Origin of the sequence: Nocardia araoensis NBRC 100135, from assembly GCF_000308435.1 — a bacterium.
Classification (GTDB): domain Bacteria; phylum Actinomycetota; class Actinomycetes; order Mycobacteriales; family Mycobacteriaceae; genus Nocardia; species Nocardia araoensis.
In genome coordinates this window covers 1-49,728 of sequence record NZ_BAFR01000349.1, presented here as the reverse complement: position 1 = coordinate 49,728, position 49,728 = coordinate 1, and the positions used below count along the sequence as shown (strand labels likewise).

Annotated in this window: 32 protein-coding genes and 1 pseudogene; 8 read left to right on the top strand and 25 right to left on the bottom strand. The window is 68.8% G+C overall.

From position 1 onward, the window contains the following. The 5 genes from ON21_RS33925 to ON21_RS33900 form a co-directional block, all read left to right on the top strand. Positions 1–2,421, top strand: a 2,421-nt coding sequence (locus ON21_RS33925) for a phosphoketolase family protein (RefSeq protein ID WP_051021689.1), incomplete at its 5' end; no start/stop codon positions are given. A 39-nt stretch (positions 2,422–2,460) separates the two neighbouring features. Beyond that, the gene (locus ON21_RS33920; protein WP_039804959.1) at positions 2,461–3,081 is read left to right on the top strand and encodes a TetR/AcrR family transcriptional regulator; all 621 of its coding nucleotides are present in this window, start codon (positions 2,461–2,463) and stop codon (positions 3,079–3,081) included. Positions 3,082–3,261: 180 nt separating this feature from the next. Further along, entirely contained in the window at positions 3,262–4,011 is a 750-nt protein-coding gene (locus tag ON21_RS33915; protein ID WP_039804957.1) for a DUF6008 family protein, read from the top strand. An 872-nt stretch (positions 4,012–4,883) separates the two neighbouring features. Further along, a complete protein-coding gene (locus ON21_RS33905; protein ID WP_039804953.1) occupies positions 4,884–5,258 on the top strand; it encodes a hypothetical protein in 375 nt (124 codons plus the stop codon). Between the two features lie 149 nt (positions 5,259–5,407). After that, complete coding sequence (locus tag ON21_RS33900) at positions 5,408–5,950, top strand: hypothetical protein (protein ID WP_039804951.1); 543 nt, start codon at positions 5,408–5,410, stop codon at positions 5,948–5,950. Positions 5,951–5,987: 37 nt separating this feature from the next. Here the strand turns inward: ON21_RS33900 and ON21_RS33895 are convergent, their stop codons facing one another. From ON21_RS33895 to ON21_RS33880, 4 genes are all read right to left on the bottom strand, one after another. Continuing rightward, a complete protein-coding gene (locus tag ON21_RS33895) occupies positions 5,988–8,540 on the bottom strand; it encodes an ATP-binding protein (protein WP_039804949.1) in 2,553 nt (850 codons plus the stop codon). 107 nt (positions 8,541–8,647) lie between these two features. Further along, a complete protein-coding gene (locus ON21_RS33890; protein WP_039804947.1) occupies positions 8,648–11,179 on the bottom strand; it encodes an ATP-binding protein in 2,532 nt (843 codons plus the stop codon). A 114-nt stretch (positions 11,180–11,293) separates the two neighbouring features. Further along, positions 11,294–11,869 (bottom strand): dihydrofolate reductase family protein, encoded by a 576-nt coding sequence (locus ON21_RS33885; RefSeq protein ID WP_039804945.1) that lies wholly within the window; start codon positions 11,867–11,869, stop codon positions 11,294–11,296. Between the two features lie 241 nt (positions 11,870–12,110). Next, complete coding sequence (locus tag ON21_RS33880) at positions 12,111–12,845, bottom strand: MerR family transcriptional regulator (RefSeq protein ID WP_039804944.1); 735 nt, start codon at positions 12,843–12,845, stop codon at positions 12,111–12,113. Positions 12,846–13,015: 170 nt separating this feature from the next. On the opposite strand from ON21_RS33880, the gene ON21_RS33875 reads away from it, so the two are divergent. Beyond that, complete coding sequence (locus ON21_RS33875; protein WP_039804942.1) at positions 13,016–13,372, top strand: DUF1707 SHOCT-like domain-containing protein; 357 nt, start codon at positions 13,016–13,018, stop codon at positions 13,370–13,372. Positions 13,373–13,378: 6 nt separating this feature from the next. Here ON21_RS33875 and ON21_RS33870 read toward each other — a convergent pair whose 3' ends face one another. Further along, positions 13,379–15,754 carry a serine/threonine-protein kinase gene (locus ON21_RS33870; RefSeq protein WP_245562847.1) on the bottom strand — a complete coding sequence of 792 codons (2,376 nt, stop codon included), beginning with the start codon at positions 15,752–15,754 and terminating at the stop codon, positions 13,379–13,381. Between the two features lie 189 nt (positions 15,755–15,943). Beyond that, on the bottom strand, positions 15,944–17,476 hold the full coding sequence (locus tag ON21_RS33865; RefSeq protein ID WP_039804938.1) for an amino acid permease: 1,533 nt from the start codon (positions 17,474–17,476) through the stop codon (positions 15,944–15,946). Between the two features lie 212 nt (positions 17,477–17,688). On the opposite strand from ON21_RS33865, the gene ON21_RS33860 reads away from it, so the two are divergent. Continuing rightward, positions 17,689–18,753 (top strand): SPFH domain-containing protein, encoded by a 1,065-nt coding sequence (locus ON21_RS33860; RefSeq protein WP_039804936.1) that lies wholly within the window; start codon positions 17,689–17,691, stop codon positions 18,751–18,753. Between the two features lie 34 nt (positions 18,754–18,787). Here ON21_RS33860 and ON21_RS33855 read toward each other — a convergent pair whose 3' ends face one another. From ON21_RS33855 to ON21_RS33770, 18 genes are all read right to left on the bottom strand, one after another. Next, positions 18,788–23,728: an NAD-glutamate dehydrogenase gene (locus tag ON21_RS33855; RefSeq protein WP_051021686.1), complete on the bottom strand. Its 4,941-nt coding sequence runs from the start codon at positions 23,726–23,728 to the stop codon at positions 18,788–18,790. A gap of 170 nt (positions 23,729–23,898) precedes the next feature. After that, positions 23,899–24,579 carry a hypothetical protein gene (locus ON21_RS33850; protein ID WP_039804935.1) on the bottom strand — a complete coding sequence of 227 codons (681 nt, stop codon included), beginning with the start codon at positions 24,577–24,579 and terminating at the stop codon, positions 23,899–23,901. 1 nt (position 24,580) lies between these two features. After that, entirely contained in the window at positions 24,581–25,642 is a 1,062-nt protein-coding gene (locus ON21_RS33845) for a discoidin/SUN/FTP domain-containing protein (protein WP_039804934.1), read from the bottom strand. Between the two features lie 77 nt (positions 25,643–25,719). Further along, a complete protein-coding gene (locus ON21_RS33840; protein ID WP_039804933.1) occupies positions 25,720–26,073 on the bottom strand; it encodes a helix-turn-helix domain-containing protein in 354 nt (117 codons plus the stop codon). Positions 26,074–26,089: 16 nt separating this feature from the next. After that, positions 26,090–27,811, bottom strand: a complete 1,722-nt coding sequence (gene eccE, locus ON21_RS33835; RefSeq protein ID WP_039804932.1) for a type VII secretion protein EccE — start codon at positions 27,809–27,811, stop codon at positions 26,090–26,092. Further along, a complete protein-coding gene (mycP, locus tag ON21_RS33830; RefSeq protein WP_051021683.1) occupies positions 27,808–29,166 on the bottom strand; it encodes a type VII secretion-associated serine protease mycosin in 1,359 nt (452 codons plus the stop codon). The genes eccE and mycP overlap by 4 nt, the downstream gene beginning before the upstream one ends. Then, a complete protein-coding gene (eccD, locus tag ON21_RS33825; protein ID WP_039804965.1) occupies positions 29,166–30,689 on the bottom strand; it encodes a type VII secretion integral membrane protein EccD in 1,524 nt (507 codons plus the stop codon). The genes mycP and eccD overlap by 1 nt, the downstream gene beginning before the upstream one ends. After that, entirely contained in the window at positions 30,686–32,248 is a 1,563-nt protein-coding gene (locus ON21_RS33820) for an AAA family ATPase (protein WP_083881071.1), read from the bottom strand. The genes eccD and ON21_RS33820 overlap by 4 nt, the downstream gene beginning before the upstream one ends. Before the next feature lie 34 nt (positions 32,249–32,282). Beyond that, positions 32,283–33,113: an ESX secretion-associated protein EspG gene (locus ON21_RS33815; RefSeq protein WP_039804962.1), complete on the bottom strand. Its 831-nt coding sequence runs from the start codon at positions 33,111–33,113 to the stop codon at positions 32,283–32,285. 56 nt (positions 33,114–33,169) lie between these two features. Next, complete coding sequence (locus ON21_RS33810; RefSeq protein WP_083881070.1) at positions 33,170–34,534, bottom strand: PPE domain-containing protein; 1,365 nt, start codon at positions 34,532–34,534, stop codon at positions 33,170–33,172. A 30-nt stretch (positions 34,535–34,564) separates the two neighbouring features. Next, entirely contained in the window at positions 34,565–34,876 is a 312-nt protein-coding gene (locus ON21_RS33805) for a hypothetical protein (protein ID WP_039804929.1), read from the bottom strand. Between the two features lie 369 nt (positions 34,877–35,245). Next, positions 35,246–35,563 carry a hypothetical protein gene (locus ON21_RS33800; RefSeq protein WP_039804928.1) on the bottom strand — a complete coding sequence of 106 codons (318 nt, stop codon included), beginning with the start codon at positions 35,561–35,563 and terminating at the stop codon, positions 35,246–35,248. A gap of 43 nt (positions 35,564–35,606) precedes the next feature. Continuing rightward, positions 35,607–35,915, bottom strand: a complete 309-nt coding sequence (locus ON21_RS33795) for a WXG100 family type VII secretion target (protein ID WP_039804926.1) — start codon at positions 35,913–35,915, stop codon at positions 35,607–35,609. Between the two features lie 403 nt (positions 35,916–36,318). Next, positions 36,319–40,323, bottom strand: coding sequence for a type VII secretion protein EccCa (gene eccCa, locus ON21_RS33790; protein ID WP_051021681.1), 4,005 nt, complete (start codon positions 40,321–40,323; stop codon positions 36,319–36,321). Next, positions 40,320–41,858, bottom strand: coding sequence for a type VII secretion protein EccB (gene eccB, locus ON21_RS33785; protein ID WP_245562846.1), 1,539 nt, complete (start codon positions 41,856–41,858; stop codon positions 40,320–40,322). The genes eccCa and eccB overlap by 4 nt, the downstream gene beginning before the upstream one ends. A 121-nt stretch (positions 41,859–41,979) precedes the next feature. Then, on the bottom strand, positions 41,980–43,740 hold the full coding sequence (gene eccA / locus ON21_RS33780; protein WP_039804921.1) for a type VII secretion AAA-ATPase EccA: 1,761 nt from the start codon (positions 43,738–43,740) through the stop codon (positions 41,980–41,982). Positions 43,741–44,281: 541 nt separating this feature from the next. Then, complete coding sequence (locus ON21_RS36385; protein ID WP_051021675.1) at positions 44,282–45,958, bottom strand: WXG100-like domain-containing protein; 1,677 nt, start codon at positions 45,956–45,958, stop codon at positions 44,282–44,284. A gap of 24 nt (positions 45,959–45,982) precedes the next feature. Next, a complete protein-coding gene (locus ON21_RS33770; RefSeq protein ID WP_039804920.1) occupies positions 45,983–46,930 on the bottom strand; it encodes a C40 family peptidase in 948 nt (315 codons plus the stop codon). 176 nt (positions 46,931–47,106) lie between these two features. Here ON21_RS33770 and ON21_RS33765 point away from each other — a divergent pair, with 176 nt between their 5' ends. Then, positions 47,107–48,228, top strand: a complete 1,122-nt coding sequence (locus ON21_RS33765) for a hypothetical protein (RefSeq protein ID WP_157171158.1) — start codon at positions 47,107–47,109, stop codon at positions 48,226–48,228. A gap of 452 nt (positions 48,229–48,680) precedes the next feature. Here ON21_RS33765 and ON21_RS33760 read toward each other — a convergent pair. After that, a pseudogene (locus tag ON21_RS33760) lies at positions 48,681–49,728 on the bottom strand (hypothetical protein); the annotation flags it as partial.

Below are 49,728 nucleotides of genomic sequence, written 5' to 3'. Positions count from 1 at the left end.
GACAGCACCGGCGGCCGCACCGTCGCACCGCGTCCCTACCGGCTGGCGGACGTGCCGGGACCACTGGGCCGCGACGAGCTGGCGTCGATCGACGCGTGGTGGCGGGCCGCGAACTATCTGGCGGTCGGCCAGATCTATCTGACGGCGAATCCCCTGCTGCGCGAACCGCTGCGCGCCGAGCACATCAAACCCAGGTTGCTCGGGCACTTCGGCACGGTGCCCGGCCTGAATCTCGTCTGGGTGCACGCCAACCGCGCGATCCGGCAACGCGGCCTGAACGCCGTCTTCGTCGCGGGCCCCGGGCACGGCGGTCCCGGCCCGAACGCGTGCGGCTGGCTGGAGGGTACGTACTCCGAGGTCTACAGCCACATTCCGCAGGACGCCGCGGGCATGGGCACGCTGTTCCGCCAGTTCTCCTTCCCCGGCGGGGTGCCGAGTCACTGCGCGCCGGAGACGCCCGGTTCCTTCCACGAGGGCGGCGAACTCGGTTATTCGCTGCTGCACGCGTTCGGCGCCGCCTTGGACAATCCCGATCTCACGGTGTTCTGCGTGGTCGGCGACGGCGAGGCGGAAACCGGGCCACTGGCCACGAGCTGGCATGCGAACAAGTTCCTCAATCCGGCGCGCGACGGCGCGGTGCTGCCGATCCTGGCGCTGAACGAGTACAAGATCGCCAATCCGACCATCCTGGCGCGCATCCCGGAACCGGAGCTGCTGTCGCTGCTGCGCGGATACGGCTACGAGCCGATCGTCGTCGCGGGCGACGATCCCGCGGCCGTCCACCAGGCGATGGCCGCGGCGGTGGACACGAGCATGGAACACATCGGCCGGATCCAGGGCGCCGCGCGCGACGGCGCCGATGGGGCACGGCCCAGCTGGCCGATGATCGTGCTGCGCACGCCCAAGGGCTGGACCTGTCCGCCGGTGGTGGACGGCGACCAGGTGGAGGGCACTTTCCGCGCGCATCAGGTGCCCTTGCCCGGCGCGCGCACCGATGCGGACCACCGCGCGGTGCTGGAACAGTGGCTGCGTTCCTACCGTCCGGAGGAACTGTTCGACGACAGCGGCAAGCCGGTGCCGGAGCTGACCGCTCAGGTGCCCGTCGGCGATCGGCGGATGAGCGCCAATCCGGTCGCCAACGGCGGTACGCTGCTGCGGGACCTGCTCCTGCCGGACTGGCGCGATTTCGGCGTCGAGGTCTCCGCGCCGGGCGCGACCCGGCACGAGGCCACCCGAGTGCTCGGTGGCTGGCTGCGCGAGGTCACCAGGCGCAATCCGGACAACTTCCTCACCTTCGCGCCGGACGAACTGGCCAGCAACCGCTTGCAGGACATCCTCGAGGTCACCGGCCGCAACTGGCAGGCGGAGATCGACCGCCGCGACCAGAAACTCGACCGAAGCGGCCGGGTGATCGAGGTGCTGTCCGAACACATGTGCCAAGGACTGCTCGAGGGTTATCTGCTCACCGGTAGGCACGGCGTGTTCACCTGCTACGAGGCGTTCATCCACATCGTGGACGCCATGTTCAACCAGCACGCCAAGTGGCTCGACGCCAGTTCCGCGGTGCCGTGGCGGCGGCCGATTCCGAGCCTCAACTATTTGCTGTCCTCGCACGTGTGGCGCCAGGACCACAACGGCTTCACCCACCAGGACCCAGGCTTCCTGGACGTGGTGCTGAACAAGAAGGCCTCGATCGTGCGGGTGTACCTGCCGCCGGACGCGAACACGCTGCTGTCCACCTACGACCACTGCCTGCGCTCCCGTCACTACGTGAACGTGGTGGTCGCGGGCAAGCAGCCGCAGGCCGACTGGTTGTCGGTGACCGAAGCCGCCGAGCACTGCGCGCGCGGGATCGGCATCTGGCCGTGGGCCGGCAACGGCGACGAGGTGGGCGCCACGCCGGACGTGGTGCTCGCCTGCGCGGGCGACATACCGACCCTGGAGGCCCTCGCCGCCGCCGCGATCCTGCGCGAACGCCTGCCCGACCTGCGCGTCCGGGTGGTGAACGTGGTCGACCTGATGCGGTTGCAGCCGCAGGACGAGCATCCGCACGGCCTGCCGGACAGCGAGTTCGACACCCTGTTCACCCGGGACCGGCCGGTGATCTTCGCCTTCCACGGCTATCCGTGGCTGATCCACCGGCTGACCTACAGCCGCACCAACCATGACGAGATGCACGTCCGCGGTTACAAGGAGCGGGGCACCACGACCACGCCGTTCGACATGGTGATGCTCAACGATCTGGACCGCTACCACTTGGTGATGGACGTGATCGATCGGGTGCCGAGCCTGCGCGAGCGAGCCGCGGGATTGCGGCAGGAGATGGTCGACGCGCGGTGGACGGCCCGCGCGTGGACCAGGGAACACGGCGAGGACATCCCCGAGGTCGCCGACTGGAGCTGGCCCTACCAGCGCGCTTGAGTACGGCGAGGTCGGCTCTCAGAACGTACGATCGACCGTATGGAAAGTGGCCGAAAAACCGCCCGGATCACCGACAAGCGCCTGCTGCGCGGCGCGAAGACGCGCGCCACGGTGCTGCGGCATGCGGTCGACATCGCCTCGCTCGACGGATTGGACGGCCTGAGTTTCGGCAGACTGGCCGAAGACACCGGGCTGAGCAAGGCCGGAATCCAGACCCTCTTCCGCACCAAGGAAGCGCTGCAACTGGCGGCCGTCGACCACGCGCGCGACCGGTTCGTGGAAGCGGTCGTCGAACCCGCCCGGTCCGCGCCGCACGGCGTCGCTCGCCTGCGCGCCTTGGTGGAGCACTGGATGGTCTATGCCACGACACCGCTGTTCGCGGGCGGATGCTTCCGTGTCGCGACGATGGCCGAGTACGACAGCAAGCCGGGGCCGGTGCGCGACGCCCTGTTCCGGGATCAGCAGGCGTGGGTGCGGCAGCTGGCGCGGGAGCTGCGGGCGGCGGCGTCCGCCGGTGAGATCGCCGAGTTGGACGCCGATCTGGCCGCCTTCCAGATCGACGCGGTGCTCTGCGCGACGAATACCGCCCTGCGGCTCGGCGATCCGGAGGCGGCCGACCGCGCCCATCGCATCGTCGAAGGCTTTCTGCGGCCATCCTGAACACGCGCTATACGTTCCGGGTATGACTCGAACCGAATTGTGAGAGACCCCAGGACATTCGAAAATCGCGGACAGGAGCCCACGCTACCTTGTATGTTGCGGACAACGCGTTCCGCGCGTTTCCGTAGCAACTCCCCCATCCGTCGCCGTTGCCGGAGGGCGCGCAGAAGGGCGGTTCCCATGAACCACACAGCCGAAGCGACCGGGTTGGAAATCCTAGGTGCGATCCTGATGGTGGCCTGGATGGTCGTCATGTGGGCGGCCGTCGGCGTACTTGCTGTCGCTATACGTAAACCATTGCGACCGTGGATGTTCCGCACCGCTCTCGGTGTGATCGCTTTGGGTGTCATCGCACAGATCGGCCACTTCCAGGAGCACGTGGCCCAGGTCGGATACTGGGTCCAGCACCCGAACTCCCCGTCGTGGATGACGCCGTGGGGCACCGGCTTGGCCAACGGGTTCGGTCAGGTCGACCACATGAAGCCGTCGCTCGGGATGGAAATCCTGCACCTGGTCGGCAATTTCCACTTCCTCGCCGGACTGGTCGGCGTCGCGCTGGTCACCCACCACGCCTTGGAGAGCAAGGCGCGCAAGTGGGGCCGCATGGGCGTACTGATGCAGGGCATCCACGGACTCGAGCACCTCGCGCTCACGCTGACAGTCGCGTTCGGCACCAAGGCGATCGGGCTGTCGACCTTCTTCGGCCTGCTCGACCCCGGTGCCGGTGCGTCGACCTACCGCATCTGGTGGCACTTCCTGGCCAATGTGATCGGCACGAGCATCTTCGCCATGGCGCTGTACTACCTGTGGCGGGAGCGTGCCGTGATCGAAGCCCCGTTCCGCGACCCCGCCGCCGCGAAGCCGAGCCGCGTGCCCGCGGCGGCCACGGGTTCGGGGGCGCCGGCCTACGCGGCGGTCACCGAAGCCTGATCCAAGCACCGAAAAGGGCGTCTGCCATCGCGGCAGGCGCCCTTTTCGTGTTGTGACGGGCGCGGCGACGCACATGCCGGGCCCACTCCGCCGGGAATCAGCAACGCTCCGGCGCGCCGGTTGAAACGGAGACACAGCCGCGCCTCCGGCCGGTGGCGCCGCGACCCACGTCACTTCCATCGGGAGTGCCGCATCACTGTCGCTACTCGCCGCGGTCTCCCACCACGCCCGCCGAACGCGGATTCCGACCCGAAAATGCGCCGCCCGAGAAGGTTTCGCAGGACCTCGGGTTCAAGACGCGTGTCATCGCCGCTGGTCACGAGGCCGGGCCGCGCGAAAAACCCAGCGGCTCTTCCCATGCTCGAGAAAGCACTCGACAAGGCATCGACCCGTCCATTAATGTGACGTTATCCAACGGCACGATAGACAGGGACCGCCGATCGGACCACACCGGACCGATCTCCGATCCCGAGGTGGCGAGATGAACGGACGCGAACGATGACCGGCATCACGCCGCACCAGCGACGGACACAGACCTGGCTCGTCCGCCCGCTGATCGTGAGCGCGATAGCGGCCACGCCGGAAACCCCGGCGCAGGCCGAAGCGCTGGCCGGGCCCGACGCGATCGTCGCGGCACCGCGCCCCGCAGACCCGGGCCGCCACGGATACGACAGGCCGGGCTCTTCCCATCCCGACGAGCGGGACCGAGCCGACCGGCACCGGCCCGCGGACGCCACGTCCGCGACGGATGCCGCCCCGATCCCTTCCCCGCCCCCACCTCACGCGGCAACCCCGACCATCGACGTTCGCCGCACCGCCGCCGCTCGAACCGTGTCGCCGCGCACGGCTCGAAATCCGAACGGAGACTTACGATGACCGCCACCACCCATTCCGCCGCACGACGACTGCTCGCCTGTACCGCGATCGTCGGCATGCTCACCGCGGGCGCCGCGGGCATCGCGGGCGCCGAGTCGCACTCGGGCCCTTCGGATCCGCGCAACGGTACCGGTGACACCCACGGCTGGCACCAGATCGACCCGATGGGTTACAACCACAGCGACAACGACCCGCTCCGCGCGGAGGAGCACGACGACGCCATCCGCGACTACCACCAGCGCCAGAGCCGCCCCGCGCCGGCCGACACCCCCACGGGCGACGCTTCGGCCAGCCCCAGCTGGTCGCGAGTCGCCCGCCCGGACGGCAGCGGCTACACCGTCTGCCGCCCGCAGGCCCGCTGGTGCCAGTGATCGCCGGTCCGGCTCACCTACTCGCACCCACAACCTTCCGTGACGTCCTCAGGGACTGATCGTACCGCTACTTAGCGGCACATTACTTGAAGTATCACCAATCCCGGAAATCCACTCCGGCCGGGATAGCGCACGAAAGAGAAACACCTATGTTTAAGAACCACGGGCTTCGCCGGACGATCGCGTGTAACGACAAGCGCGGCACGGCACGGACGCTCACCCTGCTGGCGGCGGCAGCGGTGGCGGCGGGCGGCCTGAGCCTCGGCGCGGGCACCGCCGAGGCTCAGGGCGCTGCCTGCCTCTGGGCGGGTGGCGCCTACGGCCAGGGCACCACCGTCGTCGCGGGCGGCTGGACCTTCAGCTGCGGTACCGATGCGGTCGGCGCGCCCTACTGGCACCGCGGCAACGCCGTGCGACAGGCCAGCACCGTGCCGAACCCCGGCGCGTACACCCACCCCGCGGGCCTGTTCAGCCCCGGCGCCCGCCAGTACGGCACGGAATACAACGACTACTGCGTCGGAAGCCAGCTGATCGAGGGTTCCGAGGACGTCTACCAGGTGGTCTCGGACGGACGCGGCTCCGTGTGGTGGAAGGCCGCCGGATCGATCGACCAGTGGGCCTTCGATCCCGGCACCGGGCCGCAGCACTCCTGGCGGTCGTCGAGCCTGTGCTACGACGGCTCCCTGAGCTGACCGACCCCTACCGGCACGCCCGTAACCGCCGCAGCGGTTACGGGCGTGTCCGCGTCCGTGCGGGCCTTCGCTCCGATTCCAGCCGGATCCGCTCCTCGAGGTGATCCGGTACATGCCAGCTGATGTCGGCCCTGGTGGCCGCCATCAGCTTCCTGCGTATGGTCGCGACCTGGGCGTCGACGGTCCGGATCGAACTGCCCCTGCGCGCGGCGATGGCGCTGTTGGCCCAGCCCGCGGCGGCCAGCACGGCGACCTCACGTTCCGCGGGCGTCAACTCGTCCCAGCGCGAGGCCGTCGACCTGGCCTGCGGCCGCCGCGCGGGCAGCAGGCGATCGGCAGGCAACCTGCCCAGCAGCAGCAATTGCAGTTCGTCGCGTTCGGGACGCAGGCGCGCGCCCCGCTGGACCGCCGCCTCGTGCGCCTCGGGGCCGATGACCGCGGTGACGGCGGCGACGGCCTGTGCGGTGCCCCTGGCCACCAGGGTCACCCGATCGGCGACGATGCCCATGGAGCGGTGCAACGTGGCGATTCCGCCCTGCAAGTGGGCGACCTCGGTGGCGGCGGCGATCGCTTCGGCACTGTCGGTGTCCCCCGCCTCGATCCGGGCGGACAACAGGTAGGTCAGCGCCATCATCATGAAATGCGCGACCCAGCCGGCCGTCCAGGTGTCGCCCGTGGTCAGCAGGCGTTCCAAGGTGGACTGCCCGAGCCGGACCGCCTCCCGGGGATCGCCGTGCCGGGATACCGCGATCATCCAGGCCAGCTCCGCCCAAAAGGTCGCCCAGCCCGCGTCGGAGGCGACAGCCCGGTCCAGATGCGTGCGCGCGGCCCCGAGCGCGACGTCCGCGTCACCCAGGTTCGCGTAGGTGAGCGCTTCGAACAATTCGCTGCGCTGCTCGCCGGCCCGGTCGCCGAGGGCGGCGAATTTCCTGCGCGCCCTGGCCAGCACGTCCACCGCCCGGATGTCGAGGTGGATCAGCAGCAGTTCGAGGCCCCACGTGAACTCCACGGCGGCGGGCAGGCCGACATCGATCGCCGTCGTCTCGCGCCAGCCGCGCCGCAGTTGCGCGTCGGACAGGCACTCCGCGGCGCATTCGTCCAGTAGCTGCGCGGTGTAGGCGTGCCTGCCCTGCCAGATGGCGATCCATCCCACCAGCGCGGTCGCGTTGATCCGCAGCCGGGTCGGCGGCGGCTCGACCTGCGCGGTGACTTCCAGCGCCTGTTCGGTCAGGCTGGTGATGGCGCGATTGGACCCGGTGATGAACGGCACGCGCAACGCCATCAGCGTCGCGGCGGTCTCCAGCCCGACCACGGCCTCCTCCGGATCGGCCAGACTGGTCTCGACGGCGATGAGGATGTTGTCCCAGGCCGCCCGGGCCCAGGCGATCCATTCCTGCTCCCGCGGGCCGTACCAGGTGGCGGGGCCCGCGGCGACGCGGTCGCGATAGTGCCGCCGATGCCGGGCGAGCAGCCGCGCCTCGTCCAAGTGGTCGCCCCGGGCGTTCAGCCGGTCGCGCACGAACACCCGGACGCTTTCCAGCAGGTAGTAGCGCACCGCGGACGCGGTGATGCGGACCGACAGCAGCGAGCGTTCGACCAGGCGCTCCAGCAGCCCGCCGATCCGCTCCGCGGGCAGCGCCGCGTCCGCGCACACCGCCACGATCGCGTCCAAGTCGGCCCCGCTGCACGGTGTCTCGTCGTTCTCGGCGTCGCAACCGGTGGCGAATACCGACAAGCGGTCCAGCAGCAACTGCTCGGATGCGGTGCACAGACCGTAGGACCAGGCGATCACGTCACGCACGCTGCGGTGCCGTTCACCGACCCCGCCCCTGGCCCCGTGCGTCCACTGCAGACGGCGATCGTCGGTGTCGCCGGACAACTCGCGCAACACGATCGCGGGTGGCCGGTGCAGCAGCCGCGCCGCGGCCAGTCGGATGAACAGCGGGTTGTTGTCGACGTGCCCGCAGATGCGGGTGGCGATGGCGAGCTGGCCGGGATCCTCGGGAATCGGCCGTCCGGTGCGCTCGGCTCGCCGCCGGAACAGTTCGAGGGCGTGCACGCTGGACAGCGGGGGCACGGGCACCAACTGCTCGTCGATCCAGCCGATCGGCTCCCGGCTGGTCGCGACGATGGTCAGGCCGGGGGCGGCTTGGAGCAGCCCGATGATGAGCGGGCCGACGCCGGCCAGGACGTGTTCGCAGTTGTCCAGCACCAGAATGGTCCGGTGCACCTCGCCGTCGGCGAGGCCGTCGGCGAAGATCTCCACCAAGCCGTCCCACGCGGAACGGCCGACGATGCCGTTCTTCGCGACCGACAGCAGCACTTCCTCCGCGACCGCCCCGGTCTCCGCGCCGGGCACGAGCCGGGCCAGGCGCGTCCAGTACACCGGGTGCCGCGCCGCGCCGCGATAGCGCCGCACGGCCTCGACCGCCAGCGTCGTCTTGCCGATGCCGCCCGGCCCGACCAGGGTGATCAAACGGGCGTTGGACGTGCTCAGCAGGGCTTCTATCCGCCGAAGTTCGGCATGCCTGCCCACGAACTCACCGGGCGCGGCGGGGCCGTTGTCACCACCGCTGTTCACCTCCGACATGCCGACGCACCTACCGATCCAGACAATCACCGCTCGAGCAGCCTAATGGGCGCGGCCGGGACAACGGGTTCGCCCGCCTTCGGCCCGGTCGCCGGGGATGCAGTCGTCTACCGATCCCGGCTCCCCCCTCGACGGCGACGACTGGGCCGCCGCTCGGATTCGTAGCGCACCCGATCGGCGAGCTCATCGGGAATGTGGGCCGCGATGTCGGCGCGCGAGGCGATCATGAGCTTCTGCCGGATAGCGGCGACCTGCGCGTCGACCGTACGGATGGAGCTGCGCCGACGCCCGGCGATGGCGCTGTTGGCCCAGCCCGCCGCCGCGAAAACGGCGACATCGCGTTCGGCGTCCGACAGATCGTTCCAGCGCGATGCGGGCCGCCGCGACATCGGCCGGGAGGCGGCCGGGCGATCCGGCCGCCGGGAGGCCTGCACCGGCTCCGCGGTGGCACACCACAGCGCCTCCAGTTCGGGACGCAACCGCGTTCTGCGCTCGGCGGCGGCGTAGGCCCGGTCGCCGAGCACGGCGCGGGCGACCTCCGCCGCGCCGCGGAGCTCGGCGGCGATCAGCGGAACCCGTTCGACGGAGATGGCCATCGAACGCTGCCGCGTCTTGAAACTGCCCACCAGATAGGCGATCTCCGTCGCGGTGTCGGTGCACTCGGCGCGCTCACGGCCCTCGGCGCGCTCCGCGACGAGGACCTGGGCCAGCGCGACGATGTGCGCGCCCACCGCCCAGCTCGCCGTCCAGGTGTCCTGCTCGCCGCGGTAGCGCGTGAGCACACCGTGGGTCAGCGTGAGCGCCTCGGCGGCGGACCCGTGCTTGGCCAGCGCCACCGCGCGCGCGATCTCGGCCCATGCTCGCGACAACGTCGAGCCGGACGACGCCGATCGCTCGAGGAACCGCGCGGTGTGCTCCAGCGCCTGCCGCCGGTCGCCGACGAGGGCGGCACAGAACACCACGAACACGTCGCTGCGCTCGGCGCCGATGCGATCGCCCTGTTCGGCGAACTTCTGGCGGGCCCGGGTGAGGACGGAGATCGCGCGGCGGTCGCCGCGCACCAGCATCAGTTCGAGTCCCCACAGCCACTCGACCGGCGCGGGCAGCCCGAAATCCGTGTCGGTGTCTCGCGGTCCCGCCGCACCCGAGGGCAGGGCCGCGCGGTCGGCGAGTAGCTGCGGGATGTGATCGGTCCGCCCTTGCCACAGCGAGATCCAGCCGAGCAGAGCCGTGGCCAGGTCGGCGAGCCCGGAGGGGCCGGCGCCGCTGCCGCGGGTGGCCTCCAGCGCGCGTTCGGTCAACCGGGTCAGCGCGCCCGCTCCGGACTTGACGTACGGGACCTTCATCGAGAGCAGGACGGTGGCGATCTCCAAGGCGACCACAGCCTCCGCCGGGTCCGCCAGCCCCGACTCGATGCCGAGCACGATGTCGTTCCACGCCGACCGCGCCCACGCCAGCCAGGCCTGATCCTGCGGGCCGAGCCAGATGGCCTGTCCGGCCACCACCTTGTCCCGGAAATACCGGCGGTGCCGCGCGGCGAGCCGGTCGAGCTCGGCGCGGCCGCGGCGGCACAGCCGCTCGCGGGCGAACACCCGGACGCTTCCCACCAGATACCAGCTGACCGAGGTCGCGGTGAGGTGCACGGACACCAGCGACTGTTCGGTGAGCCGCTCCAGCAGGTGTTCGATCGCATCGGCGGGCAGGGCGTCGTCGGCGCACACCGCGATCGCGGCATCGAGCTCGATGCCCCCGCGCAGCGACTCGTCGTCGGTCTCGTACCCGGCGGTGAAGACCGACAGCCGCTCCAGCAGCAACTGCTCGGCGGCGCCGCACAGCGCGAACGACCACTCGATCACGTCGTAGACGCCGCGGTGGCGCGGCTCGGCGCCCGCCAGCGCCCCATGGGTCCAGTGCAACCGTTTGTCGTCCGCGTCGCCGGTGAGTTCGTGCAGCACCATGATCGGGGGCTGATGCCGCAGGCGCGCCGCGGCGAGGCGGATGAACAGCGGGTTGTGGTCGACCCGGCGGCAGATCCGCGCGGCGACGGCCAGCGCCTCGCGCTCGTCCGGGATCGCCCGTCCGACCAGTTCGGCGCGCAGGCGGAACAACTCGAGCGACTGCCGCGGCGACAGCGGCGGCACGGGCAGGATGTACTCGTCGGCCCAGCCGATCGGTTCGCGGCTGGTGGCCAGGATGGTGAGTCCGGGTGCGGCTTCCAGCAACTCGGCGATCATCGCCGCGACCGCGCCGAGCAGGTGTTCGCAGCTGTCCAATACCAGGACGGCGCGCTCGGTGGAGCGGTCTCCGCTGGTGAAGGTGCGCACCAGCGCGGCGCGGGTCGGCGGCGAACCGATATCGGCGCGCACGGCCGACTGCATCACGTCCTGCGCGGTCGCGGTGCTGTCGGCCTCCAGCCCGGCCAGCCGCGCCCAGTACACCGGCCGCCCCTTGGCGCGCACGCCGCGGCGTAGCGCTTCCGCGGCTAATCGAGTCTTGCCGATCCCGCCGGGGCCGACCAGCGTGATCAGGCGGGCGCCGCCGTCCAGCAGCGCGCCCAGCCGGTCCAATTCCGTTTCCCGGCCGATGAATTCACTGGTGGATGCAGGCAGCACGTCGCCACGTGCCTGAACCAGGGACATAAAACGAAAGTTAGCCGACGACGCGGCAACGCGCTCGACAATCAGAGGTTACGTCGTCGGTCGAGCCCGCAGGCGCGGGCGCCGGACCGGTGCGCGCGCTGTACGCGCCGGTTCCTACCTGGCGTGGGCCATCTGCTGGTAGTGCATCTGGACCACCGCGCTGTCGAAGGTCATCACGTCCACCAGCTGCAGCCCCGAGACCACCGCGGGCGTCGGGAACAGCGGAATCCCGCCACCGAGCAGGATGGGGTGCACGAACAACCGGTACTCGTCGATCAGGTCGTGCTTCATGAACGCCGACGCCGTCTCCGCGCCACCGAACAGGACCATGTCGCATCCCGGCTGCGCGCGCAACGCCGTGATCTCCTCGACGAGATCATCCCTGACCACGCGGGTGTTCCAGCCCGCGCGGGCCATGGTGCGCGAGAAGACCAGTTTCGGCGTCTCTTTCCAGCACCGCGCGAAATCCACGTAGAACTCCGAGATCGCCGGATCCACGTCGGCGGTCGGCCAGAACGACGCCATGATCTCGTAGGTCTTGCGGCCGTAGAGGAACAGGTCGGCCGAGCGCAATTCGTCCAGGAACGACTCGCACAGTTCCTCGTCCACCACCGGCCAATGGACTTCCTGATCCGGCCCTTCCGCGAAGCCGTCGAGCGACATCTGCATCCACAGTGTCACGCTTCCCATGTGCCCACACCCATCTGCCTGCCCTTGTGCGACATCCAGATTGTCGGCGAGAGCGACGCTTCGGCGCATCGGTAGGTTGCCCGCAGACATACTTAAGTAGGGAAACCCAGGGGGCTCGGCGTCGCGATCGCGCGCCGGATGAGGCCAATATACCGTTGGTCAACGGCACGTTACCGCTACGTATCGCCAATGATGGGAATCTGAAACAGAAATACTTCGATCAGCGCGGCCGGCGCGCCGCTCACGCCTCCGGCAGCGCCTCGGCCAGCTCGGCGTCCTGGTCGAGATACCTTGCGACGAGCCGGTTCACGAGGTCGGCGGTGGTCTCCGCCGGGACGGCCCTGGTCGCCGCCAGCCGCTGCGCGAGTTCGGCGACCTGCGCCGGGCCGCGATCGGAGTCCTGGAACGACGCCCACGCGGTGCGCCGGAACAGGTCCACGTAGCGGCGGGCGATCCGCTCCGCGTCGGCGCGCAGCTTCTCCAATTCGCCGAGGACCTCGTCGGCCGGGATGCCCGCGGCCGCCATCTGGTCGAGGCTGTGCGTCAGACGACGGTCGGCGATCCGGTAGGTCGCGGCGTCGACGGGCTCGTACAGGCCGGCGGCGACCACCCGGGCCAGACCGCTGGGCACATCGCGATAGCGCTCGGCCAGTTCGGTCGCCGCGATCGTGTCGGCCGCGTCGACGGCGGGCGGCTCGGTCGCGCCGGGCTCGCCGACACCGAGAATGTCCCCGAGGTCGTCACCGCGGTCCCAGGCGTTGAGCAATTCCTTGATGCCGTTGAGCTTGATCCCACGATCGAGCAACCGGCTGATGGTGCGCACCCGATTGAGGTGGTCGGCGCCGTAGAACCCGGTACGCCCCTTGACCTGCGGGGGCGGCAGCACGCCGCGTTCGTGGTAAACGCGCAGGCTGCGCACGGTCGTACCGGCCTCCCGCGCCAGCTCGTCGATCGTGTACTCCACACCCGCAGTCATACCTCAAGGAAACCACATCGCAACACGGGACGACCGCCGGTGCGCGGCCATTGCCGTGGCGACCGACCGGTCTCTGGCGACATTTCAGCAAACAGGACCCACCAGCCCTTCTTCCCGCCTCTGGAAATCCATCCGGCGCCGGGTTCGGCCGCTGCGCCTATCCTTCCGGCATGGGTGAATCCGCGGGGACTCCGGCCAGTCTCGCCGACCGCGAGCGCGCGATGCGCGAGCTGACCCACCACCTGGGCACGGGCCGGCTGACCCTGGCCGAGTTCGACGAACTCAGCGCTGCCGTCGCAGCCGCGACCAGCAAGAGTCAGCTGGCCGAGCTGTTCGCCGACCTGCCTGGCAGCACACCGCCCCCGGCCGAGGTCACCCCGGTCAACCCGCTGCCGCGCCTGGTCGTGCTGGCCGGGGCGGCCGTGGTGTTCTCGGTGGTGCTCGCGGCGACCACGGGCAACTGGCTGTGGCTCCTGCTGATCCTGGCCGCCCCAGCACTTTTCATGCTCACCGCGCGCACCACCTGAGACCGGTCACCACCTCGACTTGGGCCGCACATAGTTGGCGAGGTCGACCAAGCGATAGCGGTGCAGCCGGTGCGGTGCGATCCGGGCCAGCGCCCGCAGGCTCTGCTCCAGCCCGCGTTGCAGCCCCAGCGTGGTGAACGGGAAACCCAGCAGGGTCGCCTCCGGTGTGGCGCTCTGGCCACCCGCGCGCACCCACTCCAGCGCCGCCCCGACCACGATCACCTGCAGTTGCAACGCCCGTGGCTCGTCCGGCGCGGCGTCCAGCCGCGCGGCCGCCTCGAGCAGGTCGGCCTCGGTGGTCTCCGGGATCGGTTGCGAGACCAGCAGCAGACATCCGGTCATGCGCGCCACGTTCTGATACCGCGACGCCTCCGGCACCTGATCCAGGACCTCCACGGCTTCCAGCAGTCCGCCGTCGGCGGCGAGTCTGCGAGCCAGGCCGAACGCCGCGCTCACCACGCCGTGATTGGTCCGCCACACCGTGCGGTAGTACTCCTCGGCGAGCCGATGCCAGTGGTCGCCGGCGTCGTCCCCGAGATGCTGGAGGGTGAGTTCCGCGGTCGCCGCCAGCGCCAGCGCGGGGGCGATCTCGCCGGGCAGCATGCCGTGCACCAGGTCGAAGTACTCGTAGGCGCGCTCGTACTGCCCGTCCAGCAGGGCGGCGACGGCCGAGTACCACTCGATGCGCCAGTCGGTGCCGTAGTCGGGCCGCAGGTCGGCGAGCCGGTCGCACGCGGGCACCACCTCACCCAGGTCCAGGTGCGCGCGCACGGCGGTGAGCGTGCCCTCCAGTTCGAACGTCTCCGGCTCCGGGATGGTCCCGGAGACGATCCGGTCGGCGGTGCGGCGCAGCGCGTCCAGGGCGTGCCTCGGATCGCCGTGCAGCAGCGTGGACAGCAGGTCGGCGCTGGGGTCCTCGCCGTCGATCAGCGGTACCGGCAGCGCGGCGACGACGCTCGGCGCGTCCAGCGCGGGCAGGCGGTGCCGCCCGTCGGTCATGCCGTCGGTCTGGCCGATCAGCGTCTCGATACCGAAATCGCCGCGCATCGCACCGAATTCCAGTGACGCCTGCGGATGTTCCTTGCCGGTGTCGTAGGCGAGCACCATCCGCAGCACGCCCGCGAGCTGGCCGTACATCGCGTAGGCGGTCGGGAAGCGGCGCCGCGGATCCGGATCGGTCGCGCGGCACAGCAGCCGGTGCAACGCCGGGTAGTCGCGCAGCAACGGCTGATCGTCCGGCGAGGGGATGCCGGGCAGCTGGTGCCCGTCGGCGTTCTTGGGCATGTCCAGGACCAGCGCGGCCAGCGTCCGCCCCACGGTGTAGATGTCCGAGGCGACCGTCGGGCCGGTCTCGGTGATCTCGGGCGCCTGGTAGCCCGGGGTGCCGTAGATGCTGCCGTAGGACTCCATCGCGGCCACCGCGCCGAGGTCGATCAGCTTGACCTCGTCCTCGCTGACCATGATGTTGTCGGGCTTGAGATCGTTGTAGGCCAAGCCGAACGAGTGCAGGTAGTCCAGCGCGGGCAGGATCTCCATCATGAAGGCGATCGCCTCGGAGGCCGGGATGCGTTCCGGCGCACGCAGATCCAGCATCTTCTTCAGCGAGCGCCCGCCGACATACTCCATGACGATGTAGCCGTCGGCCACGTCGCGCCCGGAACGGTGCTTGACGAAGTTGTGGATCTTGACGATGCCGGGATAGGCCACCTCGGAGAGGAATTGGCGTTCGGCGAGGGCGACCACGTGCGCCTCGAAATCGAGCGGGTTCTGCAACCCTTTCAGCACCACCCAGCGGTCGCTCACATTGCGATCGATCGCCAGGTAGATCCATCCGAGCCCGCCATGGGCCAGGCAGCCCTGGACTTCGTACTGGTCGGCGACCATCTCACCCGGTTGGAGCAAGGGCCGGAAGTTGAACGGCGAGGCGCATCTTCCGCACTCGCCCTCCACGGCGCCCGCCCCCGCCGCGGTGGTGCGGCCGACCGGCTGCTGGCATTTCCAGCAGAACCGCTTGTGCTCGGGCACTTCCGGGTTCTGCATCACCGCGGTGCGCGGATCGAGTGGGCTCACCTTGGGCATGGACACCAGACCGCCGCCCAATCTGCGCCCGCTCGGCCGCGAGCGCGCGCTGCGCCCGGACCCCGGGTCGGCTTCGAGTGCGCCGAGCAGCAGCTCGGCGGTCCCGATGGTGTGTTCGTCGCCGCTGTCCCGGCCGGCCGGTTCGACGGCGCCGGGCACCGAGTCGACGGCCACGGCACGTGGTTTCTCGACGTACCGTGGCGTCGACCACGGATTGGGTAGTCGTGGGGGCACTTCGGTCTTGAGCAGGTGCCGAGTCGCCCAGGGGTGGGAGGTTCGCCGGGGCACGTCGGTGCCGCGCATGCGCCGATTCGCCCAAGGGTGCGCAAGTGGACGGTCGGATGCGCTGGGGTGCTCCGGCATACGAACCTCTCAGACCCGCCGTGTGATCGCGGTTTCATTCTGGTCCGCCGCCTGTCGATGCGCGCTGGTGTTGTTCCCGCCATTGGGAATAGATCCGCCCCGGACGAATGGTCCGGGGCGGATACTGCCTCACTCCTCGTCGGGCTTGTCGAGGATCACCACCGGATCACCGGATTCGCGGCGCGGCCGCTCGGCAAGGACCGGGAACTGACCGGTGATGCCCTGGCGGATCTCCGCGATCTGCAGCACCCGTTTGCGGGCGAGGAACCAGCCGCCCACGAGCGCGGGAACCATGATGAGGAGCATCGCGATCACCGCACCGCGCTGCACGTGGTCGTCGCTGAATGCCATCAGCAACACGACGGTGGCCAGGAACACCAGCGTCGCGAAGCTGGTGTACGGCGCGCCGATCAGCCGGAAGGACGGCCGCTGCGCGCGGCCGGTGCGCGACCAGCGCCACAGCTGCAGCTGGCAGACCACGATCGCGGTCCACGCGAAGATGGTGCCCAGCGCCGACATGTTCAGCACGATCTCGAAGGCCTGCTCCGGCACCACCGCGTTCAAGCCGACGCCGATGAGCGCGACCGCGCCGGTGGCGAGGATGCCGACGTAGGGCACGCCGCCGCTGGACATCCGCGCCGCGATGGTGGGCGCACTGCCGTTCATCGACATCGAGCGCAGGATGCGGCCGGTCGAGTAGAGACCCGCGTTGAGGCTGGAGAACGCCGCGGTCAGCACGACCAGGTTCATCACCGAGCCCGCGCCATCCACGCCGAGCCGCGAGAAGAAGGTGACGAAGGGGCTCTCGCCGTTCTTGAACGCGGTGTAGGGCAGCAGCAGCGCGAGCAGGACGAGCGAACCGACGTAGAACAGCGCGATGCGGGCGATCACGGAGTTGATCGCGCGCGGCATGATCTTCTCCGGGTTCTCCGCTTCACCGGCCGCGGTGCCGACGAGTTCCACTGCGGCGTAGGCGAACACGACACCGGTGGTGACCAGCACCAGCGGAAGGAGTCCGGTCGGGAACAGCCCGCCGTGATCGGAGATGACACTCGGGCCGGTGACCTGGCCGTCGATCTTGAACCGGCCCGCGAGGAACACCGTGCCGACGATGAGGAAGGTGACCAGCGCGACCACCTTGATCAGCGCGGCCCAGAACTCGAGCTCGCCGAACCACTTCACCGAGACGAGGTTGATGCTGACCACGATCGCGAGGGAGACCAGGGCGATCGCCCACTGCGGTATCGCCTGGAACGCTCCCCAGTAATGGACATACGTGGCGATGGCGGTGATGTCTACGATCCCGGTCATGCACCAGTGGAAGAAGTACATCCACCCGACCGCGAACGCCAGTTTCTCGCCGTAGAACTCGCGGGCGTAGGAGACGAACGATCCCGAGGAGGGGCGATGCAGCACCAGCTCACCGAGCGCCCGCAGGATGAAGAACACGAACACGCCGCAGATGGCGTACACGAGGAACAGGCCCGGTCCCGCACTGGCCAGCCGGCCACCCGCACCGAGGAACAGGCCGGTGCCGATCGCCCCACCGATCGCGATCATCTGCAGCTGACGCGGGCGCAGCGACTTGTGGTAGCCCGAGTCCTCGTCTTCGAGCGCGGCAGCCTGCGCGGGCGCATCCGCGGGTGGTCGAACTGTGGTCATGGCGATGGCCTTTCAGGTGACGGCGATCATATCTTCGCTCAATGTACCGTTACCTAGCGGCACGTTCAATAGCGAGTCGCGACTTGTAACACGCTGGACATCAAAGACATTGGCAAAAGTGCGTCCGAGCAGCGACGATCGCCACAACTTTCGTTGATCGTGCCACCGCGTATCGGTACGCTAGATGAGACAAAACGGACGAGGGAGCGCAGATGGCCTGGTTCGAGCGGGAATTCATCGCGGTCCCCGAGGACCGCAAGCACCAACTGGTCTACAAGTGGCCGGACGTCAACATCCGCCGGTACAGCCGCGCGATGGTCAATGCCGACCAGATCGCCCTCTTCCTGAAGTCCGGGCGGGTGGTCGGGGCGATGGGCCCGGGGCGCCACCGCATCGACGCCGACGAGCTACCGGTGCTCGGCGCACTCGTCGACACCCTGACCGGCGGCAACTTCTACCGCGCCGAACTGTATTTCGTCTCCACGAAGGAGTTCCCGGGAATTCGCTTCGGCGGGCGACTGGACGACATCCTCGACCCGGTCAGCGAGCAGGTGGTGACGCTGCGTGTCTTCGGCGAGTTCGCCCTGACCGTCCGGGATCCGGCCGAACTGCTCACCGCGCTGTCGGGAACCGCCGATCTCACCGACCAGGATCGGGTGCAGAACTGGTGTGCCGACCTGCTGCTCAAGTCCATGAAGATGGCGGTGACCCGAGGGGTCGCGGGCGGCGACTGGCCGGTGCTCGGTCTTTCGGCGCAGCTGCAACCCATCGAGCAGGCGGTGCTGCGCCAGACCAACACCGCGCTCTACGAATACGGGCTGCGCATCCCGCGGATGGGCAACTTCGACATCAGCCTGGCGCCGGAGGACGCCGACCGGCTGAAGCGACTGGCCAAGGACGTCAAGTACATCAACCTCACCGGCGATTTCCAGCGGTATGCCGCCGGCGAGCTCGCGCTGGGCGCGAGTCAAGGGTTCGCGCGCGGGCATCAGCACGGCGTCGAAGGCGGATTCCTCGGCGCGGCATTGAGTTTGAACGCGATCGGCCACCACGTCGGCAGCTCATCCCCCGCGCCGCAGCTGCCCGCCGCCACGCCGGAGACGGCCCAGACGACCTGCGCCGCTTGCCAGTCCGCGAATCCCGCGAGCGCGAAGTTCTGTATGCACTGCGGAGCGCGTCTCGCCCCGCAACCGCGGCACTGCCCGAACTGCGGGTCGGAAACGACGCCCGGCGCCAAGTTCTGCGGCAACTGCGGAACGCCGATGCCCGGAGGCTGACGCCGAGCGCCTGCCTCCGGGCATCGGGTGGAGATCAGCCCGCGACCGTCGGTGCGACGGCCGACTCACCGCCGCTGACCATGCCGCGCACCTGCCGCGCCGCCACCGACAGCGCCGCGAGATCGTGCGTCTCGGCCGCGAAGATCTGCGCCAGCGCCGCGCCGGCGCGAGCCAGCCGCGACCGGTTGGTCGACTCCCAGTACGTGATCTTCTCCTCGGTGCTGTCCTGGGATTCGGTCGCGGTCAGCACGTCGCGGGTCAGCGACCGCAGCGAATCGTAGAGATCCTCGCGGACCGCCAGCCGCGCCAGCGCCCGCCAGCGCCCGCCGCGCTCCAGCTTGCCCACCGCGGTCACCAGCCGTTCGATCTGGAAGTGCTCGTTGAGCGCGTAGTACAGCTCCGCGACCTCGGCGGGCTCGCGATCGGCGATGTCGGCCAGGTCGAGCACGTCCAGCAGCGGGAAGCGGTGGATCAACCCGAACGCCTCCTCGGCCAGCTCCCGCGGCGCGCCGCGGGTGATCGAGCGCCGCGAACGCTCGGCGAGGTCGTCGCTGAGGTAGCCGGTCAGCCACCCGGGCACCTGGCCGGAGAGGGCGCGCACGCCGTCGCGGTACCTGGCGATGTCCGCGCCGATGGCGATCGGCTGCGGCCGGTTGGACAGCAGCCAGCGCGCGGCCCGATCCAAGGTGCGCTTGGTCTCCAGCTCCAATTCGTTGCGCGCCGCCGTGGACATCGGCGTCTGCCTGATCCGCTCCCACAGCGCGTGCAGATCGAAGATCTCCACTGCCGCCTTGTACGCGCGCACCGCGTCGTCGGTGGTCGCCCCGGCCTCTTCCGCGAGCCGGAAGGCGTAGGTGATGCCGCCGTAGTCCACCATCTCGTTGATCACGACGGTGGCCACGATCTCGCGCCGCAGCGGGTGCCTGCCGATCGCCGCGGCGAACCGCTCCCGCAGAGGCGCGGGGAAGTAGGCGGGCAGCACCGACGCGAACGCCGCGCTGTCGAGCAGATCGCCGGCGAGCAGGTCGGCCTTGAGCGAGAGTTTGACGTGCGCCATCAGGTTCGCCAGTTCGGGTGAGGAGAGCCCGGTCCCCTCGGCCGCGCGGCGGGCCAGTTCCGCCTCGGTCGGCAGCGCCTCGAGTTCGCGGTCCAGGCCGCGGCGCTGCTCGAGGTCGTTGATCAGCCTGGCGTGCACCCCGGACATGCCCGCCGCGTCGGCGCGCGACATCCCGAGCCGGAAGTTCTGCGAGATGTTGTCCCGCAGCACGAGTTCGGAGACCTCGTCGGTCATCGAGGCCAGCAGCGGGTTGCGCTCGTCGACGGCGAGTTCACCGCTGGAGACGACCGCGTCGAGCAGGATCTTGATGTTGACCTCGTGGTCGGAGCAGTCCACACCCGCCGAGTTGTCCAGCGCGTCGGTGTTCATCCGCCCGCCGTTGCGGGAGAACTCGATCCGCCCGAGCGCCGTGGCGCCGAGATTGCCGCCCTCGCCGATCACCTTGACCCGCAACTGATCCGCGTTCACCCGGACCGCGTCGTTGGACTTGTCGCCCACCTCGGCGTTGGTCTCGGTGCTCGCCTTGATGTAGGTGCCGATACCGCCGTTCCACAACAGATCCACCGGAGCCAGGAGAATGGCTTTGATCATCTCCGGCGGCGACAGGGTGGTGACGCTCGCGGGCAGGTCGAGCGCCGCGCGCACCTCGGGCGTCACCGGGATCGCCTTGGCAGAGCGATCGTAGACGCCGCCGCCGGGGCTGATCAGCGACGTGTCGTAGTCCGCCCACGACGACCTCGGCAGCGCGAACATCCGCTTGCGCTCCTGATAGGAACGCGCGGCGTCGGGAATCGGGTCGAGGAAGATGTGGCGGTGGTCGAACGCGGCCACCAGACGAATGTGCTCCGACAACAACATGCCGTTGCCGAACACGTCACCACTCATGTCACCCACACCGACCACCGTGAAATCCTGGGTCTGAGTGTCGATCTCCATCTCGCGGAAGTGCCGCTTCACGCTCTCCCACGCACCCTTGGCGGTGATCCCCATCGCCTTGTGGTCATAACCGGCCGAACCACCCGAAGCGAACGCGTCACCCAACCAGAAACCGTAACTCTGCGCCACATCGTTGGCGATATCGGAGAACGTCGCGGTGCCCTTGTCGGCGGCCACGACCAGATAGGTGTCGTCCCCGTCCCGGCGCACCACCTGCGCGGGCGGAAGAACTTCGCCGGTCGCGCGATCGACGTTGTCGGTGATGTCCAGCAGGCCGGAGATGAACGTCCGATAGCAGGCGACGCCTTCCGCGCCGAAGGCCTGCCGGTCGGCCGCCGGATCGCCGGTGGCCGCCGGTGGCTGCTTCACCACGAAACCGCCCTTGGCGCCGACCGGCACGATCACCGCGTTCTTCACCGCTTGCGCTTTGACCAGACCGAGGATCTCGGTGCGGAAATCCTCCAACCGGTCCGACCACCGCAGACCGCCACGCGCGACCGAACCGAAGCGCAGATGCACGCCTTCCACCCGCGGCGAGTACACGAAGATCTCGAACTGCGGCTTCGGCTTGGGCAGTTCGGCGATCGCGTGCGGATTCAGCTTGAGCGACAGGTAATCCAGCGCGGCTCCGGCCTCGTCGCGCCGGTAGTAGTTGGTGCGCAGGGTCGCCTCGATCAGACCGAACAGCGCGCGCAGGATGCGGTCGGTGTCCAGGCTGACCACCGCGTCGATCTCGGCCTGCACCCGCTCGGCGATCTCCGCGGCCCGGCCCGCGGCCTCCGCCTCGACGCCGTCCGGGTCGAAGTACGCCGCGAACAACTCGATGCACGACCGCGCCGTCGCCGGATGGGTGAGCAGCACGCGGGTGATGTTGCCGAAGGTGTAGGCGAATCCGGCTTGCTGCAAGTACTTCGCGTAGGCCCGCAGCAGGGCGACCTCGCGCCAGCGCAAGCCGGCGCGCAGGACCAGTTCGTTGAGGCCGTCGACTTCGGCGCGGCCGAACCACATCGCGGTCACGGCATCCGGGAAACGCCGCCGCACACTGGTTTCCGGCAGCGACGCGGCCTCGACGGAGTGCGCCAGCTGCGCGGGCGGCTCGACGGCGAGCGCTTCCCGCAACGGCGCCGCGGTCACCCGCAGCCCGAAGTCGTAGATCCAGCGGTCCGGCCGGTCCGCCAGCACGACACGGTAGGGCCGCTCGTCGACCACCTCCACACCGAGGCTGTGCAGCACCGGCAGCACGCGGCTCAACGAGATGCCCTCGCCCGCGACGTAGAGCGTGAAACGCCATTCCGGTGCTGCGGAGTCGCCCTGGCGGTAGAGATCGGTGTCGATCTCCCCATCGGACAGCCGCTCGAGGCGGCGCAGATCGGTGAGCGCGTGCGCGGGCTCGTGCTCCTGCTGGTAGCCGGTGGGGAAGGCCGCCGCGTAGTCGGTGGCCAGCGCCTGCGGTACGTCGGACGCGCCCGCGGCCTCGGCGACCAGCCGGTCGCCCCAGGTCCACGTCGTCGCCAGCAGCAGCTCCTGGATCCGCTCGCGATTCTCCTCGGAGATGTCGGCGGCGTCGGCGCCCGGCTTGCGGTGCACCGTGAAGTAGACGACGGCCAGCTCCGATTCGGTGGCCCGCGCCGAGTACGCGATCTGTTCGGCGTCGAACTGCTCGCGCAGGATCTCGCCCATGCGCACGCGGACCTCGGTGGAGTAGCGGTCGCGCGGCATGTAGACCAGGCAGTAGATGGTGTCGCTGCGCGAATCGCGCCGGATGAACAGCCGCACCTGCCGCCGCAGGCCCAGATTCATGACCGCGGAGACGGTTTCGAACAGCCTGCGCGCGTCGGTGGAGAACAGCTCGACCCGCGGGAACGACTGCATCATCTCCAGCATGGCCTGCCCGGAGTACGAGTCCAGGCCGAAGCCCGCCCATTCGATGACCTGCAGCACGCGCCGGGAGATGACGGGGATGTCGAGAATGTTCTCGTGCAGGCCCGCGACGGTGAAGGTGCCGACGAAGACGTGTTCGCCCTTGACCATCTTCACGGTGTCGCCCCAGGCCGCACGGCCGCTCGGGTCGCTCGCGCCGTAATCGGCCACGCTGATGAAGTACAGATCGCGGGAACCCGGCAGCAGCGAGTCCACGGAGCCGTTGGCCATCCGCAGCACGGTGCGCTTCGCGCCGACCACGGGCACGCTGATGTCCGCGGTGGCGCCGTTGCCCAGGATGCCGAGCCCGGTGCCGGGCAGCTGCCACGGCTCGAAGGGGGCGTCGGCGCTCGGCGCGGAGCGGCGGAAGTGGTAGTAGCCGTAGCCGAGCGGGGTGAAGTGCCCGTCCGACAGCCAACGCAGCAGCCCGGCGGTCTGCGGGATCTCCGCGTCGCCCGCCCATTGCGCCGCCTGATCGAGCTGGTCGGCAACGGTATTGAGCACCTCGACCATGGTCGGCGTGTCGTCGGCCACGCGGCGCAGGTCGGCCAGCAGCGGCGGCAGGGCCTGTTCGATCCGGTCGACCAGTTCGTCGGACAGGCCCGCGCCCAGCTGCACGTGGATCCACGACTCGCGCAACGCCCGCCCGTCGGTCTCCCCCGCCGGTTCGGCCACGCCGTCGCGGGGCGCGATGGACAGCACCCGGCCGTCGGCGTCGCGCGACACGTCGAACACCGGGTGCACGACCTCGGTGACCGTGGCGCCCAGGCGGCGCAGCGCGGCGGTCACCGAGTCGACCAGCAATGGCATGTCGTCGTTGACGATCTGGATCGCGGCGCCGACCCCGGCGGTGTCGTCCGGCCGGTAGACGCGAGTGGTCGCCGAACCGGGCGCGCGCGTGGCCGCCAGCTCCAGATGCTGACGGAAGATCCGCTCGGCCCGATCCGTGATCGCCGACGTCGAGGATCCCGGCTGGATCCACCGGAAGTACGCCGCTTCCAGGTCGGTCGGATCATCGCGGAACCGCTTCGGTGAAATCGTCTGCTGGGTGGTTGCCACCATCGATCCGTTGCCTTCCCGAGAACTGCGCTCGTACGTGTTTCGTACTACAAATAACGTACCGCTGGATAACGGCACAATCAACAGTGTAACAATAATTTTCCCTGGCGGACATGGGTTACGGCGTCCGTATCAGGGATTTCCCGAGCCCGGCGGACGGGGGCGCTGCTACGTCAGCGGACCAGTCCCGCACGCGACAGGAAGGTCTGCGCGCCCGTGCGGCCGGCGAAATTGCTCGTCTCCAACCGGAAGCCGGTCCGGGTGTCCGCGTACCAGACGGTTGCCGAAGGGCCGATCGCCGCGTAGACGGGACCGTCGACCAGCGCCGTCCCGCCCGCGCCGCGCCATCGAGAGATGCTGTCGGCCAAGCGATCCTGCGGTAGGAGTTCGGCGTAGAAGGTCAGGTCCCGGCCGCCGGCGATATTGCCGAACAACATCGGGTCGGTGGCGGCGATGACGCACTTCTCCCGCTGCCCGCCGGAATCCAGCGGTTGACAGGTCGCCGCCGTGCGCAGCAGATCCGGCATGGCCCGGACCGGCGCGCTCCCCTGCGCAAGCGACGGCAGCGACGGCGAACAGGAGCGCAGACCCCAGACGACGGCCACGACCATCAGCAACGCGAGTACCCCGACCGCCTGCCACTGCCAGCGCGGATATGCCTTGGCGACAAACCTTTTCGCCTCGCCGCCGACCTTCTCGGCGACTTCGGCGGCCTGGGCGGGCAGCTTCTCCGCGGCGGACCGCACCGCGTCCACGGCCGCGCGCAGCGGCGCTCCGCAATGCGTACAGCGGGAATCGGCGCCGGTGTTGCGGTGGCCGCAGTACTGGCAGACGAGTTCGGGCAGCGCGGACACCTCAGTGCCCCGTGATGACGATGGACGAGATCGCGGTGGTGTTGATCGATGCGTCGCCCTTGGACTCCAGCACGGTCAGCACGATCTTCGAGGCGCTCACCGTCGGCTCCATCTTGGTCACCACCAACGTCCGCTGATCGAGGGTCGGCTGCGTGTAGACGGTCTTGTTGCTGTCGTCGAACTGGTACGAAACCCGGCTCACGGTCCGATATTTCGCCCACTGATCGGTGCCGTCCGCACTGATGTGATCCCAGCCGGGCACGATGCCGATCGAGTCGATCTGATAGGTCTTGCCCAGATCGATGGTGATGACCTGACCGTCGACCTTGTACGCGCGTACGCAGGACCAGGCCTTGCCCGTCTGCCCGCCGAAAGCGTCCATCCCGGAGGTACTCCCGGGCGGGCACTTCGACTCCGCGGACTTCGGCTGGATGATCGAGCTCGACGGCGGCGCGGGCGAGGCCGAGGACGCGGCAGAGGTCGGCGGCGGCGTGACCACCAGAAGCTGGTTCTGCGCCGTGTTCTTCTCCCCGCCACCGGTGGTGATCAGCAACAGCAACAGCAGCACGGCGAGCACCGCGGCGACGATCAACGCGACTTTGGGCTTGCGCAGCTGGACCAGCGCGTCCTTGGCGATCTGCTGGGCGGGCGGGAGCCGGTTGGCCGTCGCGGTGGACGTGCGTTCCGGCTCCGGCTCCGGCTCGGACGGCGCGTCCGTTCGGGCGGCGACCGAGGAGTAGTCGTTGGCGAAATCCATCGCCGGGGTCGAATCCTGCGCCTGCCCGTTCAGCAGTGCGAGAATTCGTTCGCTCGCCTTCGGACCATCGCCGGTGCGACGCCGCGGCGCGACGTCACGCGGCTCCGAATCGAGATCGGGCAATCCCAGCGACGCGACGCTGTTCTCCGCACCGCCCAGCTCCGCCCCGCCGTCGAAGTCGACGCCGACGTCGACACCGGCGCCGGACGACGCGGAAGAGGACCCGAGCGAAGGATCGGCAAGCAGCGTGTCGAGGACCGCACCTCGATGACGGAGAAAAACGTCTCCCGGGTCCTCGGCGGGCATGGTCCGGATCGTAACCGGCCGGAGCCGCCCGCCGAGCCGACGCTATTCCCGGTGGAGAGAACAGCCGACCGTCCGGGTCAGCGCTTCTTCTCCTCGGTCACGAAGTACTCCGGCGGCACGTCGAAGACCCGGGCCAGCGCGATCACCAAATCCAGGCGCGGGATCGCGTCACCGTGGATCAGCCGGTACAGGCCGGACTGCGACACCGGCACGTCCGGGTAGGCCAGTTCCAGATGCTGCGCCAGCGAGTAGAGCGTCAGCGACCGCGTCGATCCGTCCTCGGTCGAGACGACGGATTCCGCGATCAGCTCCGATAACCGGCTGGAGAAGATCGCCGCAGCCGCCTGTCTCGGGGTCAGAGCGTCCCCGGCGTCCTGATGAGGGAGTTCGCCACCATCGGAATGGGTGTCCGCTACCACGGTGATAGACATTAACCGACCGCTCCCATCAGCTCACGCGACGGCCACCGGGTTGCGGAGGTGCAACCACGGGTCCGGATGCCCCCGCGGGATGCGCGGGCGGGCCGTCGACAGTATCGAAATATCGGGTTTCGCCTCTCGGCTCGATGAGGTCAACCCGCACCGTGCGCATCGGAATGCTCACGTCCACCGCGGTCGCGCTGACCTGGTTGATCGCGAGATCGACCGCACGCCTGCGCGGACCGCCGGGCTCGCTGATGGTGACCGTCGTGTGCGCGTTGGACGCACGCGGCGGCAGATGGTCGAAGACCGCGATGGTGGCCGGGGTCTCCGCCTCCGCATTTGCTGCGCCGGTGTGCTCGTCGCGCGGGTCGGCCAAGCGCATGGAGCGCGGGTCGCCGACCGCGGTCACGAGCTGGCGCCAGCTGTCCGGCCGCGCCGAATGGATCTCCACGTCCGCGCCGACCACCATCGCCCGCAGGATGATCTGCTGAGCGACGGGCAGCTTGGCGTGAACGTCGATGGTGCGCCTGCGCGGGTTGAACCGGGCCGGGTCGAACAGCGGCAACGCCAGGGTGTGGCGCGGCTGGCCGCTGATCGCGCCGAGGATCTGGCCGTTCGGACCGATCGCGATGGCCAGCTCGGCAGCGAGATCCTCGGGCGCGATGTCGGCGCCGGACTCGAAGCCGCGCAAGGCGCGGATGGAGCCGCCGGTCGGCAACGACGCCAGCAGGGCCTTCGACTGGTCGCCGCCCAATAGCCGCAGGTAGTCCGGCGGTTCGGTGGTGACAGCCGGGCCGATGAACCGGACCAGGGCGCGTGGCCCATCGGCGTCGGAGGTCAGGCTCACCACCAGGGTGGTGCGGCCGCGGTTCCAGGTCCAGCAGTCGTCCAGGCCCACCCCGCCCAACCGGGACCAGTCGATCAGGAAGCTGGTCACGCACCGGCCGGGGACCGAGGTCTGCAGATTGCTCCAGGTCTCCCGAAGGTCGGACAGTTCGATTCCGGCGTGCAGCAGGCGCGTCGCGTCCCGCAGGGCGGCGGCGGGCAACGGTTGCGCGGCGATGCCCCGCTCGCGCAGTCGGCCGGCGATCCGATGCGTGGCGCTGGCCAGCGCTTTGGGGGCGACCACCGAGCACGGCCCGCGCTTGCTCAGCGCCGCCAGATTGCGTTCCTGATCGAGCCGGACCACCAGCCAGGTCAGCCGGTCGCCCACCACCGGGTGGGAGCCGATCAGCTGGTCGTAGAGCATGCTGTAGCTGCCGGTGGAGCGGACCCGCTGACCGGTCGTGACGATGTCGATGTCGACCGCGATGCCGAACTGGTCCAGCATCGGTAGCAGCAGGTCCACCGGGATGGTGTCCTCGGTGTAGAGGGTTCGCTCGGCGATCACGGTGGGCAGATCGAGGTTGGGCGCGAGCTGGATCATCGCGATCAGCGTGTCGCCCGCCTCGTTCACGCCGCACACGCCCGCGGCGACCTGTACGTCCCGGATCTTCGCCGACTGCGTGCGTTCGCGCGCCCGCGCGGTCCGGCCGGTGCGGTAGGCCGCCCAGTCCAGCAGCCAGCGCATTGCGGTCCGCCCGTTCACCCGGACGGTCACCGTCGTGACCAGGACCGTGACCACCACCGCGCTCACCCACCACGGCGTCTTGGCCGACAGCCCGACCAACAGGGGGCTGCCGACGACGACGAAGGCGGCGAACGGACCACGCTCGACGCCGGCGACCCGTACGCTCGGAAAACTCACCGGCGCCTCCGCATCGCGGAACTCAGGTGGCTTCCCGCCAACCCGAGCAGCACGGCAGCGAGGATGACGACGGTCGCGGTGACGGCGGGACGCAGATCCTTGGCGCGCGGCGGAGGAGGAATCGGCAGTTCCGAGGACCGGAACAGGCCCGCGGGTTGCTGGGGCGGTGTGCGATAGCTGAGGGCGGCCAGCGGGTCGATCATCCCAGCGCCCACCACGTTGTCGATGCCGCGCGCCGGAGCGTGCGCGCTGGCTTGCAGGCGGGAGGCGATCTCTCCCGGCGTCTCGTTGGGGAACCGCGAGCGCAACAGCGCGGCCACACCGCCGACATAAGCCGCGGCGAACGACGCGCCGCCGACCGGCACCAGCTTGTCCGGTTCGCCGACGCCATTGATCAGGCCGCCGCCGCTGGGGCCGAGCGACTCGATGCCGGTGCCAGGCGCGGCGACCGAAACCCACGGTCCGGTGAGCGAATCCGGCATGGGCGCGCCGGTCGCGGTGGTGAATCCCACCGTGAGCACGTCGGCGCCGAACCACCCCGGTGTGGAGATCGTCTTCACGTCGCGCCAGTTGCGAGGGTCAGCGGGACGCGTCGGATCGATGTCCGGGTTCTGCGCGCAATTGGCGCCACCCCCGGCGTTGCCCGCGCCAGTCACGATGAGCGCTCCGCGCACATGAACGGCATAGCCGATGGCGGCCGAGAGCATGGACTGGTCCGCCTGCGCGTCCACCGGCATGCAGATCGGCAGCGACACGATGATCACGCCGGCGCCTTGGTTGGCGGCGCGAGTGATCGCCCTGGCCAGGGTCCGGATCTCGACGGCGATCCGCTGGGTCGGATCGGAGCTCGGGCGCTCGGGGCTGAACGCGCCGGAACGGGTGCGGATGGAGATGATCCGCGCGTCCGGCGCCACACCGGAGAATCCGTCGGTGGGATCCGCTGTGGCGCCGATGATTCCGGCGACCAGCGTGCCGTGCGCATCGCAGTCGGACAGTCCGTCGCCGCCCGCGGCGAGGTAGTCGCCACCACCGACCAGGTTGGGCAGACGCGGGTGAGGCTGCACCCCTGTATCGATGACGGCGACAGTCACTCCGGCGCCCCGGCTCAGCGCCTTGGCGCGGCGCAGATCCAGCGCAAGTTCCGCCGGTGGGGTGCGACTGAGGTCGCTGTCGGGCAGCACGCCCGAGGCAAGGCAGCCCTTCTGCTGCTTCATCGGCTCCTCGGGGCCCGGCGGGTCGTCCGCGGGCGGCAAGCCGACCACGACCTGCGGCGGCTCCAGCGCGACAGCGGGGGCGGCGGTGATCGCCAGCATCACCCCGGCGAGAACCGCGACCGCGGCACTGCCGACCTTCATCAGATTCCTCGCATAGCGGTGTAAACGCCCATGATCCAGAAGGCGATCACCGGAACCACCAGGATCAGGGCGTATTCCACCAGGTCGATGACACGGCGGGTGACCGGGGACAGCCGCTTGCCCGGCAGCCGCAGCGCGGCGACACAGGCCGCGCACGCCGCCAACGCCACCACGAGTCCGACCACGAGACGCGCGACCGGGGTCTCGTAGGCGCCCACCTCGACGAAGCCGATCCCGCACACGGTGACGACGGACCCGACGATCAGCGCGATCGCCTGGACCCGGTCGGGGTGCCAGCGCGCGCGCATCGCGAGCAGGCCGCCGATCGCGGCCCCCATGACGATCTCGCGGATGCCACCGGGACTGACCGCGGCCGAGATCACCGCGGAGAGGGCCAGCACCGTGGAGATCGCGGCGATCAGGCCGCGCAGGCTGGTCACCGCGAGCCGCGCGCGGCCCTCGATACCGGCCTCCTCCGCGGTGCGCTGCCGTTCCCCGACCGCGGTGTGCTCGTCCCCTTCGCGCACCGTCTCCGCGTCGAAGATGTCGGTCAGCGTCGTCGGCGAGACCTCGTTGCCCGGGTCGGGCAGATCCGGCGGCCGGATGCGCGCGATGACCACGGCCAAACGCGGCGCCATGGTCAGCAGCACGATTCCGACGAAAACCACTCCACCCGCGACCTGCCCGACGGACAGATCCACATAGGTCAGCGGCAAGGCGGCGACGGTCAACGCGATGCCGAGCACCGTGACCGCCATCAGGGTCGCGATACCTATCCTGCTCAACCGCATCATGGTGGCGGCGGCCACCGCGGCGACCACCGCTCCAGCGGCCAGATTGGCCGCGGCGAGCGGGCCCGGCTGACCGTAGGCGGGCGGGACCAGCATGGCACCTCCGGCGAACAGCAGCGGCGTCGCCGCCAGCGTCAAGCCGAGGGTGATCATCGCCGGAGTGTTGCGCCTGCGCGACAGCGCGGCGCCCGCCCAGCACAGCCCGCCGAGCAGCAGGGCGGGCAGGCCGCACCACAAGGTCGAACCGGTCATGGTCCACGACCAGGCCAGCATGGCGGCCACCGCCGAGGCCCCGATCCCGAGCACGGCCAGACCGACGATCGCGGCGGTGTTCGCGTCGAACTCGGCGAACTCGCGCTCGTTGATCAGAGCGAGGGCGTCGGTGATGTCCTCCACCACCGGCGTGAACACCTCCGCCGACTCGACCACCGACAGCATCAGCACCGTGCCGTCGGTGACGTCGTGGTCGGCCAGGCTGCGCCAGCGCGGGATCGGCGGTTCACCCGGGCGGGCCAGGCTCCACTGCCCTTGGGGCGGAGTGAAATCGACGTTCTCGTCATCGATCGCCGAGGCGAGCACGACCAGCAGGTCGTCGATGAACGTCTCGATGGTGAACTTGGTCGGCACCACCACATCGACCTGATACGTGGAGATCATCACGGCGATCCGAGCCCGTGCGACCTCCGCCGACGGCTGCGTCCCGGCAGGCGCGGGCGCGACGGCAGTACTCATCGCCACCCTCCGCGGTCACCGGAGTTGTCGGCGCCGCTGGAGAGGTATCCAGGGAATCCATCGGCCAGCCAGGCGGCCAGCTCCTCGAACGCGAGCACGGTCTCCTTCTCCAACAACCGCAGGTCGATCTCGCCGCCCTCGGCAAGATGCGCATCGTAGGGCAGCACGCAGGTGGGGCGCTGCGCGGTTTCGAACAGCTTCTCGATCGCGTCCACGTCCACGGTCGGCTTCAGCGGCTGATGATGCACGATGCCGACGATCGACTTCGCGATCAGGTGTTGCAAGCCATGGGAGCTCAGCCAGTTCAAGGTGGCCACCGCGCCCGTGACGCCGCCGACGGTGGCCGGGGTGACGACCACGACGGCGTCGCTGGTCTGCAGCACCGTCGACGTCACCGAATCCAGTACCCCGGTCCCGCAGTCGACAACCAGCAGATTGAAGTGCTTGCGCAGGACTTCCACGGCGGTGCTGTACTCCCGGCCGGACAACGCCTCGGTGGCCTCGGTGCTCCACGGCGAGGCGATCACCGCCAGGTCGGAGGAGTTGATCGAGGTGAACGACTGCACCGCGGAGAACGCGTCGAGATTCTGCGACTGCGCCAGATCGCGCAGGGTCAAGCCGTACGGGTGCCTGCAGGTGCGGGTCGAGAGGTCGCCGAAGTCCGGGTTCGCGTCGATCGCGACCACCCGGTCCGGGCGCAGGCCCGCGAAGGTCGAGCCGAGCGTCGCGGCGGTGGTGGTGCGGCCGACGCCGCCCTTCACGCTGATCACCGCGATCTGATAGGTCGTGGTGAGCTGGCGCCGGATCCGCGACTTGCGGTCCTCGGCGCGCTGCTCCGCGGGCGAAAGGCCGAGATTGAAGCCGACCTTGTTCAGCGCGCCGCGCACGCCGGAGTTGGAGCGCAGTTGCGCCCGCTTCGCGGCGGAGATGTCGGCGAGCAGTTCGATCGAGCTGAGCGCGGCGGGCAGCACCTCGATCCGCGGCGTCGGCTCGTAGGCGGAGTGGTCGACGCGCTCGGGGACCCAGGGGGTCGCCGAGCCCGACGACCATTCCTGGTCGGCGGATGCCGCTTCGGTGCGCGCGATCGCCTGGGACGGCGTGGCGGCGGAATGGTCGGCCCGGTACTGCTCGGCGGACTGCTGCTGCGCCGAATGCTGTTGCGCAGTTCGCTGCCCGGCCATGGGAGGGGCGGCCGAATAGCCCGGCGAGGGAGTGCTCGCCTGCGGCGGAGCGACATTGGTCTGTACCGGTGGCGTACTCGCCTGTGGTATAGGCGCATTCGCCTGCCGGGGTGGCGGGCCCGCGGCGGCAGGAGGCGTCACCGCCCCCTGTGGGGAGCGGGGATCGGGTTCCCCGGCGGACGCCTGCGGCTCGCGCGGCGCACCGATCGGTGGTTCGACGTGGGTGAACTTGTCGGCGTCCTGGTTCTTCTCGGCGGCGGGGCCCGGTGCGACAGCCGCGTCGGTCAGCTCGTTCGTCGGTGCGAAGTACGCGTCGTAACCGCCGCGAGCGCGCGCGGACTCGGCCTCATGACCGTTTCTGCTCGGTGCTCGGTTCATTTCCGTCGTCCTCTCGACAAACACGGTCCGACGTTCAGCTCGTTCTGCTGGTGTCGAACCAACTTCGACCGGGCAGCAGGTCGATCAACGCCCCGATACCCGACCGTAGGGCCGCGTCATCGCCCGGCGCATATCTTGCCCACTTCCGTCCGTCCATCGCGACGCTCGGAGTCACGATGAATCGCCCCGACAGCGTATCCACCACGTTCACGCTGGATACGGACTGCGCTGAGCTGCCGTCGTGGTGCTCGATGATCACCACTTCGGCCCGTCGGACCACCTCGTCCAGCACCCGGCTCAGCACCGCGGCGGCATGCGGTTCCGCCCCGAGTTCTACCAGGGCGCGCCGCCGTTCGTCCTGTTCATCGGCAATCTCGCCGAATTGCTCCACCGTCGCGGCGACCGGCTCGAACTGCAACACCGGCGCCGGACCGAGAGCGGCGAGAACGGCCGCCGGCAAGGTGTCGAGCTGGTCGTCCTGCTGGAACACCGACTGGATGACCACATGGTCGTCGGAGCGCACCGCGAGTACATGGGTCTCGCCCGCGCGCACCAGTGACATCCGCAGCATTCCTTTCGGCTGGCCATCCAAGCCGGTGTCCAGGATCCGTACCGCCATTTCCACGTCCGGCCGGTACAGGCACCGCAGCCAATGCTCGACGACCGGGTGCACGCGTCCGTCCTCGAGCACGCCCACTTCGGTGAGCTGCGCGGCGACTACGGCATGTACCCGATCCCGATCCTCGATGCGGTAGATGTTCGGCAGCAGCGCCAATACCGGCGGATAGGACTCGATGTCGACCAGATGCTGTAACAGCAGGGCCGCATCGACATTCAGGTCGATTGCGACCGGATCGTCTTCCACACCTTCCTCGAATGCATTGTGATCATCTCCTTCGACTGGATCGGCCTCGGCGCGCTTCACCGAGGACGTTCTGGGGAGGCGAGCACCGCTTCGTCTTCGTTGTCGTTTCGCTCGATGACGCCGACCGCCAGCACCGATTCGAGCATCGGCTCGTCTCGGCCGTCCCGGTCCTCGTACTCGATGACCCCGATGACAGGAGGTTGCTCGAGTACCGGAACATCCTGCGGTTCGCCAGGGACGAACACCTTCGACGACCTCTTCTCGTCGTCGCGGCGTCGTCGCATTCGCGCCTTGGGCGCGACCGCACCGCGCGGCGGGCCCTTCCTGGCCATCGGTCCGGACGCCGCTTGCTGCGGCATGGCGCCGAAGGCCCGTCCGGCTCCTGGATTCCAGTTGGTCGGCATCCGGAAACCGGTCGCAGCGCCCGGCATCGATCCGAGGCCGCCGCGGGCCATGTTGAGCGCGACGAGACTCCCGGCCCCACCGCTCAATGCGGCCAACGTCGGCGAGTTCTGCGACGTGCCGTAGAGCCAGGAATCGTTCGTGGCTCCGTCTCCCATGCCGTTCATTCCCGAATCCCCGGACCAGCCATTGGCGTTCGGGTCCGGCGACAATTGCTCGGGATTCGTGGCCGGGTCCATCGAATCCGTCGGCTGGGTCGGATCCGCGGGCTGAGTGGGATCAGTCGGCTGGGTGGTGTCGGTGGGCTGTGTTGTGTCGGTGGGGTTCTGATCACCGCCCGATCCGGTGTTGTTGTCCGTTCCGGTCGGCCCGTCGCCCGTAGACGTCGACGATAGGTCCGTCTTGGTGAAGTCGCTACCGGTGTAGTCGGTCGGGTTGTCGTAAGACACGTTTTGCGTCTGCGGGCCCGGCCCTGGTCCGCCCGTCACAATCGGGGGCGCCTCGAGCGGTGGCGGCAATGCGGCGAGCGTGGGCACCAGCGCATTGGCGTAAGCGCCCATGACGCCGAGGGCGGCCCCTCTGAGCGCGAGCAACTCGGCTTCGGCTTCGAGGAGGACCGCCCCGCTCAACGGTCCGAAGCCGCCGCCGAGCGCGATACCCTCTTGGGCCCGGACCTGAGCGGCCTTGGCGGCAAGGACCCCCATGGCGGCCTTCGCCGCAGTGGAGATGTCAGCCGCTCGGTCCAGCAACTGGCCGGTTGCCTCGGCCACGGTCGCCTGCTCACGCAACCATGCCGCATGTTTGCGGAATGCCGCCTGTGCCTGGTCTGCGGTGAGCGCTTGGAACGTCGCACTCATCTGGAGCATCGAACTGTCGGTGTTGGCCGCGGCGGCATTCAATCGCATGGCCATAGCCGTATAAGCTTTCGCGGTCGCCCGCGTCGTGGCGACCCCATCGCCGGCGAGCACCGGGGCAATGATCCCCTCCGGCCCCAGCGCGCCGAGTACCACAGCAAGCATCTCGTCAGCTTTCGCTCGCGCTGTCCGCGCCTAGAACGCGGCTGCTCTGCTGAGCACCTGGCCATGGCCGGTCATGTCGCCGGCGGCGAAGGCGGCACCTATCTCCGGTAGAGCGTCCGCGCCATCGGTTCCCACGCAGACGCCGTTCGCCGTTTTGGGGAAGAACAATCCCGCCTGCTTGGCGCACGCGGCGGGAATGAGTGCGCTCACGTCATCGGCACCCGGCGAAAGCGGGACAGCGAGAGGAGCGGCCGCGCCGAGCATCAGCATCAGATCCTCCGCGCTGACGCCCAGTTGAGAAGCGATAACCGGGAGATGATCCCAATCGACAGCGAGATGCATGGAAGTCTCCTAACAACCAGTACCCACTCTTGGCGAGTAGTACATCGACATCGAGCGGTGCAATCAGAACGTTAAGCTATTCCCAGAGGTGGGGATACGGCATGGAGCTCGGATTCACCCCTGACGGCCACCCCCTCGCCGCCCGTAGAAGACCCTTGAAACCCGAGCGGACGCGTCACGTGACACGAGTCGTCCACCCACCCCGCCGACCGGCATCCAAGACATGCGATCGCCCTCGACGATGTTCGTGAACGAATTCGTCGAGGGCGATTGCATTCGATTTCCGACCGGCCGCGGCACCGGCACAACGCGAGCGCCGCGTCCGTGTTCGATCGGCCATCTCCGGACCGGAGATGGCGATCTCGGCTACTACATAGCCCCGCCGGTTCCGATCTGCGAGAACCGCATGGCCTGACCGGTGTCGACGACCCGGAACTGACCGTCGATGCCGGATACGGTCTTCGTGGCCGCCTTCAGCTGGGTCAGCGCCTCGTTGTACTGAGTGATCAGCTTCATGATACGGGCCTGCAACTCGCCATTCGAGGTACCGGCATCACCCTGGAAGTTCTGCTCCAGCAGCTTGGCCAGCGTGTTGCGCTCACCGGCGTCGACCGTCATATTGCTGAGCACCTGGTCGGTGCGGATGACCAGGCCCTCGACGGCATCGTAATCATTCTTCAAAGCCATTGTCCAAAACCTTTCCCAATTGTTTTCCGGTGCAGACCCGGCATCAGAAGTTGACGTTGTATTTGTTGACCTGCGCCGCGTTCTCTTGGTCCTGGCTGTCGAAACTCGCGCCGGCGGTATTCAACGCATCGACGATCTCCATGAAGGTGGCGTGCAGCTTCCCACCCTTGTCGAGGGCTCCCTGCATGGCCGCCTGGATGGCGTTTCCGGTGGCCCCCTGGACGGCGGGCGCGTACTCCATCTTGATGCTCTCGAGAATACCCATGTGGTTCTTGAAGGTATCGGCGTGCATGAAGAACTTCTTGGCGGCGGCGTTGATTTCGGAGGGGTCGCCAGTGTAGCCGATGGGCATATCTGTTCCTATCCTATAAGGCGTTTACCTTGCCTCGGATGCATTAGCCGAGGACGTTGACAGCATGTGCGTCGGAATCGTCGATGCGCGTCTCGGGGCATCGACGTCCTCGACCACACCGATTACAGGGGGTTTCTCCAGTACCGGCACCTCCTGGGTTACTCCGGGAACGAACAGCGCCGCCGGGCAGGGGATTTCCGGTCGTTCCGGTGGCATCCCATCTACCGCGCGCGATGGCGCCATCCACCTGGGCCCGGTCACGGCCCTCCGCACATCCGGTGGCGCGATGCCGAGATCCGGGAGTGCCATGGGGAGACTCCAATCGAGCGTGACTACCAGCTCGGATCGAGCGGCTGCTAAGGAAAACGGTAATTTATTCCCAACCTTGGGATGGGCGCCGAAGTCAGATCTGCTGGGGTACCCAGGCCACCTGGACGAGATCCCGGCGGGAACTCATGGGCTCCACGTAGATTCCCCGGCCCGGCGGCTGCTTGGTGGGTCGCACGTCGCCGATCAGCATGCCGTCGAGCTTCGAACCGTCCATGACGAGACCCGACGAATTCAGGTTCTTCATCTGGCCGATCACGTTGTCGTACAACGCCGTGTCCGCTTGTGCGATGTTGCGTGCCGCGATGACGTGCAAGCCGGTATCGCGACCGTCGACAATGATGTCCTTCAACGGTTCCAGCGGATTCATCGCGCCACGCTGCACCACCATGTGGTAGTCGTCGATCACGACGAAGACCTCTGGGCCGGACCACCAGGAGCGCTCCGCGAGCTGCCGGGTGGTCACGTCGTCCGGTGGCCGCCGCGAGCGCATCTTGTCCACCAGCAGCGGCAGCGCTTCGCGCACATCCCGCTCGCTGGTCACATGCCCGATGAGCATCTCCTGAGGAATCGTTCCCAAATGCCTTCGCCGGTAGTCGATCAGCAGCACGCGGGCTTGCGATGGGTCGTACTGGCGTTTGATGGACTCCAGCAGCGCGGCCAAGGTGGTGGATTTCCCCGATCCGGTCGAGCCGAGCACGATGAAGTGGGTCGACATATTGAAATCGATTGTCGCCGGGCTCAAATCGGACTCGCGGACGCCGAACGGCACGACGAGACGCTGAGCGAGAGTCTGCGGCATCGGCCAATTCGCTCGCACTTCATCGAGACCCACCTGTGGTGGCAGCAATTTCACCTGCGGCGCATGCCTTCCCGGGTAGCGCTGCGTGATCTCGGCGGCCGCGGCGGCGAGGCCTTCGGCGGCCGAATTCGGATCGCCCACACCATCGATGCGAGGCAACGCCGTGAGCATGTGCAGACCGTCGGTCGAGATGCAGCGGCCCGGTCGATTGGCGGGGATCGCCGCGACGACGTTGCGGTGGGTGTTGAAGGTCGTATCGGCCAGGTCACCCAGCCGCATCTCGACGCGTGTCTGCATCAGGTCCTTGATCGCGGGACGAATCGCGATCCAGCGCGAACTGCTGACCACCAGGTGGATGCCGTAGTTCAAGCCCTGCAGGGCGATGGACTCCATCACCGGGGTGTATTCGTCGTAGTACGGGCCGTTCGTACCGAATCCGACATCCCATCCATCGATGACCAGGAAGACGTCACCGTAGGGATCGCGGTCGTGCCACGGCGGCCTGCCCCCGCCGTCCCGCAGCGTGCGGAACTTCCGGATCGAATCGATACCGAACTCGGTGAACATCGACTGCCTGCTCTCGAGCAGGTTTGTCACCAACGCGATCGTGCGGCGGATGCGATCGCCGTCCCTGGCCGCGGCCACCGATCCCACGTGCGGAAGGTTCGTCAGCGCCGCCAAGCCGCCACCGGAGAAGTCCAGGCAGTAGAACTGCACCTGTTCCGGGGTGTGGGTCAGCGCGGCGGACATGATGAACGTCTGCAGCGCGGTCGATTTGCCCGCCTGCGTGCCGCCGACGATGGCCATGTGCCCACCCGCGCCCGACATGTCGACCCACCAGACGTCCTGACGCTGCTGCCGAGGCTTGTCGACCAGCGCCAACGGCATCTGCAAGGCGCCTTGCGGCACGGCGCGGATCATCCGATCGAGAGTCGGCGGCGTGCCCAGCGGCGGCAGCCACATCTTGTGCGCGGGCTGGCCGTGCCGAGCCAACTGCTGCAACACCGCTTCCATCACCGTGATCGACTCGCCGTCGGCCGTTTCCGGCGCGTCTTGGACCGCCACCGGCTCGACCACCGCGGGCCTGGTATCGGCGATATGGCCGGCGATGAAGCGCTGCGGCGGCCGGTACCCGCCACCGGGCCGTCGCGCGCGCTGCGCGGAGGACGCGGACACCTGCGCGGGGGCCGAGTACTTCTCGCCCACGTACGCGGCTTGGAAACGCTGGAGGTCACCGGAGCCGACCCGCAGATAACCCGAACCGGGCTTCTTCGGCAGGTGGTAGGCGTCCGCAGTGCCGATCGCGTCGCGCGAGTCACTGGTCTGGTTGGTGCGCAACGCGACTCGATAGGAAAGATGCGCTTCCAACTCGCCCATACGGTTGGCGGGCACCTTCTGTGACGCGAGCAGCAAGTGGATGCGCAGCGATCGGCCCAACCGGCCGATGGCCACGAAGAGTTTCGAGAAGTTCGGATGCTGCTCGAGCAGTTCGGCGAACTCGTCGAGGATGATCAGCAGCGTCGGCAGCGGTCGCAGGTCCGCGCCCTGCTCCCGGGCACGTTCGTAATCGGCGACGCTGGCGAAATTGCCCGCGTCACGCAGAATCCGCTGCCGCCGCGCCATTTCACCGTTGATGACGTCTTCCATACGGGTGACGAGGTCGGCTTCTTCCTCCATGTTCGTCACGATGGCCGTCACATGCGACAGCCGGTCGAAACCGAGGAAGGTCGCGCCACCTTTGAAGTCGACGAGCAGCAGGTTCAGGACATCCGGCGAGTGTGTCGCCACCGCCGAGAGCACCAGAGTGCGCAGGAATTCCGACTTACCCGATCCGGTCGCGCCGATGCACATGCCGTGCGGGCCCATGCCTTCTTCGGCCGATTCCTTGATGTCGAGATAGACGACACCACCGGCCGGGTCATGGCCGAACGGAATGTTCAGCCGTGCCCGGTCCTGATCGCGACGCCGGATCCACGCTTGCTCGACCCGGATGGCGCCCGGGTCGTCGATGCCGACCATCTCCTCCCAGGATGTACCACCGCTGGCCTGCTCGGCGGCCACCGCCTCCACCACCGTGGACAACCGGTACGGCGAAAGGCTGCGCGCCATGGCCGTGATCGCCGCCGTGGACAGCGAATCGGCCACACCCACGCGACGCAGCCCGCGCGGGGTCACCTCGTTCAGCGACCGGTCCTCGGTGACGGTGAAGCGCAACGCCCTCGGCAGATTCTGCTCCGCGGGCCCCAGCCGCAGCCAGGTGCAGCCGTCGATGCCGGAGATGTCACGGTCGCTGGCAGGGCCCTCGACGTCCACGATGAGCAGGAAGTGGGTGCGATCCAGGGTGGGCTGCGAATTCGCCGAGAACGGACCGCGGTTGAGTCCGGCGAGCACCTTGGTGCGCAACTCGGCCACGGTGCGGTAGACCATCCGGCTCGAGCCGATCGCGTCGTTGTCGCTCGGATGCTGGGCGTGCGGCAGCCACTTCAGCCAGGACCACTCCGGCGCGTCCGGATCGGACAGCACCGCGGCGACCGCCACCTGGTCCGGTCCGTGCAGCACCGCCACCTCGGCGATCATCGCGCGGACCAACCCGGCCACGAGCCCCGGATCGCCGTCGATGCCGACTTGCGGCGCCGACAGCAGATTGATCGCGACCGGCATGCCGCCGACCGTGGAGTAGGCCTTGGCGAATCGAGTCAGCTCGACGACGCCGACCGGGTCCAGATCCGACGTGGGCGCGGCTTCCGGGACGATCACGCGCACTTGGTTGGCGATGCGTCCGCGGCCCACTCGCACGCGCAGGAACTGCGGGCTGGCGACCTGTACCTCCCACATCCGCTTGCCGCCGATCAGCCGTGCGATCTCATCGGGACCGGGATGGGTGTAGCGCAGGTAGGCATGGAGTTCGGCTTCCGCCGCGTGCACCGTCTTGCGGTTGTCGGTGATGCTGCGCAGGTAGTCCTTGCGTTCCTCGTTCAAGCTGGCCGCGCCGCCGGAGTTGCCCCCGAGCGCGCCGCCCATCATGCCGAACATCGACACCATCATCATGGCCGGGAACATCAGCATCATCGGGTTCACGGCTCCGCCCCCGCGGAACATCATGACCATCATCCCGCACATGGCCGCCACCATGACCACGGGCATGATCATCCGCAGCCGCGACGGCGGAACCGGCTTGGGCAGCTCGGTCGGCGGTTGCAGCCGCAACTCCGTCACGGCGGGAGCCTTGGGACCGCGCACCACCCGGGCGGGTCGTACGAACCGGCGAGTCGTGGTCACTGCGTACCTCCGAGCCCGGCGACGACCTTGTTGTTCGGAATTCCGTCGTGTTGGATGCGAGCTTCCTTCTGGGACAGAGCGGGACCGACCGCGAACAGCGAGATGATGCTCCACGGCGCGGGGACCGGCGCCCTCAGCGCCAGCGCGGCCAAGGTGGGGTCGGTGCCGCCGGCGCTGTTCGGCTCGGTGATGATGCCGTAGCGCACCCCGCTGTCGGAGACCCAGTAGAGCGATTCGCGCAGCGGCGATCCCGGTTCGGTACCGGTCACCTGCACGAAACGCCCGGTGTCCCTCGGCAGGTACGCCGCGTCCGCGGTGGTGCCGCGCGAGGCGGAGGAGGTCACCAGGTCGACCGCGCGGCCCTGCTCGTCCTGCGTGAGCGGCAACTGCCTGCCCACAAGTAGTTCGGTGCTCGCGTTCGGATCGCTCCCGGAGCGCGACCAGTGCAGGCACGTGACGCCGGAACGTTCCGGGTCGACCAGGCGAATGGGGCGGGTCGGGTAGGTCGCGGTGCCCGGCCACTGTCCAGGGCGCAGATTCGCCGCGATCACGTTGGGTCCCACGGTGCGCGTGGTCACCGAGCCTTGGGCGTCCGCATTGCGGACCATCGCCGCCAGCACCGAACTGACCCGCACCAGCCCGGACTGGGAGACGAGGTAGTACGAGACGCCTTGGTCCGGCGTCGACACGGTGAGCACCGACCCGACCGGCGTGGTGAATCCGTTGTTGAGCGTGATGGTCTCGCCCTTGCCCGGCACGTCGGGGACCCGCAGCGGCGGTGCTTCCGGAATCGCGTTGACCAAGCCCTTGGAAGCCGCCATCACCGGAGCGGTCGAGTCGATGCCGAGCGCCATGGCCACCGCGGTGTTCGCGAGGTCGATCGCGGCGCGCACCACGCCTTTCTCGGCATCCGCGTACACCAGCCAGGTCGTGGTGTCGTCACGCAGCAGACGGGCCTCGCCGTCACCCAGCGGGCGGTTGGCGTCGCCGTCGATGGCGAGCGGGCCGCCGATCGCCGTCGTTCGCACCGCGGACCGACTGACGGTCGGCAGACCGGTCGCCGGGTTCACCGGCGCGGCCGCACCGGTGCGCGCAGTATCGCACACCGTCCACGAGGAATCCTTCTCGTTGCTGTCGACGATGCTGCCGGGCGCACCGGGAATACCGACCCATGGCCCACGCGGGTATTTCGACAACTCGTCCCGGGACACCTGCACCGGATTGTCGGGGGAACCGACGATCAGCCGAGCCGACGTCAGGTTCAGCGCCGGGAACAGCCGGTTGTTCACGCGGACGAACAGAGCCCCCGTGTCCTTCTCCGCGACGATTTTCGACTCGCCGACCTTCTTGGCGGGTTTGAAGAACGCCAGCACGGCAGCGCCCGCGATGATCACGCACGCGAGCGCGATGCCGATGGACAGCGCGGTCGAGCGACCGCGCTGCGGATCATCGATCATCGACGCGTCTCGGCGGACCAGCGCGTGCTCGATCCGTCGCAGCAGAAAACGCCAGCCGGAAATCTGGTGTTTGGTCACAACCCGGAAGCGCGCCACCGGTTCTCGTTCCTTCCGCCGCCCTCACCAAACCGTAACCAGCGGTCACAGCATGAATACGACCGCTATTCCCAACGCCGGGGATAACGGATCAGCGGACGCCTCACACCCGCGTGCTCGGCGCCAAGCCCTCCAGCGCCGCGGTGACGTCGAACGCGTCGATCGTCATGAGCTCCTCGTCGGTCATCGCGGCGATATCGGCGTTCTCCCTGGTGAAGCGATAATCTCGCTCGGCTTCGGCGGCCTCGACCACATTGCGCACAAAACGGCCGTTGCCGGCCAGATCGATCAGCCGCCTGCCGTTCTTGGTCTGTCCCGCCAGCTCCTCACACCTCAGGCGCAGCACCTCGCGAGCCTGCTCGGACAGGATCGAATCCTTCTTCCGCGCGATGTGTTCGGCGATCTGCACCAGTTCGTCGGCGTCGTAACTGGCGAAGCGGATCCGCTTGGTGAAACGGGAGGCAAGGCCGTCGTTCGAGGCCAGGAACCGGTCGATCTGGTCCTCGTAGCCCGCGATGATCACGACGAGCTTGTCGCGATCGTTCTCCATGCGAGCCAGCAGGGTGTCGACCGCCTCCTTGCCGAACGCGTCCCCGCCGGAAAGACCTTCCTGGATAAGGGTGTACGCCTCGTCGATGAACAGCACCCCGCCGAGCGCCGAGTCGATCAGCGCGTTGGTCTTCGGCGCCGTGTGGCCCAGGTGGGTGCCGACCATATCGTTGCGGGAGACCTCGATGACATCGGCGTTCTCCACGACACCCAGGCCGGCGAAGATCTTGGCGATCACCCGGGCGATGGTTGTCTTACCGGTACCGGGCGGGCCGGAGAAGATCAGGTGCTGCGACTTCGAATCCACGGCGAGTCCGCGCTTGGCGCGCACCTGATCCATCAGCACGCCGGACTTGAGCCGGTCGACCTGCTCCTTGACCGAATCCATGCCGATCTGCGCTTGCAGCAGGTCGGAGGCTTCCGCGAGGAGGCTCTCCCGTTCCGCGCGCGCTGCGCTGGCGGCCGCTTCGCGCGGGTCGTCGCCCGTCTTGGGATCCCACCTGTTCGTCCTGGACGCGATGAGTTCCGCGGTGACGACCTCGAATCGGTACGACTTGTCGCGCACCGCGCGCTGCCATTCCTCGCGGTCCGGCCAGAGGGCCGAGCCCTGCAGCCCTTTGAGGACCTTGTCGGCGGCGTCGTGATCGCCGTTGTGCCGCATCAGCATGCCGAGCAGGAAGTGCGCGTCGGCCCAGATGTAGGACAGGCTGCCGGAGGAGCTGTCCTCCACGATTCGCTGCGCGCGCGGCATGGCTTCGCCGAAGCGGCCCAGGTGCGCCAGCGACTGCGCGGTCATCAGCTCGGCGGCGATGTCCAGCAGGCCGTCCTCCAGCACCGGCCGCGCGTTGCGCAACGTGAGCACCTCCGGCCACTGCTTCGTCCGGAAGTACAGCGACATGCGCACGAAGTCGGAGACGTCGTCGCGCGGGACCTCGTCGAGGATCGCCGCGGCTTCCTGCCATTCACCGCCTTCGGCATACGAGCACGCCTGCGCGATGGCGATCTGATCGCGATCGGCCATCGCGACGCGCAGGCCGTACATGCCGATCTCGACCTGGCACCACAGGGCGCGGTCGACCAGACCCGCCCGCTGCTGATCGCGGTAGAGGTTGTGCACCGAGCGGTAGGCCCCGTAGATCACCTCCGAGGTGACCTCCCCGGCCATGGCACGCCCGAGCCAGGCATCGCACATGTCCGGGTCGAGATCGGTGGCAGCCCGAAACGCCGCCGCCGCGTGTTGGTCGTTACGCACGCCACCCGCGACCAACCCAAGATTCTGAACACCCGTGTAGAACGCGTCCTCGGCCGCTGACACTCGGACTTCCCTTCCGCCGATCTAGCCTGCTCGAACGATAGATTCCGGGGGTCACGCCCAGGACTCGACACCTTCCCACCCCTGGGAAGCAATCGAGGCGAGGACCACACGCGCTCGACATGCCAGTTTTGAACGTGCCGTCAGTTAACGGTATGTTTACCTCGGGGTCGGCAATCATCCGCCTGCAGCGGCCCCTTCGGCGGCGGCTGGCCAGCCGCGATCCGGTCCACCAGCCGCCGCGCAGCAGGTCGGAGCGCGGATGAAAATTTCTTGCCGCTATTTAGGTGCACACTATTGAACGTTCCGACAGAAGAGGGTACTGTCTGAACACAGATCGTCAGTCCCTCATCCTGACGATCTGAACCCAAAAGCAACGGCCGGTGGCACCGGCAGGCCACCGGCCGTTGCGAGGGGAACGACACCCTGGGCGGTAGCGCGGTTCGTCTACGTCTACCATTCCCGCCACCTCCACTCAGCAACCCATTCCCGCGCTTGGGAATGGGTTTTCTTGTCGGAAGCCTGTATTCGCCCGATCGCCCCCTCAGGCGTGCGAAGGCGGCGAGTCCGTGCGATCGGATGCCGGAGCCGTCACCCGCGCCGGCGCGGGCGCGGGCGCGGGCATCGCGTCGGCGAGGTCGGCGCTGTTCGCTTCGGAGCCCTTCTCCCGGACCAACCGCAGTGGCGGCCGCGTGGCCGGAGCGTGCACCACGGCCGGGACATCCCGGGTACGACGGGTTTTGGTCCACGGAGTGACCGCGGGCTTGCGCGCCTTGGGCGTGGCCTTCGCCGGACGTTCGGATTTCGGCGGCGCCGGGTCCGGCGCGCCCGGCCCCGGCACGGCTCGGCCCCAAGGCGTGGACGCCGCACCTGGACTCTGCCGCGCGAGGGGCGCGGCTCCCAGCGAATCACCCGAGACGGAGCCCGCGACTGCGTTCTCTGCGAGCACAGGGTCGGCGGGTCCGCCCGCTTCGGTGGCCCAGCCGGACCGGCGAGCCTCGGGGTCGACCGCCGGGCGCGCCCCGACCTCGGGCGCCGCTTCGCGGGCAGCCACCGGCCCGGCATCCGCTCCAGCGTGCGCGGACATGGCGGAAGGGCTTTCGACTCCTGCCGGTCGGTCGGCCGCGTCCATGCCCACACCGTTCGGTGCGGCCCCCACTGGCGCAGGCTTGTTCGCGAACTCCCTGGCCGACTCGAGAGGTTCCGACCCAGCCTGCGAGAAAGATCGCTCGCCGGCCGGGACCGGCGTCTCTGTGCCACCTCGGGATCCGTTTCGATCGACCGGCCGTTCCGCGGCGCCGATCGCGTCCGAGGCGTCGCGCGGCGCGACGGGGACGCGCGCGTCGTTTCCGAGTCCGTGGAGACCGGTGTTCGCCGCCGATACGTTCGGGCCGAAGCGCGACTGCGGCTGTTCGCCGTGCTGGAACGGGATTGCCCGCTCCGTCGCGGCGGGACCACGCCGAGCGCCCGCATCCCCCTCGGTGCGCTGCGCCGCGTCGTCGAACGGTGTCGATGTCGTGAAATCGAGTGTGGAGACGTTCTCGGCGAATGTCGCCGCGTGTCGCATGATGTCGTCGGCGTGATCGTCGAGCACCTTCGCGAAGTGTTGCACCGCGTCGGGATCGATGCGCAGCGGGGCCGGCTTGCCCGACGACGGGATGTCGAGCGCGTCGCGGGCCGCGTCGTAGACGATCCCCTTGACCATGTCATCGATGGCCTGTTCGAGCGGTTCGATCGCCTTGCCGATGACTTCGGCGACGATATAGCCGATCAGGTACTGCGCCATCTCCTCACACAGCCTGCGCGCCGCTGCGGCGATCAGCGGCGCGGAAGGCGCCAGCGGCGGCGTGATCATCATCGAGGCATAGGTGGCGGCCAGGGCGGCGAGTTCGGCCAGCACGGCGACCTTCACCGCGGTGATCACCGTCGCCGCGACATCGAGGGCCTGACCGACGATCTTGCACGCGCTGTCGAGTTGCCGCATGTGGGACGCGCTCATGCCCGCCCAGGTGGCGACCAGTTGCTGATACGACTCACCCGAGTAGAAGGCGCCCATCTGATCGATCACGCCGGTCGCCGAGTCGTGTGTGTCCCGCACCTGGGCAGCGAAGGTGCGCACATGCCCGGCGAGGGCCCGGACGTCGTCCTCGTTGATATCCGGGTAGGGGATGCCGCAGATGTTCAGGAACAGCGCGACCTCGCTGGGGATGTTTATGGCCACGCGATCCTCCCCATGGTCACCGCGTCACAGCACCCGCACGACGACGGAGTTGCTGTCCATGCGTGACCACTTCACCGTCGAACCCGTGTAGGGCGCCTCGATGACCATGCCGTTGCCCGCGGCCAGCTGCACGTGCTCCGGGCCTCGCGTGCTGAAGGAGGAGCCGGGAAACACCAGGTCACCCGGACGCACATCCTCGGGGTGCACCCGGACCCCGCTGTAGATCTGCTCGTAGGTGGTACGGGGCAGCACGACTTCGCCGTTGCTCGCCTGGGCGATGGCGTATTGCGTGAGACCCGAGCAGTCGAATCCACCGCCGCTCGGACCGCCCGCGCCGCCACCGCCCCACACGTAAGGGGTGCCGAGCCAGCTGCTGGCGGCCAGCACCGCGTCGCCGCCTCTGGTCCCGTCCGAGCGGACGGTGCTCTTGCGGCGCAGCCGGGACGAGGAACTGGACCTCGAGCGCGTCCGCCGCCGCCTGCGCGGCGCCGGACCGTGCCTGGTCTGCCGGGTCGCCGGCGTGGCGGGCGGCATGATCTGCGCGGCCTGCTGCCGTGCGGCGGCGACATCGGCGTCGACCTGCTTGGTGGCATTCGAGATGGTGGTCTGTGCGGCATCCAGCAGCGCGGGCCCGCTGAAGCGAGTGTCGGCCACCGAAGCGATCGCCTGTATCCGGCTCTGGAAATCCGCGATGTGGTTGTTCAGGCGGCCGCGACCGTTGACCGTTCCGTCACCGGACTCGCCCACGGCCTTGCCGACGATGCTGTCCTTGCTCGCATGGGATTCCGCGATCGACATCTGCATACCGTGCGCCTCGCCGTACCGCAGCGCCACCGCTCCGGACTGGGGACGCAGATCGGCGGCGAGAGCTTGGGTCGTGGTCGCCGCCTGGCCGGCGGGCTGGCCGTCGCCGTACAGCGCGAGCAGCGATCGGAGCACTCCGTCCAGGTCGTTCGTCAGTGCCGGTGCCATTCGACCGACTCGCCATCGCTCATCACCGACCGCCTCTCACACTCTCCAGCTATTGTGTCGCCCGAACCGAATCGGTCGTATTCCCATTCGTGGGTGGGTAATCGAACTATGCGCCACTTCCCATAATCGGGAAGCCGAGACAATGGGTGTGACTTCTGGAAGGCGGTGGCGACGGTATGGCGACAACGGCGGCGGAGACCAAAGCCAAAAAAGCATCGGCGCTGGCGTCCACCCCTCTGGCCAGCGTGGCCTCCGAGGTCAAACATTTTTGGTTGGTCGACCTGCATTGCCCGCCCGGGGCCTCGGAAGGGCTGCGCGCCTACATCGCGATGGCGGACACCGCCATTCAAACCGCCGTAGACCTGCTCGGGCGCGGCATGACCACTCCCCCGCCGAAAGTCGCCGACCTGCTCGAGCCCGCCTTCTACAAGGCGCTCGGCAAAGGGGAAGCGGACGACGAGTACCGCAAGACGATCGACAAGGTAGAGGCCAGGCAACTGCAATTGCTGCAGATGGACGACAAGGTCGTCAAGACCTCCGTCACGGTGGCCGCCGAGCAAGTGCAGGCGCTGCGGTCCATCAAAACCATCGTGGCCGACCTCAACACCAAGCTGAAGGCCGCGGGCACCGCCAAACTGAAGCCCGCCCAAGAGCTTCCGTTGCTCAAGGCGGTCGCCGCCGCCGTGGAGGCGGTGTACGACAAGGTCACCGCGATCGCCGACCTCAACGAGGATATGGCCAACGGCAGCGGCAACGGCAACTCGAAAGGCGGCGGCCAGAACAGCGGTGGCGGCACGGCCGGTGGTACCAGCGGCGGCGGTGGCGGCGGTGACGGTGGCCTCTCCTCGCTGCTGCCGATGCTCGCGATGCTGCCGATGGCAGCTATGCCGCTGGTCTCCCAGATACCTGAGATGCTGCACAAGGCCGAAGAGGACAAGGCGAAGAAGGCCGAGGAGAACCAGAACAACGGCGCGCCGGGTAAGCCGGGGCAGGCGCCGCCGCCCGGCAATCAAGGCCAGCCCGCGGCCGCGCCGCCGCAGGGCGATCCGAATGCCCAACCCGCCGCCGCGCAGCCGGAAACCGCGCAGCCCGGCGGCATCACCGCGGCGCCGGCTGCCAATACCGCGCCGCCCGCCGAGCAGGATGGAGCTCCGGCCGCTACCCCGTCACCCAGCGTGATCCCGGCTCGGCGGACCAGAGACGGGTCCGCGACCGCCCGGACGGGCAGCGAGACCGCCCAGGACGCGGAGGCCGAGGGCGAACCGACTCCGGAAGAAAGTCCCGTCATCGAGGCGTAGCCGCGTCGAGCCGCCTTTCGGAAGGCGGCTCGAACATCTCGAGTCCGTCGGCGGGGTCGGCATGCGCCGGTTCCAGCTCCCGCGTTCGCGGCGTGCATTGATCACCCAGTCGGCTTTCCTGGGGCCCACACAGCGCCTCCGGCTGGTTTGACCGCAGTGCGACGGTCGTACACCGGGAGAAGCGGGATTCCGGTTCCGGACGGCTACTGGCAGTGCCGCAATCGCGTACGAGAGCGCACATCGTGTGCACGGTCACCGATGCCGATTCGGCAGCGCGGATGGAGCGGCGATCCGCACGGGCGTCACCACGTTGCTATCCGGCTGCCGGTATGGCCGGACTCCACGGAAGGACCCTCAGCGACAGACGTACCGACGTCCGGCTCGCGGCGCGGTGGGATCGCACCCACCACGCCGCGCCCGGACCAATGAATCGACCTACGCTCGCGGAGCTCTCACGACTGCTCCGGAGGCGCCACCGGCGGCGGGGTCGAAGGCGCGACCACGACGGTTGGCGGCGGCCCTCCGGCGACCGCCGGTGCGGTGACCGCCGGTGCGGTGACCGAAGGAGCCACTGCGGGCGGGGCGACACGCTCGGGCTGCACGGCGGTGGAGACCGGCGCCGGTGTCGAGACGAACTGTGGATGCAGCGTGACCTGTTCGTGGGCGTAGACGGCATCGCGCAGGGTCTGTCTGCTCGTCTCGTTCGCCAGCAGCAGCACCAATTCGTTGCAGCGCCGCTCGAAAACCATGCTGCGCAGCGGGGATGCCCCGGCATCCAGCCGAAGCTGCCCGATCTCCACCCGGCCCACGTCGACCCGCTGCCCCAGCATCGAGGCCGCCAGCAGATCGTCGGCGTCCCGCAGTTCGTCCCACAGCTCGCGCGGCACCGGCCTTCCGGCTTGCAGCTCGGCGAGAATTCGCTCCCGAACCCGGCGCGAAGTCGCGGCTTCCACGGGCGCCGGTCCGGAGCGTCCGACCTGCCCGTGGGCGTCGACGGCCAGTTCCACGCATCGCGAGCGCACCTGCGCGTCGGGTACCGCCGAGACTTGTTCCAGGCCGGCGATCGAACCGGCGAGGCCGAGCCGGTCGGCCGTATCCGGGGTGAACTCACGCAAGTCGACGTCGTAGGACGGAGCGACGAGCCCCTCCATCGCCGCTTCACCGAAGCGGTTGCGCAACCCCGGATCGATCGGACCGGAGGACACGAGGGCAGACAGACTCGCGTTCGCCTTCGCACCCCAGGCCAATCCGAATTCCGCCAGGACCCGGGCCGGATCGGTGACTCCTTCCCACGGCGATCCGGCGCCGTCGTCGGCGGCGAGCAACTCGTCCCAGTTCCACGGCGTGGAAACCTCACGTGGCAGGAACAATCCGGCGGGCAGCCACCCACGCCCTTCGTTCGACGTGATGAAGACACCCGTTCCACCGGGACCTCGCATCACCGAGACGGCCCAGGCCATGCCCACCGGGGAGTCCACCGCGGCGAGCACGCTGCCGAGC

Excerpts from the sequence above, each read along its gene's own strand:
- ON21_RS33765 (WP_157171158.1), top strand. The coding sequence starts at position 47,107 with ATGGCGACAACGGCGGCGGAGACCAAAGCCAAAAAAGCATCGGCGCTG.
- ON21_RS33900 (WP_039804951.1), top strand. The coding sequence starts at position 5,408 with ATGTTTAAGAACCACGGGCTTCGCCGGACGATCGCGTGTAACGACAAG.
- ON21_RS33915 (WP_039804957.1), top strand. The coding sequence starts at position 3,262 with ATGAACCACACAGCCGAAGCGACCGGGTTGGAAATCCTAGGTGCGATC.
- ON21_RS33880 (WP_039804944.1), bottom strand. The coding sequence starts at position 12,845 with ATGACTGCGGGTGTGGAGTACACGATCGACGAGCTGGCGCGGGAGGCC.
- ON21_RS33875 (WP_039804942.1), top strand. The coding sequence starts at position 13,016 with ATGGGTGAATCCGCGGGGACTCCGGCCAGTCTCGCCGACCGCGAGCGC.
- ON21_RS33805 (WP_039804929.1), bottom strand. The coding sequence starts at position 34,876 with ATGCATCTCGCTGTCGATTGGGATCATCTCCCGGTTATCGCTTCTCAA.
- ON21_RS33820 (WP_083881071.1), bottom strand. The coding sequence starts at position 32,248 with ATGAACCGAGCACCGAGCAGAAACGGTCATGAGGCCGAGTCCGCGCGC.
- ON21_RS33810 (WP_083881070.1), bottom strand. The coding sequence starts at position 34,534 with ATGCTTGCTGTGGTACTCGGCGCGCTGGGGCCGGAGGGGATCATTGCC.
- ON21_RS33885 (WP_039804945.1), bottom strand. The coding sequence starts at position 11,869 with ATGGGAAGCGTGACACTGTGGATGCAGATGTCGCTCGACGGCTTCGCG.
- mycP (WP_051021683.1), bottom strand. The coding sequence starts at position 29,166 with ATGAAGGTCGGCAGTGCCGCGGTCGCGGTTCTCGCCGGGGTGATGCTG.
- ON21_RS33860 (WP_039804936.1), top strand. The coding sequence starts at position 17,689 with ATGGCCTGGTTCGAGCGGGAATTCATCGCGGTCCCCGAGGACCGCAAG.
- ON21_RS33795 (WP_039804926.1), bottom strand. The coding sequence starts at position 35,915 with ATGCCCATCGGCTACACTGGCGACCCCTCCGAAATCAACGCCGCCGCC.
- ON21_RS33920 (WP_039804959.1), top strand. The coding sequence starts at position 2,461 with ATGGAAAGTGGCCGAAAAACCGCCCGGATCACCGACAAGCGCCTGCTG.
- ON21_RS33840 (WP_039804933.1), bottom strand. The coding sequence starts at position 26,073 with ATGTCTATCACCGTGGTAGCGGACACCCATTCCGATGGTGGCGAACTC.
- ON21_RS33905 (WP_039804953.1), top strand. The coding sequence starts at position 4,884 with ATGACCGCCACCACCCATTCCGCCGCACGACGACTGCTCGCCTGTACC.
- ON21_RS33890 (WP_039804947.1), bottom strand. The coding sequence starts at position 11,179 with ATGTCCCTGGTTCAGGCACGTGGCGACGTGCTGCCTGCATCCACCAGT.
- ON21_RS33800 (WP_039804928.1), bottom strand. The coding sequence starts at position 35,563 with ATGGCTTTGAAGAATGATTACGATGCCGTCGAGGGCCTGGTCATCCGC.
- ON21_RS33870 (WP_245562847.1), bottom strand. The coding sequence starts at position 15,754 with ATGCGCGGCACCGACGTGCCCCGGCGAACCTCCCACCCCTGGGCGACT.
- ON21_RS33845 (WP_039804934.1), bottom strand. The coding sequence starts at position 25,642 with ATGCCCGCCGAGGACCCGGGAGACGTTTTTCTCCGTCATCGAGGTGCG.
- ON21_RS33895 (WP_039804949.1), bottom strand. The coding sequence starts at position 8,540 with ATGTCGGAGGTGAACAGCGGTGGTGACAACGGCCCCGCCGCGCCCGGT.
- ON21_RS33865 (WP_039804938.1), bottom strand. The coding sequence starts at position 17,476 with ATGACCACAGTTCGACCACCCGCGGATGCGCCCGCGCAGGCTGCCGCG.
- ON21_RS33855 (WP_051021686.1), bottom strand. The coding sequence starts at position 23,728 with ATGGTGGCAACCACCCAGCAGACGATTTCACCGAAGCGGTTCCGCGAT.
- ON21_RS33770 (WP_039804920.1), bottom strand. The coding sequence starts at position 46,930 with ATGGCACCGGCACTGACGAACGACCTGGACGGAGTGCTCCGATCGCTG.
- eccD (WP_039804965.1), bottom strand. The coding sequence starts at position 30,689 with ATGAGTACTGCCGTCGCGCCCGCGCCTGCCGGGACGCAGCCGTCGGCG.